This is a genomic window from Pseudomonas sp. J380 (genome assembly GCF_009827115.1).
In the GTDB taxonomy this organism is placed as follows: domain Bacteria; phylum Pseudomonadota; class Gammaproteobacteria; order Pseudomonadales; family Pseudomonadaceae; genus Aquipseudomonas; species Aquipseudomonas paracarnis.
Map to the genome: position 1 here is coordinate 4,797,977 of NZ_CP043060.1, position 57,671 is coordinate 4,855,647.

Consider the following 57,671-nt stretch of genomic DNA (forward strand, 5'->3'; position numbering starts at 1 on the left):
GTTTCGGCCTGGAACTGCTCTTGTTCAATCTGCTGTTCCAGCACGTAGAGCAGGTGCACCGGGTTGGCGGCAATCTCGTGGGGGTCGAAGTTGAAAACCTTGGACAGGATCTTGAACGCAAAGCGCGTCGACAGACCGTTCATGCCTTCGTCTACACCCGCCGTGTCACGGTATTCCTGGATCGACTTGGCCTTGGGATCGGTGTCCTTGAGGTTCTCGCCGTCATACACCCGCATTTTTGAGTAGATGTTCGAGTTCTCCGGCTCCTTGAGGCGCGACAGCACGGTGAACTGGGCAAGCATCTTCAGAGTGTCCGGCGCGCAATGGGCCTTGGCCAGGGAGCTGTTGAACAGCAGTTTGTCGTAGATCTTGATTTCGTCGCTGACCCGCAGGCAGTACGGCACCTTGACGATATAGATCCGGTCGATGAAGGCTTCGTTGTTCTTGTTGTTGCGGAAGGTATGCCATTCCGATTCGTTGGAGTGAGCCAGCAGGATCCCGGTAAACGGAATCGCCCCAAGGCCTTCGGTACTGTTGTAGTTACCTTCCTGGGTAGCGGTGAGCAGTGGGTGCAGCACCTTGATCGGGGCCTTGAACATCTCCACGAATTCCATCAGGCCCTGGTTGGCCCGGCACAGTGCGCCCGAATAGCTGTAGGCATCGGCGTCGTTCTGCGGGAATTCTTCCAGCTTGCGGATATCGACTTTGCCCACCAGCGCAGAAATGTCCTGGTTGTTTTCATCGCCCGGTTCGGTCTTGGCCACGCCGATCTGGTTGAGGATCGACGGGTAGAGTTTCACCACGCGGAACTGGCTGATATCACCGCCGAACTCGGCCAGGCGCTTGGTGGCCCAGGGCGACATGATGGTGTTGAGGTAGCGCCGCGGGATACCGAAGTCTTCCTCGAGGATCGCGCCATCTTCCGTGGCGTTGAACAGGCCCAAGGGGGACTCGAAGACGGGCGAGCCCTTGATCGCATAGAAGGGCACCTTTTCGATCAATTGCTTGAGTTTTTCCGCCAGGGACGACTTGCCGCCGCCGACCGGGCCCAGCAGATAGAGGATCTGCTTCTTCTCTTCCAGGCCTTGGGCGGCATGGCGGAAGTAGGAAACGATCTGGTCGATGCATTCTTCCATCCCATGGAAGTCTTCAAAGGCCGGATAGCGGCGAATCACCTTGTTGGAAAATATCCGCGACAGGCGCGAATTATTGGCGGTTTCCACCAGTTCTGGCTCGCCAATCGCCAGTAGCAGGCGTTCGGCGGCAGAGGCGTAGGTGCTGCGGTCCTGCTTGCACAGCTCGAGATACTCCTGAAGCGTGAGTTCTTCCTGCTGTGTGGACGCGAAGCGTTGTTGGAAGTGGCTAAAGATACTCATGACGTCGTCACCTCGCTCGATACGTGGAGCCGACGCCGGATCAATCAGTCGATGCTGGCAGTCATTGGCGCACGCCAATGGCTGTTTTCCCCCCAGAACACCCTGAAACGTTACCGATGACCCGTACGCCGGTGTACCGGCTCTCCCCTGATTCGGATGGCCTGCGCTTAAGGATAGTTCGGAATCCGGGAGGTCAAGGCGCGATGCGCAATTAGTTTGGCTGCGCCGTTCGTCAGAAACGGCGCAAGCCCAAGCGTCACGCGGGGTAGCGGGGTGTGAAAAAAATTATTGCGAATCGCCTGAAGAAATTTCCGCAGGATAGGTCGTACGCCACAGCTCAAACCCGCCGTCCAGGCTATAGACGTCAGAGAAACCCTGGCTGATCAAGTACGCGGCTGCGCTCTGGCTGGAATTGCCGTGGTAGCAGGCGACGATCAACGGCGCATCGAGGTCGGCGGCGCGTATGAAGTCGGCGATGTTGACGTTGTCCAGATGCTGCGCGCCGCTGATGTGGGCGGCGGCGTAAGTAGGCTGGTCGCGGATGTCGACGACTACAGCACCTTGCTCGCGCAGGGCCTGGGCTTGTTCGGGGGGGATACGTTTGAATTCGGTCATGGCGGGCTCCTATGGCTTGGTGGCGGCCGGCTGGGTAATGGAAAGGGGGGATTCGCACTGGCAGTCGTGGCGCTCGCCCGTGTCGATGTTCATCAGGGTCATGGCGCCGCCCCACACGCAACCGGTGTCGAGGGCGAACACGCCGGGCTCATCGCACTTGCCTTCCAGCGCGGCCCAATGACCAAAGATGATCTTCGTGTCACGGGTCTTGCGTTCCTTGTAGGCGAACCAGGGCTTATAGCCGGGGAGGGCGCTGTCGGCACCTTCCTTGCTCTTGAGGTCCAGTTTGCCTTCGGCCGTGCAGAAGCGCATGCGTGTGAAATAGTTGGTGATCACTCGCAGGCGGGCGACGCCGGTGAGCTCGTTGTCCCACTTCACCGGGTCGTTGCCATACATGCCGTCGAGGTAAGCGGTGTACAGGTTGTCATCGGCCAATGCACTTTCAACTTCGGCGGCGCACTTGAGGGCTTTTTTCAGCGTCCACTGCGGCGGGATACCGGCATGCACCAAGGCCATGTTGCGGTCCTCGTCGTAGTGCATGAGTTTTTGCCGGCGCAGCCAGTCGAGCAGTTGAGCGCGGTCCGGGGCTTCGAGGATTTCCCGCAGGGTGTCACCTTTTTTGAGGCGCTCGATGTTGTTGCCGGCGGCAAGCAAGTGCAGGTCATGGTTGCCCAGCACGCATACCAAAGAATCACGCAGGCTATAGAGGTAGCGCAGGGTTTCCAGGGACTGGGGGCCGCGGTTGACCAGGTCGCCCACCAACCACAAGCGATCATTTGCGGGGTCGAAGGCTACGCGATCCAGCAGGCGCTTGAGAGGGGCCAGGCAGCCTTGCAGGTCGCCGACAGCATACGTCGCCATCAGTGCAGGGCTCCTGGCACGGCCAGGCGGAAGGGCTTGATGATTGCATCGAACAGTTGGCCGTCAGTGGCCTTCATTTGATACGAGCCTTGCATGGTGCCGACCTTGGAGGTCATCACCGTGCCGCTGCTATAAGTGTGACTGGCGCCGCTGTCGATCAACGGTTGCTGGCCGACAACACCTGCCCCGCGCACTTCCTCGACCTGGCCGTCGCCATCGGTGATGACCCAGTGGCGCGACAGCAGCTTGGCCGGCACCAGCCCGTTGTTCTTCACCGTGATGGTGTAGGCAAAGGCGAAGCGGTTATGTTCGGGTTGCGATTGGTCCGCCAGGAAGCGGGTGACGACGCTGACGTCTATCTGATAGCGAGGGTCGGACATGCAAGAGGCCTTAAAAGCGAAGGACAGCAGATGCGGGTCAGTCTAGGCCAAGAGGAGGGCGCTAGGCCAGACATGTGTCGGGCAGCCGGCAAGCGTTATCGGTATAACGCGGAGCAAATGTGGGAGCGGGCTTGCCAGCGAAGGCGGTGCATCAGTTACACATTTGGTGACTGATACTGCGCCTTCGCGAGCAAGCCCGCTCCCACATTGGATTGCATCGAGTTCTTACGGCCTATTCCACTACGGATGCAGGCTGGATGGCAAGTTGGTCGGCCAGGCGTACGAACGCGGCCAGGTCCAGTTGCTCAGGGCGCAGGCTTCCATCAACGCCGGCAGCTTCGATCTCGGCATTGCTCAGCAGGGCCTTGAGGGTGTTACGCAAGGTCTTGCGGCGCTGGTTGAACGCTTCCCGCACCACTCGTTCCAGCAGTTTGTGGTCCTTGGCCGGATGCGGCAGCACGGCATGCGGCACCAGGCGTACGATGGCCGAATCGACCTTCGGCGGCGGGTTGAACGCGCCCGGACCGACGTTGAACAGGTGCTCCACGCGGCAGTGATACTGGACCATGATCGACAAACGACCCCAATCACCACCGCCAGGGCCTGCGGCCAGGCGCTCCACCACTTCCTTTTGCAGCATGAAGTGCATGTCGCGGATGATCCCGGCGTTGTTCAGCAGGTGGAAAATCAGCGGCGTGGAAATGTTGTACGGCAGGTTACCCACCACCCGCAGGCTGTTGGGGGCAGCGCCAAGGCTGTTGAAGTCGAACTTCAGCGCGTCGCCCTGGTGCAGGTTGAAGTTGGCTTTGCCGGCGAACTGCTGGTTGAGGATCGGGATCAGGTCCTTGTCCAGCTCCACGACGTCCAGTTGCCCGCCGCTGGCCAGCAGGCCTTGGGTCAGCGCGCCCTGGCCTGGGCCGATTTCCAGCAGGCGGTCTTCTGGCTTGGCGTGGATGGAGCGCAGGATGCGATCGATTACACCTGCGTCGTGCAGGAAGTTTTGCCCGAAGCGCTTGCGCGCCCGGTGTTGGTAATGCTCAGTCATATACGGGTCTCGGCCATCTGATAGGCGGTTTCCAGGGCCACGTGCAGGCTGCCGGTATCGATCTTGCCGCTGCCTGCGAGGTCCAGGGCGGTGCCATGGTCGACGGAGGTGCGGATGATCGGCAGGCCCAGTGTCACGTTGACTGCGGCGCCGAAGCCTTTGTATTTCAGCACGGGCAGCCCCTGGTCGTGGTACATCGCCAGCACTGCATCGCAGTGCTCCAGATATTTGGGGGTGAACAGAGTGTCTGCAGGCAATGGGCCGCGTAGGTCCATGCCTTCTTGGCGCAGGCGCTCTAGTGTTGGTTCAATGATGTCGATTTCTTCATGGCCCAAGTGGCCGCCTTCACCGGCGTGGGGGTTGAGCCCGCAGACCAGGATGCGCGGTTGGGCAATGCCGAATTTGTGTTGCAGGTCGCTGTGCAGGATGCGCGTGACACGCTCCACACGCTCGGCAGTGATGGCATCGGCGATTTCACGCAGCGGCAAGTGGGTAGTCACCAGCGCCACACGCAGGCCACGGGTGGCGAGCATCATCACCACTTGAGCGGTATGGGTCAGTTCCGCGAGGAATTCGGTATGGCCGGAAAAGGCGATGCCGGATTCGTTGATCACGCCTTTGTGCACCGGTGCGGTGATCATGCCGGCGAAGTCGCCGTCGATGCAGCCTTGGCCCGCACGGGTCAACGTCTCCAGCACAAATGCCGCGTTGGCCGTATTCAACTGCCCGGCAACCACTTTGGCTTGCAGCGGGGTGTCCCACACATACAGGCTGCCGGCGGGGGCCGGCAGGTCGGGCCAGTTGCCTGGCCCCACGTCCAGCAGGTTGACGGCCACACCCAGCTGCGCGGCCCGCTCGAGGAGCAGGTCGCGGCTGGTAATGGCAATCAGGGGGTGTGGCTGGGGTTGCGAGGCGAGCAGCAGGCACAGGTCTGGACCAATGCCGGCCGGCTCGCCGGGTGTCACCGCGAAACACTGGGGTTTCACTGGGTTGCCTGGTCGGTGCCTGTTTGCTCGGCGCCTGGCAGCTTGTTCTCTACATAAGCTTCGTCACGGATCTGACGCAGCCAGGTTTGCAGCTCTTCGTCGTATTTGCGGTTACGCAACACGGTCAGGGCTTGCTGCTCGCGCGCCTGGGTGGTGTTGTCAGTGGCGCGACGGCCAAGGACTTCCAGGACATGCCAACCGTATTGGGTCTTGAACGGCTTGGACAATACACCTTGTGGCGTGTCGGCCATGACCTGCTGGAACTCGGGCACCAGTGCCCTCGGGTCGATCCAGTTCAGGTCGCCGCCGTTAAGGGCAGAGCCTGGGTCTTCCGAGAAGCTTTTAGCCAGGGTGGCGAAGTCTTCACCGCTTTCAATGCGGTCATAGATCTTCTGGGCCAGTTCCTTGGTTTGTGCTTCGGTGCGGATTTCGCTCGGTTTGACCAGGATGTGACGAACATGAACTTCGTCTTTCAACGAGGTTTCGCCGCCGCGACGTTCCAGCAGCTTGAGGATGATAAAACCACCCGGGGTGCGGGCAGGCTGGGTAATGCCGCCGACTTCCATGGCGCTCAATTCGCGATCAAACGGAGGTGGCAATTGAGCGGCTTTACGCCAGCCCATATCACCGCCTTCGAGGGCGTTATCGCTGCCGGACTGAGCAATGGCCATTTGGGCAAAATCTGCACCCGCTTTCAGGCGCTCGTAGATCGCCTGGGTTTTAGCGGCAGCGGCATTGAGCTGCTCCGAGTTGGCTCCGTCCGGGGTTGGAATCAGGATATTGGCCAAGTGCAACTCTTCGGAGAGCTGCATCTTGCCCAGGTCCGAAGCCAGGAAGTTCTTCACTTCCTGCTCGGACACCTGAACCCGTTCGGCCACACGGCGCTGGCGCACACGGCTGATGATCATTTCGCGCTTGATCTGGTCACGGGCGTCCTCATAGGACAGGCCATCGTGGGCCAGGGCGGCGCGGAACTGATCAATGCTCATGTTGTTGCGTTGAGCAATGGTGCCAACAGCCTGGTTCAGTTCTTCGTCCGAAATACGGATGCCGGAACGTTCGCCAATCTGCAGTTGCAGGTTTTCGACGATCAGGCGTTCCAGTACCTGAGATTCCAGGACGCTGGTCGGTGGCACCCCACCGCCACGTTTGGCGATGGTCTGCTGAACTTCCTTGACCCGCTGGTCCAGCTGGCTCTGCATGATCACGTCGTTGTCGACGATGGCCGCTACTTTATCCAGCTGTTGAACTGCGGCGTGTGCCGAAACAGTACCCAGGAACAGCGCGCCCAGCACTAGCGGGCGCAAACACTCAGAAAGCTTTGTCTTCACGTTCACGATAACCTTCAATGCCTTTGTCGAGGAAGCTCTCTACCTTGGCGCCGGTCAGGCCGCCGAGTCCTTTGAGGACGATCTGGAAGAAGAGCCCGTGGTCACCCTTTTCGTTGAGCGGGGCGATCTGGCTGTACTCGTCGTTGGAGACCCAGTAGCGGTTGATGACGCGCAGTTTCCAGCAGCAGTTGTCGTACTCGAAACCACCGAAGGCTTCCAGGGTGCGGTTGCGTGCATAGTCATACTGCCAGCGAGTGATCAAATTCCACTGCGGAATGATCGGCCACATCATCGAGAAGTCGTGTTGCTGGATTTTGTAGTAATCCTTCACGTAGTTCTCTTGACCTGGCGTGCCGTAGTCCCCACCGAACTGCCATTTGCCGGTCAGTTGGTTGTAGACCACTTGGTCATTGCGGTAGCGATAGCCGAGGTTGACGACCTTGTTCGGGTTGTCTTCTGGCTGATAGTGGAACATCGCACTACCGGAGCGTGGGGCATGGCTTTCGGTGTCCCAGTTGTAGTCGGCCGTGGCGCGCCAATCGCGGTTGAAGCGGAAAGCGTATTCCAAAGCGATAGGCGAAACGTCGGAGCGTGCATCGTCGCGGTCAGCAGCCAATACACCCGGCAGTTGAACTTCGCGATCCTTGAAATACAGCGCCTGACCGACGGAAACTCGCTGGCGTTCAAAGCCGTTTTCTTCGATCCAACGGCTGGTTACGCCAAGGGATAGCTTGTTCTCATCACCGATTCTATCCGAACCGCTGAAACGATTATCGCGGAACAGGGAGGAGTAGCTGAACGAGTACTCACCCGTGTCGAAGACCGGAATATCGCTTTGATCTTTATTCGGCACATAAAGATAGTAGGCGCGAGGCTCAAGCGTCTGGTTGTAATCCTTGCCGAACCAATTGGTCGTGCGGTCAAAGTAGAGGCCGCTGTCGATGCTGGCAATCGGGACTGCACGGTCTTGTGAGCTTTTGAATACGCCGCCGGCGTAAGGAGCGGCCCCAGGCTGAGCTGCGGCCAGTTGCGCGGCGATAATGTCATTCTTGCCTTTGCTATCCAGGTCAAGGTCATATTTGGTGTAGACGTATTTGAGCTTCGGCGTAATAAAGCCATAGCTCCAGTTCATTGGGTACTCTACAGCGGGTGCTACGTTTAGGCGTGTACCGTTCGCACGGGTCAGGCCGCTTACGTAGTTATCCAGGCGCCGTTCACCGATAGTGCCATCGGAGTTGAACGGCCCGCCGTCTTCATTGACCACATTTCCGTTTCTGAGGTCCCGATCGAATCTTACGGCTTCTGTCTCGTAGGAGAAGTTGAGCCCCCCCGGATGATACGGCAGCTGACCATTAAAGGTGATCTGCGGCAAGCGGTCATACGGAGTAATCTGGGAAATCGTTGCCAGTTGATAGGACTGCAGGTTCACCCGAGCTTGATAGCTATCACCGCGGTAGGTAACCGAGCCTTGCTGGTTCAGGAAGTCCTGGCTCTCTACGCCTTCCTGGTACGACTTCAAATCCTGGAAGTAGAACGGATCACTGATCTTGGTGTAATCGACCTGGGTCGTCAGACGCGAATCCAGCCCACCTTTATGCTGCCAATTGAGCATATAGCGGGTCTTTTCGTAATCAGTCTGCTTCTTCCGCTCGTCGCTATCATCATTGAGATACGCCCCACCAAACTGCCCTTCACTCGACTTGGTCAGATAGCGGAATTCGCCCTCCATCAACAAGCCGCGCTTGGTCATGTACTGCGGGTACAACGTGGCATCGTAGTTCGGTGCCAGGTTGAAGTAGTACGGCGTTACCAATGTAAAGCCAGTCTCACTGCCGGTGCTGAAGCTCGGCGGCAGGAAGCCGGATTGACGACGGTCATCGATCGGGAAGTAGATGTACGGGGTGTACAGGATCGGGATGTTCTTGACCCGCAACGTCGCGTTGGTCGCCGTACCGAAACCGGTGGCCGGGTTCAACGTAATGTTGTTGCCCTTGAGCTGCCAGGCGTTGCTGTCCGGCTCGCAGGTGGTGTACGTACCGTCCTTGAGACGGATGATCGCGTTTTCTGCACGCTTGGCGTACAGCGCGTTACCGCGGATGCGTGACTTGTGCATCACGTATTCGGCGTTGTCGATCTGGGCGGCACCGGTGTCGAGCTGGACCTGGGCATGGTCACCCACGATCAGGGCGCCGTTATCGCGCAGGCGCACCTTGCCATTCAGTTCGCCACGGTTCTCCGCCTGGTACAGGCTGGCTTCGTCCGACTCCAGCTGCATGCTGCCCTGGCGCATGACCACGTCACCGGCCAGGGTAGCGACCTGCTGCTCCTGCTCGTAACGAGAAGCCTTGGCGCCGATGAAGGTCGGCGCATCGCTCTTGTTCGTCTTGTCGTTCATGCCAGGACGAGTCGGCTCGATGTAGGCGCCGCCGCAGTAAGGGCCGGTTTCGGCCAGCTGTGCTGCGGTCAGCTTCTCGCGAGGTACCCAGTCAAGGTGGCTGTAGTCGGCACTGCGCGAACGCAGGCCACGGCCCTTGGCTTCGGTGACCAGCATGGTCTTGGGTTCGGCGTCGACGCTGCCGCCAGCTTTGCCTTGCGGCGTGCTGTTGGCCGAGCTGACGGCAGCACCGTCATGCACCGGGCGCGGTGGCAATGGGGCGGCGGCGGTCTTCGGCGCGCAATCCCAGGCACCCGAAGCAGAGACTGAGCAGTCATACTGTTCCGCGGCGACCACGAATGAGGTGGCGAAAGGTTGCAAGGCCAGCAGACTGCCGGTTACCAGCAACGGAAATTTTCTACGAAACGCGGGGGATTTCAATGCCATCTTATTAGTCCGGGCTTCCTGCGTGCCATCTGCCCGCGGTTTGGGCCGCACGCCTCTCGATGGTCTGAAAAAGATGCGTGATAATAAAGCATGCCCCGCTTGACGGCTAGCGCCGTCGGAGACCCTTGTAATGCCCGAGCAAGATCTACGTTTACAACAGCTGGAAGTCTGGCTGGATGAGCAGTTGCCGATCCTCTTCAACGCTCAGGACTGGGGCCCCGTGCCCCCGGCCACATTGACCGCGGCCAGCAGCGACGCGAGTTTCAGGCGTTATTTTCGATGGGAGGGCGGTGCCCATACGTTCGTCGTCATGGACGCGCCACCCCCCCAGGAAAACTGCAAACCTTTCGTCGATATTGCGCATTTGCTCGCGAAATCGGGAATAAATGTGCCAAAAATTTATGCAGAAGATTTGCCCCGTGGCTTTCTTTTGCTCAATGACCTGGGCAGAAAAACCTATCTGGACGTGATTGACGGTGAAAATGCCGATCAATTATTTGCTGATGCCATCGACGCGCTGCTGGCTTTCCAGCAATTGCCGATGGATGCGCCGTTGCCCAGCTATGACGTGGCCTTATTGCGTCGCGAGCTGGAACTGTTCCCGGAATGGTACGTGCGTCGTCACCTGGGCATCGACCTCGACCCTGAGCAACAAGCCCTCTGGCAACGTGCCAGCCAGCGGTTGATCGACAGCGCCCTGGCCCAGCCCAAGGTGCTGGTACACCGCGACTACATGCCGCGCAACCTGATGATCAGTGAGCCAAGCCCCGGCGTGCTGGACTTTCAGGACGCGGTCTACGGCCCGGTGACCTACGACATCACCTGCCTGTTCAAGGACGCCTTCCTCAGTTGGCCCCAGGCCCGCGTGCGTGAATGGCAGCGTGGCTATTGGCAGCGTGCCGGACAGTTGGGGATTCCAGTACAGGACGACTTTGAGGAGTTCCTGCGTGCCAGCGACCTGATGGGCGTGCAGCGTCACCTCAAGGTTATCGGCATCTTTTCGCGTATCTGCCACCGCGACGGCAAGCCACGCTACCTGGCCGACGTACCGCGTTTCTTTGCTTATATAGAAGCGGTGCTGGCCGACCGACCTGAGTTGAGTGACCTGGGCGAATTGCTCGCCAGCCTGCGCGAACCTGCTGAGGCCAGCGTATGAAGGCGATGATCCTGGCGGCGGGCAAGGGCGAGCGCATGCGCCCGCTCACCCTGCATACGCCCAAGCCGCTCGTGCAAGCCGGCGGCAAGCGGCTGATCGAGTATCACCTTGAAGCCTTGGCGAAGGCCGGTTTTACCGAGATCGTGATCAACCACGCCTGGCTCGGCGAGCAGATCGAAAGCTACTTGGGCGACGGTGCACAGTTCGGTCTGCGCATCCGCTACTCCCCGGAGGGTGAACCGCTGGAAACGGGGGGCGGCATATTCCAGGCATTGCCGCTGTTGGGCGACGAACCGTTTCTGGTGGTCAATGGCGATATCTGGACGGACTACGATTTCACTCAGGTCAAGCAGCCGATCCGGGGCCTGGCGCACTTGGTGATGGTCGACAACCCTGCGCACCACCCGTCGGGCGGGGATTTCTACCTGGATCACGGTGTGCTTCATGATGCCGCGCCCGGTGCCGATAACCTGACCTTCAGTGGCATTTCAGTGCTCGACCCCAAGTTGTTCGCGGGTTGCAGCGCCGGTGCCTTCAAGCTGGCCCCGCTGTTGCGCGAGGCGATGGCCAAAGGTCTGGTAACGGGGGAGCACATGGCGGGACGCTGGGTGGATGTGGGGACGCTGGAGCGACTGGCGCAGGTCGAAACCTTGCTGACAGCGGGGCAGTAGGATGTTGTGGCCAGGGACGCTGATCGGCGCCGGAGCTGGCTTTGCCATTGCCAGTATTCCGGGGGCATTGTTGGGGGCATTGCTGGGGCAGGCCTTGGATCGTCGCTTGCAATTGCACAGTTGGGCGCAGTTACGTGAACGCCTGGGTGGGCGTCCGGCCTTGCGCAACGACGAACTGTTGTTCGTGCTGCTGGGACGCCTGGCCAAGAGTAATGGCCGGGTTGTCGATGGGCATATCCAGCAAGCGCGCCAGGAAATGCGCGCACTGGATATGAGTGAGCCGGCCCAGCGCCGCGCGATCAGCGCCTTCAACCGTGGCAAGTCCGGCAGTGACCGTGTACGCAGTTACCTGCGGGTGCTCAAGACGCAGCCCCATGCGGCGGAAGGCGTGCTGCGCGCCTGTTGGCGCATGGCGTGGGCGGACGGTCGGGCGGATGCTGCCGAGCGCGACCTGATCGACCAGTGGGGCAAGTGGCTGGGCTGGACGCCGCAACAGCTGCAGGCATTGGCGACCGATTACGCGCCGGAGCGCAAGCCAGTGGCCAATCGTGGGGGGGCCTATCAGGAGGCGTTGCGTATCCTGGGGGTGACGGCAACCACTGAGCCTTCGGTGATCAAGCGCGCCTACCGCCGCCTGCTCAGCCGTCACCATCCGGACAAGATCGCCGGCACGGGAGCCAGCCCCGCGCAAGTGCGTGAGGCGACCGAACGAACCCGTGAGTTGCATAACGCCTATGCGCTGATTCGCGAGCGGCGCGATTTTCGTTGAGACTATCGCCACTCAACTCCATCTGGGAGGGGCAAGCCCTAATTGTAGGAGCGAGCTTGCTCGCGAAAAACTCCCAGGCGCCGCGTTTATTCAGGAAGCACGCATTATCGTTGACGTTTTCGCAAGTTCGCTCCTACAGAAAGCGATGTTGCCCCCTATAGCGGAGTGTCAGTCTGCGCCGCCCTGCGGGCTCAACCACCCGCGAACCCTGCGGTACAACTGCTCTTGCTCCGCCGCGCTATTACCGGGCAACGCCGTGAGCGACACCTGTTTATAGCTGTCATTCTTCGAGCGCTTGGCCGCCTGGCGTCGCTCCTGAGCGTTTTTGCGGTCCTGGGCGTCTTCTTGATAGAACACATCCGCCGTGGGCACCTTCAAGACCGGCGCCAGTTGTTGCAGGTCTGGTTGGCGAGCCGCAGGCGTCTTGCCGGCCACCATCACCAACCTCTGCACCTGGGAGGGTTGTTTCTCGCTGAGGTAGCGTGCCGCCCACCAGGCCCCGGTGCCATGGCCGAGCAACACCACGCTGCGGGCGCTTTGGGTCTGGGCGAAGGCGACGGCGGCGTCGATACGGTCGAAGATGCGCTTGGCGTCGGTCTTGTCCTGTTCATCCGCCCCCGGCACCACCGCCGGGTCAGTGCCTTCGGCCTCGGCACTGGCGGCCTGTTCGACCGGCTTGGCAGCGGTGCTGCCTTCCTTGCTGCTGGTATCGACCGCCGCTTTCGGCGGTTCGATGAGCCGCGGCGGCAGGGTGTCCACACTGACGTCAGGCAATGACAGGCTGAGGGTGCCCCAGGCGGCGTCCGGCAACTTACGCCGCAGAGGCGCGATTGCTTGCGGCCAGTCCGCGTTCTCCCCAGCACCTGGTATGAGGATCACCACACCCTCGGCTTCGGCGCTGTTGGCGGGTTTCCACAGCGCCAGGAACGACTCGCTACCCGCCTGCAATTGCTGTTGCTCTTGCAGCGGCACCTGCCGTTCGAGCGCACTGGCTTCTTGTTGGCTACGCTCGGACAGTGGCTGGCGTTCAGCCGGTTTTTCGACGGCAGGCGAGGGCGCATCCTCGGCCTGAACAGGCAAGACACTGGTAAACAGGAGTGACAGGCACAGTGCTGGCAGTGCCGAACGGTGAAGAAAAAGCATCGTTGATTCCCGGCCAGAAGTGATTCCAGCAGCCTAATGGGTTGGTCGGTATTTGTCAGGGGTATGAGGCGCTGTTCTCATTACCAACAGGTTATCGGCGGTTTGTTGGCTGCCTTGATGAGCGCGGTGCGACCATTCAACCAGTGAATGGCAGACAACACGCCAGGTGCGGCTATTCTTGTGCCAGCCCATCATTCATAAGAGGCCGCGCACATGAGTACTTCCTCATTCAAGATCGCCCACAAACTGCTGACCGGCGCAGGTGCCATCGAACAACTGGCTGCCGAACTCACGCGCCTGGATGTGGATAATCCGTTGATCGTCACCGACGCCGCGCTGGTCCAGACCGGTACCGTAGCGCTGGCCCTGGAGCATCTGGGTGATCGAGCCTACGAAATCTTCGACCGTGTGCTGCCCGATCCGGAAATTGCCATCGTCGAAGACTGCATGCGTGCGTACCGCGAAGGCGGGCATGACGGCCTGATCGGTGTGGGCGGCGGCAGTGCCATTGACATCGCCAAGAGCGTGGCGGCCTATGCCGGTTATCACGGCGCACTGGCGGACTTGTTTGGCGTCGATCAGGTGCCGCGCAAAGGCCCGCCGTTGATCGCCATCCCCACCACGGCCGGCACCGGCTCGGAGGTGACCAATGTAGCGATACTGTCCGACAAGGCGGCGCAGCTGAAAAAAGGCATCGTCAGCGATTACTTGCTGCCGGACGTTGCGCTGATCAGCCCGCAAATGACCTTGACCTGCCCACGCGGTGTCACGGCCGCCAGTGGCGTGGACGCCTTGGTGCACGCCATCGAGTCCTACCTGTCGCTGAATGCCTCGCCGATTACCGACGCCCTGGCCATCGGTGCGATCAAGCTGATTGCCAGCGCGTTGCCCAAGGCTTACGCCAACCCGGCCAACCTGCAGGCCCGTGACGACATGGCCACCGCCAGCCTGATGGCCGGCATGGCCTTTGGCAACGCTGGCGTCGGTGCCGTGCATGCGCTGGCGTACCCGTTGGGTGGGCGCTTCAACATTGCCCATGGCGTAAGCAATGCGCTGTTGTTGCCGTATGTGATGCACTGGAACAAATTGGCCTGCGTCGAGCGCATGCAGGACATCGCCCAGGCCATGGGCGTCAATATCGCCGGGCTGAGTGTGAATGACGCTGCTGACCAGGCTGTAGCGGCGATGACGCGGCTGTGTGCGGCGGTGGAGATCCCGTCCGGCCTGCGCAGTTTCGGCGTGCCCGAGGACGCCATCCCGGCCATGGCCAGTGAAGCCGCAGGCATTGAGCGCTTGATGCGCAACAACCCGCGCAAGCTCAGCGCCGCCGATATCGAAAAAATCTACCGCGCAGCTTACTAACCGTTGAGATAGGTCACGGTGCGCGCAGCAAAGCATGAGGTATACAATGCGCGCCATCGTGATTTAGCTCAAAAAAGGTGCGTCATGCAGCCCTTCGTCATTGCTCCATCGATTCTCTCTGCCGACTTCGCCCGCCTGGGTGAGGAAGTGGACAAGGTGTTGGCCGCCGGTGCCGACTTCGTGCACTTCGATGTCATGGACAACCACTACGTACCCAACCTGACCATCGGCCCGATGGTGTGCGCCGCGTTGCGCAAGTACGGCATCACTGCGCCGATTGATGCGCACTTGATGGTCAGCCCGGTGGACCGTATCGTCGGTGACTTCATCGAGGCGGGTGCGACTTACATCACCTTCCACCCTGAAGCCACGCTGCACGTTGACCGCACACTGCAACTGATCCGCGAAGGCGGCTGCAAGGCGGGCCTGGTATTCAACCCGGCTACTCCGCTGAGCGTGCTTGAGTACGTGATGGACAAGGTCGACATGGTCTTGCTGATGAGCGTCAACCCAGGCTTCGGCGGGCAGAAGTTCATCCCTGGCACCTTGAACAAGCTGCGTGAGGCCCGTGCGCTGATTGATGCGTCGGGGCGTGACATTCGCCTGGAAATCGACGGCGGGGTCAACGTCAACAATATCCGTGAGATCGCCGCAGCGGGCGCCGATACCTTCGTGGCCGGCTCTGCTATCTTCAACGCCCCGGACTACCAGGCCGTCATCGACAAGATGCGTGCCGAACTGGCGCTGGCGCGTCCATGAGCGGTTTTGAGCAGTTGTTCCCCGGCAAATTGCCACGGCTGGTGATGTTCGATCTGGACGGTACCTTGATCGACTCGGTGCCTGACCTGGCGGCCGCGGTGGACCAGATGCTGCTCAAGCTAGGGCGCAAGCCGGCAGGGATCGAGTCGGTGCGCGAATGGGTTGGCAATGGCGCACCGATGTTGGTGCGCCGGGCCCTGGCCAACGACATCGATGCCACGGGTGTGGATGAGGTCGAGGCAGAACATGCCTTGGAACTGTTCAATGCCGCTTATGAAAGCAGCCACGAACTGACCGTGGTTTACCCCGGTGTGCGCGACACCCTCAAGTGGTTGAGCAAGCAGGGCGTGGAAATGGCCCTGATCACCAACAAGCCGGAGCGCTTCGTTGCGCCGTTGTTGGATCAGATGAAAATCGGTCGCTACTTCCGCTGGATCATTGGCGGCGATACCTTGCCGCAGAAAAAACCCGACCCTGCGGCGCTGTTTTTCGTAATGAAAATGGCCAATATTCCGGCATCTCAGTCGCTGTTTGTCGGCGATTCACGCAGTGATGTGCTGGCGGCCAAAGCGGCGGGCGTGCAGTGTGTGGCCTTGAGTTATGGTTACAACCATGGCCGGCCGATTGCGGAGGAGTCCCCAGCGCTGGTCATTGATGACCTGCGACTGCTAATCCCCGGTTGCCTGGGCGCTGGCGCTGAGATAACGTTGCCCGACATTGATTCGTCCCCTTCTGGAAATTCCATCGTGGTGGTCACTCGCAAACTCTGGATGAAAGTCATCAAGGCCCTGGCCCGCTGGCGTTGGCGCGCCTGACTGATCCTGGCCGCGTTTGCGGCACGTTTGCCTACCTGACTGTTTGACCCTCACACCACGAGGCACCTCATGACCCGCGAAGAATTCCTGCGTTTGGCCGCTGCCGGCTATAACCGTATCCCCATGGCTTGCGAAACCCTGGCCGACTTCGATACGCCGCTGTCGATCTACTTGAAGCTGGCCGACGAGCCCAACTCCTACCTGCTCGAGTCGGTACAGGGCGGTGAGAAGTGGGGTCGTTACTCGATCATTGGCCTGCCATGCCGCACGGTGCTGCGGGTACACGACCATCATGTGAGCATCACCCATGATGGCGTGGAGATCGAAAGCCATGACGTAGAAGATCCGCTGGCTTTTGTCGAAACCTTCAAGGCGCGCTACAACGTGCCGACCATCGCTGGCCTGCCGCGCTTCAATGGCGGCCTGGTGGGGTACTTCGGCTATGACTGCGTGCGCTATGTGGAGAAGCGCTTGGGCAAATGCCCGAACCCGGACCCGCTGGGCGTGCCGGACATTTTGCTGATGGTGTCCGACGCGGTGGTGGTGTTCGACAACCTCGCCGGCAAGATGCATGCGATTGTTCTTGCCGACCCTGCCCAGGCTGATGCCTTCGAGCAAGGCCAGGCCAACCTGGAAGCGCTGCTTGAGAAACTCCGCCAGCCGATCACCCCGCGTCGCGGCCTGGACCTCAGCCGCCCACCCGCGGCCGACCCGGTGTTCCGCTCAAGCTTTACCCAGGATGACTACGAGCGTGCCGTCGATACCATCAAGGAATACATCCTTGCCGGTGACTGCATGCAAGTGGTGCCGTCGCAACGCATGTCCATCGACTTCAAGGCGGCGCCGATTGATCTGTACCGCGCACTGCGTTGCTTCAACCCGACGCCATATATGTACTTCTTCAATTTTGGCGACTTCCACGTCGTCGGCAGTTCGCCGGAAGTGCTGGTGCGGGTTGAAGACAACCTGATCACCGTGCGCCCGATTGCCGGCACGCGCCCCCGTGGCGCGACCGAAGAAGCCGACGTGGCGCTGGAAGAAGACCTGCTCAGCGACGACAAGGAAATCGCCGAACACCTGATGCTGATCGACCTGGGGCGCAACGACACCGGGCGTGTCTCGGAAATCGGCTCGGTGAAACTGACCGAGAAGATGGTCATTGAGCGGTATTCCAATGTGATGCATATCGTGTCCAACGTCACCGGCGAGCTGAAGGCCGGGCTGACGGCGATGGACGCACTGCGGGCGATTTTGCCGGCGGGCACATTGTCGGGGGCGCCGAAGATCCGTGCGATGGAAATCATCGACGAACTGGAGCCGGTCAAGCGTGGTGTCTACGGCGGCGCCGTCGGGTATTTTGCCTGGAACGGCAATATGGACACCGCCATTGCGATCCGCACGGCCGTGATCAAGGATGGCGAACTGCATGTGCAGGCTGGTGGTGGGATTGTGGCGGACTCGGTGCCGGCCCTTGAGTGGGAAGAAACCCTGAACAAGCGCCGAGCGATGTTCCGTGCCGTGGCATTGGCAGAGCAAACGCCACAAGACTGAAGCTGGAATAAAAAATGTGGGAGCGGGCTTGCCCGCGATGGCGGTGTGTCACTTGAGATATTCAGTGACTGATCCACCGCCATCGCAGGCAAGCCCGCTCCCACATTTGTTTTGCGCAGTATTTAGAAATCCAGACTGACCCCGACATTGATGCTTTGCTGGGTCAAATTGTCATCCTTCCTCAGGTTATACGCCGCGCGCAGTGCCAGGTCCTGAGTCAGCTTGTGGCTGACACCCAGGCTCAAGCGGTCAGAGTTACTGCGAGGCGTATAGCCGTCCAGCTTGAAGTCGATTCCCTGGACGCTGTTGAGCGAAATGTTCACCTTCTGGGTGTCATTTTCAAACTCATGCTCGTGTGCAACTTCGCCAAAAACCTGGGTTTGCGGCGCGATGCGGTAGCTGCCTTGCAGGCCGACGCCCAGGCGCTTGGAGTCGCGTTGTTGATCATCAAAGGTCAGGGCGGTGGAGCGGCTGTTTTTCTCCGAGTAACCATTGACTTCAACCCGCGCGTAATCGGCGCTGATGAACGGCGACAGGTGCCAGTCGCCGCCCGGTGTGGCGATGTCATACCCCACGCGGCCGCTCAGTGCCCAGAGCCAGCCATCGGTATCACCTTTCTCCGAGCCTTCACTGACACCCAGGGCGAACTTGCGCTTGAGGCTGTCGAAGTCCAGCTTGCCGCCGGTCAATGCGGCATCGGCCCACCAGTGATTTTGCTGATACTGAGCGAAAGCCGTGCCCATATAGCTGTTGAGCTTGTAGTCCGAATCATTGGCACCGGCTTCGAGGGTCTGCCGATACAGGCCAGCGGCAACGCCCACGCGCCAGTTTTCATCGAGCCGGTAGCTGCCACCGATATTCAGGTTGTAGCCGCTGCCGTCGCCACTGGCCGAGCTGCTCTGATCATCGAAATCCAGGCGTTGGCCGCCGCCGGCCACTATGGCGCGCCATTGGCCGACGGCTTGCCAACTGCCGTTGTCTGCTTGCCATTGGTTACGCAGCTCGTCCTGGTGGGCGCGCAATGTGCCTTGGGCCATTTCCGGCAGCAAGGTCAGTTCCCACGGCGCGGCGAGTAGCGAATAGGCGTAGTCGGCAATCAAGCGTTGCCCGGCCACAGTAGGGTGGACCGAGTCGTTGTAGATCAGCTTGGTCGGGTCCGGATTGGTACCGCCGATGCCGTAGGTTGGGTTGGCGGTGCAACTGTTGCCGCTGAAGCAGGTGCCGGTCAGGTTCTGGCCGGTGGCGAGGCCGAAGCGGGCCGGATCGGCGAAAGCCTCGTTCAATAACAGCGGGATGTTCAGCGGAATAACCTGCGCATCCACTTGTGACAGGCGCTGTACCAGGGACTGGTTGAAAATATTGCTCAGGGCCGAGGTCGCTGCTTGCTGTGGGGTGCCGTTGATGGCCGGCGTCAGCCCCAGGTCGGGTAGCATCCAGACCATGATGTAGCGTGCGCCGGCCTGTTGCAGGGCCTGGGCGCTGTCCGCCAGTCGCCCACCTGCGGCGACCGCTTGAGCGGGGCTGAGTACCCGGCCTTGGAGGAAGTCGTTGCCGCCACCGGAAAGGAAGTAGAGCGCGTTCGGGTCAGCTCTCCCACCATTGGCCGGCAAATAGCCCTGCCGGCTGCGCAACACGGTGCCACCGCCGGCATTGCCGGGGGGAATCGCAGCATCGGAGACTGAGGTAATAGAGTCGAGGATATTGTCGGTACGGTAACCACCCACTGCCCAGTTGTTCCCGTCTGGCAAACCTTGGGCTGCGCGAACGGGTGAGGTGGAGGCATTCAGGTCGTTGGGGGCTACCCCCAATTTGGCACCCAATAGGGTTGAAGAGACCAGGCCGTATTCACCCTGAAAGTTCGCCCCGGTTCGGTTGGTAAAGCGCAACGTGGCACCGGCCGAACCGTCGGGAAACTGGCCTGCATCAGCCAGGCTATCGCCGAAAACCACCATGGTTGAATAAGGTGACGGGGCTGCGAACGCCTGGGCGCAGGCCAATGACAGGAGGCAGCCGGCAAGGGGAGCGAAAAACGTTGGTCTGAGCATGCAAGATTCCATTCGGTTGTTTTTATGTAGGAAGTGAAACACTAGCAAAATTTCTAGCATTTTCTGTAGGGATATGTGGAATCTGCCTACGTTGGCCCCCGTATTTGCGGCTCCATATTGCACCGCTGGCGAGCCTACGTTACTGTGCCTGAACGTATGAATGAGACCCTCCCCGTGTTGATCATCAGCAAACTCTTGATGCGAGTAGTCAAGGCACACGCCCGTTGGCGTTGGCGCGCCTGACATTTTTCTCTGCCGGCCTGGCCGGACCTGTACCGATTTGCCTTCTTCACCCGTTGCCTGACGCCCCTTGCCAACTCACCCTGGCAACCGGAACGTGCGTCTGGCAGCGGGTCACACGCTTGGAAGGCGGTCATTTGAAATCAGTGAATTCAAGAGGTTTGAACCCACATGTTGCTGATGATTGATAACTACGACTCCTTTACCTACAACGTTGTGCAGTACCTGGGCGAGCTGGGTGCCGAGGTCAAGGTGGTGCGCAACGATGAACTCACTGTTGCCGAAATCGCCGCGTTGAACCCCGAGCGCATCGTCGTCTCACCTGGCCCGTGCACGCCGACCGAAGCGGGCATCTCTCTGGAAGCTATCCAGTATTTCGCCGGCAAGCTGCCGATCCTGGGCGTCTGCCTGGGCCACCAGTCCATCGGCCAGGCGTTTGGCGGTGATGTGGTGCGCGCGCGGGAGGTCATGCACGGCAAGACCAGCCCGGTGTTCCATCGTGACCTGGGTGTGTTCCAGGGCCTGAACCTGCCGGTGACCGTGACCCGTTACCACTCACTGGTGGTCAAGCGTGAAACCTTGCCCGAATGCCTGGAACTGACCGCCTGGACCCAATTGGAAGACGGCTCGGTCGACGAGATCATGGGCTTGCGTCACAAGACGCTGAACATCGAAGGGGTGCAATTTCACCCTGAATCAATCCTGACCGAGCAGGGCTACGAGCTGTTCGCCAACTTTCTCAAGCAGAGCGGCGGCACGCGCTAAGGACTTTTCATGGATATCAAGACTGCCCTGAGCCGTATCGTCGGCCATCTGGACCTTAGCACCGCGGAAATGAGCGATGTGATGCGCGAGATCATGACCGGCCAATGCACCGATGCCCAGATCGGCGCCTTTATGATGGCGATGCGCATGAAGAGTGAAAGCATCGACGAAATAGTCGGTGCGGTGTCGGTGATGCGTGAGCTGGCGGACAAGGTCGAGCTCAAGACTCTCGACGGCGTCGTCGATGTGGTGGGCACCGGCGGTGACGGTGCGAATATTTTCAACGTGTCGACCGCCTCATCTTTTGTGGTGGCCGCCGCTGGTTGCACCGTCGCCAAGCACGGTAACCGTGCAGTGTCTGGCAAGAGCGGCAGTGCCGACTTGCTGGAAGCGGCCGGTATTTACCTGAACCTCACGCCGGTGCAAGTAGCGCGCTGCATTGACAGCGTTGGTATCGGCTTCATGTTTGCCCAGTCCCATCATGGCGCAATGAAACACGCTGCCGGCCCGCGTAAGGACCTTGGCTTGCGTACCCTGTTCAACATGCTCGGCCCGCTTACGAATCCGGCCGGTGTGAAGCACCAGGTGGTAGGCGTGTTCAGCCAGGCGCTGTGCCGGCCGCTGGCCGAAGTCTTGCAACGCCTGGGCAGCAAGCACGTGCTGGTGGTGCATTCCAAGGATGGCCTCGACGAATTCAGCCTGGCGGCGCCGACCTTCGTGGCGGAGCTGAAGAACGACGAGGTCACCGAATATTGGGTCGAGCCCGAAGACCTTGGTATGAAAAGCCAGAGCTTGCACGGCCTGGCGGTGGAAAGCCCGGCAGCTTCGTTGGAATTGATTCGTGATGCCCTGGGGCGTCGCAAGACCGAAAACGGTCAGAAAGCTGCGGAAATGATTGTGCTCAACGCTGGCGCAGCCCTTTACGCCGCCGACCATGCCTATAGTCTCAAGGAAGGTGTCGCCTTGGCCCACGATGCGCTGCACACCGGCCTGGCTCGTGAGAAGCTCGAAGAGCTGGGAGCATTCACCGCCGTATTCAAGATGGAGAATGAAGGATGAGTGTGCCAACCGTTCTGGAAAAGATCCTGGCCCGCAAGGCTGAAGAAGTGGCTGAGCGCCGCGCCCGTGTGAGCCTGGCCGAGTTGGAAGCGCGGGCGAAAACCGCCGATGCGCCACGCGGCTTTGCCAATGCCTTGATCGCCCAGGCCAAGCTCAAGCAGCCGGCCGTGATCGCCGAGGTCAAGAAAGCCTCGCCGAGCAAAGGCGTGATTCGCGAACACTTCGTACCCGCTGAGATCGCCGTCAGTTACGAGAAGGGTGGGGCAACCTGCTTGTCTGTGCTGACGGATATTGACTACTTCCAGGGTTCCGACCCGTTCCTGCAACAGGCGCGCGCTGCGTGCAAGCTGCCGGTGATCCGCAAGGACTTCATGGTCGACCCGTACCAAATCGTCGAAGCTCGTGCCTTGGGTGCCGACTGCGTTTTGCTGATTGTCTCGGCATTGGATGACGTGAAGATGGCGGAGCTGGCGGCCGTGGCCAAAAGCGTCGGCCTGGACGTGCTGGTCGAAGTGCATGACGGTGACGAGCTGGAGCGCGCATTGAAGACCCTCGATACTCCGCTGGTGGGCGTCAACAACCGTAACCTGCATACCTTCGACGTCAGCCTGGAAACTACCCTCGACCTGCTGCCGCGTATTCCGCGCGATCGCTTGGTGATTACCGAGAGTGGCATCGTCAATCGCGCCGATGTGGAATTGATGGAAATCAGTGGTGTGTACTCGTTCCTGGTGGGCGAGACCTTTATGCGCGCCGAGAACCCGGGGGCGGAATTGCAGCGTTTGTTCTTCCCGGAGCGCGGTACGACGATCAGCGGTTCGACACTAGACTGATTTGAAATACGTTCGGAACTGTAGGCGCTGGCTTGCCTGCGATAGCAGCGAGTCAGCCAACCTCTGTGTAGCTGACACACCGCTATCGCAGGCAAGCCAGCGCCCACATTGGTTTTGTGTTTATTCAGGTAGGTAGGTGTTCGATGCTCCAGCCCGTGATCATGACTGTCGAAGCTGGCCTTGCCGCCGAGCAAGACCTATTGGCAGCCGTATGCGCGGGTGAGCAGGCATTCGGATTGCTGTTCTGGCAGCCCAGTGACCAAGCGCTGGTCATGCCGCGCCGTTTGAGCCGGCTGCCGGCATTCGCGGTGGCGAGCCAGGTCTCGGCCGATGCGGGTTGGCCGGTATTGCTGCGTGAAACCGGCGGTGAGCCGGTGCCGCAGTCCGGCGCCACGGTCAACATCGCCCTGGTCTATGCCCCACCGCGTAGCGAAGGCGACCAGGGGCGCATCGAAACCGGCTATCAGCGCTTGTGCCAACCGATCTGTGATCTGTTGATCGAGTTGGGTGGCGATGCGTCCGTCGGCGAAATTGACGGTGCGTTTTGCGACGGTCGTTACAACGTCAACCTCAATGGCCGCAAAATGGTGGGCACTGCCCAGCGTTGGCGACAAAGCGGTGGCCGCCCGGTCGGGTTGGTGCATGGTGCGATGTTGCTGGAGAATGATCGTGAGGAATTGATTGCGGCGGTCAACCGTTTCAATCAAGCCTGCGGCTTGGAGCAGCGGGTTCGCGCCGATAGCCATATCGCACTGCACGAAGCGTTTCCCGCGCCGGACGCGATCAGTCGGCTCGACACGTTGTACCGGCAGATGCTGGCTGGCTTCCTGCCGCTCTAGCGAGTACCGAACACCACCATCGTCTTGCCTTTGACGTGCACCAGGTTGCGTTCTTCCAAATCCTTGAGCACGCGGCCGACCATTTCCCGCGAACACCCGACAATACGTCCGATCTCCTGGCGCGTGACTTTGATCTGCATGCCGTCGGGATGGGTCATGGCGTCGGGTTGTTTGCATAATTCCAGCAGGCAGCGAGCGACGCGGCCGGTGACATCAAAGAACGCCAGGTCGCCGACCTTACGCGTGGTGTCGCGCAGGCGCTGGGCGATCTGACCGCTCAGGGCGTACAAGATGTCCGGATCATGCTGGGCCAATTCGCGAAATTTCGCATAGCTGATTTCGGCCACTTCGCACTCAACTTTGGCCCGTACCCAAGCACTACGTTCCTGCTCTTTGCCTGCTTGTTCAAACAAACCCAGCTCCCCGAAGAAGTCTCCGGCGTTGAGATAGGCAATGATCATCTCACGGCCATCCTCATCCTCGATCAGGATGGTGACCGAGCCTTTGATGATGAAGAACAGGGTTTCTGAACGCTCGCCGGCGCAGATGATGTTGTGTTTGGCCGGATGACGTCGGCGCTGGCAGTGAAGCAGCAGCTTGTCGAGGTTCTTGATCTTGGATGTGGGAGTAAGAGCAACCATGGTTGTATCCCGAAAAAGACTGCGCGGTGTCGTTGGCGTTGTTTTTATCCAGCGGCATCTCATTGATACACGCCGTACAAGACATGGCAATGCGCCATTCATTTGGCGCCAGCTTACCAGACACCTTCTGTCGCGATTAGCCAATTTAGCGGGCAAACGCTGTCATTTATCGATTTTATGCAGGGCGCTGCTGTTTCAAGGCCCTGTGCTAAGCTGGCGACCCTTTTTTAGCAGTGGAGTCTGGGCGATGAAGGCACGCATCCAATGGGCGGGCGAAGCCATGTTCCTCGGTGAGTCGGGCAGCGGCCACGTGGTGGTTATGGATGGCCCGCCGGAAGCCGGCGGTCGGAACCTGGGTGTACGCCCCATGGAAATGTTGCTGCTGGGTGTGGGCGGTTGCAGCAATTTCGACGTGGTCAGCATCTTGAAGAAGTCCCGGCAAGCCGTGGAAAGCTGCGAAGCCTTCCTGGAAGCCGAGCGCGCCACTGAAGACCCCAAGGTTTTTACCAAGATCCATATGCATTTCGTGGTCAAGGGCCGGGCGCTGAAAGAAGCCCAGGTCAAGCGTGCCATCGAGCTGTCGGCCGAGAAGTACTGCTCAGCATCGATCATGCTGGGGGCCGCGGGCGTGGTCATTACCCACGACTACGAAATCATCGAGTTGGGTTGATTGCAGCCGGCAAAAGAAAGGGCGCTTCGGGCGCCCTTTTTTTCGGTTCAGATTCGATAGGTGCTTTTGGTCATGACCTTGGCCAGCAGGCTCATGCCGAACCGTACCGGGGCTGGAAAGCGGAAGCCGCCCGCGTCCAGCGCGCTCTCTGCGTGGTGTTCTTCATCGATGCGCATCTGCTCAAGAATGGCCCGTGACTTTTCGTCTTCGGCCGGCAGTTGCTCCAGGTGTTCGTCCAGGTGCTTGCACACCTGATGTTCTGTCGCGGCCACAAACCCCAGGCTGACTTTGTCGCTGATCAGCCCGGCAGCCGCGCCGATACCAAACGACAAGCCATAAAAAAGTGGGTTGAGCACGCTGGGATGGCTGCCCAACTGGCGGATGCGTTGTTCGCACCAGGCCAGATGGTCGATCTCTTCCTCGGCCGCATGCTCCATCGCCGTGCGTACCTGTGGCAACTTGGCGGTCAGCGCCTGGCCCTGGTACAACGCCTGGGCACAGACTTCACCGGTATGGTTAATGCGCATCAGGCCAGCGACGTGACGGGTATCGGTGTCGCTCAGTTGTACATCCGGCTGCACGATGGCGGGCGAGGGACGGTAGGGCTGGCCGCTGAACGGCAGCAGGGTGCGCATGGCCGTGTCGGCTTGCAGCAACAGACGGTCAATCGGCGAGTAGTGACGTTGGGTAGTCATGCTGACCTCCGGGAAGAATCTCGGCGGCCAGTTTACCGCAAGAGAGCGTCCAGCGTTTGTGCTGAGTCAATTTGCCCTTGTGCACTCAGCCCGGTGGCCAGTTCATCTGGCGCTGACCCAGCACGTGCATATGGATGTGGTAAACGGTTTGCCCGCCGTCTTCATTGCAATTCATCACCACACGAAAGCCTTTTTCGCAGCCTTGTTCCACGGCCAGGCGTTGGGCGGTGAACAGGATATGGCCGGCCAGCGCCTTGTCGTCCTCGGTCAGGTCGTTGAGGGTACGAATGGGCTTTTTCGGGATAACCAGGAAATGCACTGGCGCCTGCGGGGCGATATCGTGAAAAGCCAGGACTTGGTCATCTTCATAGATGATCTTCGCCGGTATTTCCCTGTTGATGATCTTGGTGAACAGAGTATCCACAGCTGTATCTCCATCGTGAAAGGTGAGGTGAGTGTACGTAGGCCATCAGCGTGGGCAATAGGCCTTGTTGATGGCGCCGGCAATTTTGCGGGTGAGCCAGCGGGGGCTCAGGCGTGGGCTGAACGTCAGCCAACGATTGCGGCGCCCGGGAATGATGATGGCCTTGTTCTTTTCCAGCGCCCGCACGGTGTACAGCGCGACTTCTTCCGGGCTCATCAGTTGCTGGCTGCGGTCGAGTTTCGCCGTATCCATCTGCGCGGTGCCGAAGAATGCGGTGCGCGTGGGGCCGGGGCACAGCACTGAAACCTTGATGCCGCAGGTCTTCAATTCCTCGCGCAGCCCTTCGGAGAAGTGCAATACGTAGGCTTTGCTGGCGTAGTAGCTACTCATCCACGGCCCAGGCTGGAAGGCGGCGACCGAAGCCACATTGAGGATTTGCCCGCCGCCATGCAGGGCCATCGCATTGCCCAGTGCGTGGCACATGCGGGTCAAGGCCAGGATGTTGACCTCGATGAGGTCCTGCTCGGTCATCCAGTCCTGGGCCAGGAACGGCCCGCTGGTGCCGATGCCGGCGCAGTTGACCAGCAGGTCGATCTGCCGCTCACCCTCTTCGAGTTCCAGCAAAAAGCCGGACAAACGCAGCGGCTCGCCCAAATCACAGGCACGAAACAGCACCTCGACGCCGAAGCGTTGGGTCAACTCCAATGCAATGCTTTCCAACTGATCACGCTGACGGGCCACCAGAATCAAGCTACGGCCGCGCCGTGCCAAGGCCTCGGCCAATGCCAGGCCGATGCCACTGGAGGCGCCGGTGATCAGAGCGTAACGGGTCATGCCTTTCTCCATCGCAACGCCACCGGCCTATGACAGTGCGTCACAGGCGGCGGGCGTTTCTTCACTGTTCTGGAGAGTCTACAGGTTCGGCTGCATCGTCAGCACTTTGCGCTTCGGCTTCGTCAACGATAGCGCTTTGATCGGCGTCTGCATCGGAGGTAATGGAGCTGCTTTCGTAGCTGCTGTCCATGTTGGCTTCAAGCTGGTCCAGGTAGCCATTCATGCCCAGGGTGACGACGATGATGAGCATCAAGGGAATGAACGCCAGCCACAGCGAGGCCAGGATTTTCACCGCAGTGGAGTTGCGTGGTGGTGGCGCGCCGTACTGGTTGGCGCCCGTATTGCCTGGCAATACCAGCAACAACAGTGGGAATACGCTGTTTACCAGCGGAACCAGGTTGAGCAGGTACAGCCAGCCAGACCAGCCCAGGTCATGCAGGCGCTGCACGCCGATTTGCACGCTCACCACTACCAATGCCACAAACAGCGCGAAACCCAGCAGCGAGCCAATAATGATGGCGATGGTTGGCGAGGCTGTCGCCACCGCGAAGCCCACCGTACTGATGATGCCCGCTGCCACCAACATCGCGACGGTCAGTGCCAGCGTCCAAGCCAGGTAGCGCAGGCGCCCGATGCGCCCGTGGATGGTGAACACCTTTAGGGTGGCGAACTCCGGCAGGTCGTCGCCAACTGCGGCGCGTGGCGGTGCATAAGGCGACGCAGCGGCGCGGTCAGAGGTTGACGAGTCCGTCTCGTGGGTTTCTGCAAGGTTGAACGCCACGGGTTGTTCGGCCTCGATGCGAGCGTCGATCCCGGCATTGTGCAGTGCCGTCAGGTAAGTTTGCGCGTCGGGCTGGGACAGGTCGCGCTTGAGCGCGACGGGGCGGCCGGTGAAGAGTTTTTCGATTGCTTCAACATCGCTTTTGAATAGTTCGGCGAGGTTCAGCTTGGCGGTGGTGCTTTCGACACCTGGGCGCAAGGCTCCGTCAAACACAATCTTGAAACGGCTGTCGCTCATGCGGGCATCCTTGTCACTTAATCAGGAAGAGTATGCAGGCCTGTCCAGTTGGCAGGCCCTGCAGTGGGTCAGCGTGGCCAGCGCAGTTGCGCGGCGTGCTCGCGTGCTTTGCGGTATTCGGCATCCAGGCGCGTTATGAGCTCATCCACAGTGGGTACATCATTGATCTCACCGACGCCTTGGCCAGCAGACCATACAGTTTTCCACGCTTTGGCCTCATCGCTCAATGGCTTGAGCTTGGAACCGAAATTGACTTCACCCTTGCCTTGAAGCGCAGCAAGGTCAAAACCGGCATTTTCCAGGCTCTGGCGCATGAAGCTTGCAGGTACGCCGGAGACTGCAGGAGTGTGCACGATGTCGGCAGCGCGGGATGTGAGCAGCATCTCCTTATAGGCATCCGGTGCCTGACTTTCGGTGGTGCCGATAAAGCGCGTACCGAAATATGCCAGGTCTGCCCCCAGCATCTGGGCGGCAAGAATTTCGTGCCCATGGTTAAGGCAGCCCGCCAGCAGCAGGGTTTTGTCGAAGAACTGGCGAATTTCGGCAATCAGCGAAAAGGGGCTCCAGGTGCCTGCGTGGCCACCCGCGCCAGCGGCTACGGCAATCAGGCCGTCTACGCCGGCTTCAGCGGCTTTTTCCGCATGGCGTCGGGTAGTAACGTCATGAAATACCAGGCCGCCGTAGCTATGAACCGCGTCCACCAGTTCCTTTACCGCACCGAGGCTGGTGATGACGATGGGCACCTTGTGCTCGACGCAGATCGCCAGGTCAGCCTCCAGCCGCGGGTTGCTGTTGTGCACGATCAGGTTCACGGCATAGGGCGCAGGATTGTCCAGCAGCGCCAAGCCCGCTTCGATTTCTTCCAGCCAGGCCTTGAAGCCGCTGCTTTCGCGTTGGTTGAGCGCCGGGAAACTGCCAACTACCCCGTTGCAACAGCAGGCCAGGACCAGTTGTGGATTGGAGATCAGAAACATCGGCGCGGCCACCACGGGCAGGCGCAGACGTTGTTCCAGCAGAGCGGGCAGCGACATTGGAGGTTCCCCGAGTAATTGACGTTAGAACGGTTTGACCACGACCAAAATTACGATAGCCAGCAATATCAGAACCGGGACTTCATTGAACCAGCGATAAAAGACATGGCTGCGGGTGTTTTCGCCACGGGCGAAGCGCTTTACCTGTGCGCCGCACATGTGATGGTAGCCAATCAGCAGGACGACCAGGGTCAGCTTGGCGTGGATCCAGGCGCCCGACTGGAAAATGCCGGGGTTGAGGGCCAGCATCCAGATGCCGAAGACCAGTGTGGCAACCATCGCCGGGCCCATGATGCCCCGGTACAACTTGCGCTCCATGATGCTGAAGCGTTCCTTGCTGACGGTGTCTTCGCTTTGGGCGTGGTAGACGAACAGGCGCGGCAGGTAGAACAGCCCGGCAAACCAGCAAACGATGCTGACGATATGGAAGGCTTTGACCCATAGATAGAGCATTTTAGTTATTCCCAGGTTCACGGTAGCGAAGATAGTAGTGGCTCATGCGCCCGTACGTCACGTTGACGGTTGTCGCAGGACGATACGGCCCCTATTATCGACGGCTTTCCAGTGGGTTCGTTGAGGGCAGGTTTATGGTCAAGGTCGGTATCGTCGGCGGCACGGGTTACACCGGTGTCGAATTGCTGCGTCTGTTGGCTCAGCATCCGCAAGCTGAGGTGGTGGTCATCACTTCCCGATCCGAAGCCGGGCTGGCCGTGGCCGATATGTACCCGAACCTGCGAGGCCACTATGACGGTCTGGCGTTCAGTGTGCCGGACACCAAGACCCTGGGTGCCTGCGACGTGGTGTTCTTCGCCACGCCTCACGGTGTCGCCCATGCTCTGGCCGGTGAGCTGCTGGCGGCCGGTACCAAGGTTATCGACTTGTCGGCAGACTTCCGCCTGCAAGACGCCGATGAGTGGGCCAAGTGGTACGGCCAGCCCCATGGTGCGCCGCAGCTGTTGGAAGAGGCGGTTTACGGCCTGCCGGAAGTCAATCGCGAGCAGATCAAGCAAGCGCGCCTGATTGCCGTGCCGGGTTGCTATCCGACGGCGACGCAATTGGGCTTTCTGCCATTGCTGGAAGCTGGCTTGGCGGATGCGTCGCGCCTGATCGCGGACTGCAAGTCGGGCGTCAGTGGTGCGGGCCGTGGTGCGGCGGTAGGTTCGCTTTACTCCGAAACGTCGGAAAGCATGAAAGCCTACGCGGTAAAAGGTCATAGGCACTTGCCGGAAATCCGCCAGGGTTTGCGTCGCGCTGCCGGCCAGGATGTGGGGCTGACCTTCGTGCCGCACCTGACACCGATGATCCGCGGGATTCACTCCACGCTGTATGCGACCGTCACTGATCGCTCGGTAGACCTGCAGGCGCTGTTTGAAAAGCGTTATGCCAATGAGCCGTTCGTCGATGTGATGCCGGCCGGCAGCCATCCGGAAACGCGCAGCGTGCGTGGTGCCAATGTGTGCCGTATTGCGGTGCATCGTCCGCAGGATGGCGACCTGGTGGTGGTGTTGTCGGTGATCGACAACCTGGTCAAGGGCGCTTCGGGCCAGGCGGTGCAGAACATGAACATCCTGTTCGGCCTGGACGAGAAGTTGGGCCTGTCCCACGCGGGGATGTTGCCTTAACGCGGGCTCACCGTTGCGCAAAAGGCCCTTTGATCGGGCCTTTTGCATTTTTAATGGTCGCTGGGCGGATTGATATACCGTAACAATAGTTGACCGCTTTTCTAGGAGAAGCGGATAATACCGGCCATTACGCATATGGCGGCGCTACGCCGGGAGATTATCAGCATGAGCGTTGAATCCTTCACCCCCACGGCTTTGCAATTCACCCACGGTGCTGCGCACAAGGTGAAGAGCCTGGTCGATGAAGAGGGTAATGATCGCTTGAAGCTGCGCGTATTCGTTACGGGCGGCGGTTGTTCAGGGTTTCAGTACGGTTTTACCTTCGATGAAGATGTGGCCGATGACGACACTATCGTTGAGCGCGAGGGTGTGAGCCTGGTCGTGGATCCGATGAGCTTCCAATACCTGGCAGGTGCCGAGGTGGATTATCAGGAAGGTCTGGAAGGCTCGCGTTTCGTGATCAAGAACCCTAATGCCACCACGACATGTGGTTGCGGGTCTTCGTTCTCGATCTGATCGGTAGCAGATACAAAAACGCCGCTTGGCTTTTACGGGCCAAGCGGCGTTTTGCTGTCTGGGGTCAGGCGGGGTAGATCGCGCCAAGCACTCGAAGCCCACGTGCGCCAGTGACGCTGGGGCGATTGGCGGCGATGCCTTCCAGGCAGCAATGTGCCAGCCAGGCGAAGGCCATTGCTTCTACCCAGTCAGGATCTACGCCGTAGGCCGCTGTAGTGCTGACATGAGTGGAAGGCAGCAACGTTGTCAGCCGGCTCATCAGTGCCCCGTTATGGGCGCCGCCCCCGCAGATCAGCAAGGTTGTTGTGTCAGTCTGGGCGCTTTGCAGGGACTCGACGATGGTCAGGGCGGTCAGCTCCAGCAGGGTGGCCTGTACGTCTTGGGGTTCAAAGGCGGGCAAACGGCCAAGGTGCTGCTGCAGCCAGGCCAGGTTGAACACTTCGCGGCCCGTACTTTTTGGGCCTTTGGTCATGAAGAACGGATCGCTGAGCAACGTATTGAGCAGTTGGGGTTGGACCTTGCCGCTGGCCGCCCATTGCCCGTCCCGATCAAAGTGTTCGCCGCGCTGCAGGTTAATCCAGGCATCGAGGAGGACGTTCCCCGGGCCGCAGTCGAAACCGGCGACAGGCTCGCCCGTCTCGATCAGGCTGAGGTTGCTGAACCCGCCGACATTCAATACCGCGCGATTGCCCGTCTGCTCGCCGAACAAGGCTTCATGAAAGGCTGGAACCAATGGAGCGCCTTGGCCGCCGGCAGCGACATCGCGGCTGCGGAAGTCGCTGACGACCGTGATGTCTGTCAGCTCGGTGAGAAGGGCAGGGTTGCCGATCTGAACGGTAAAGCCTCGGGAGGGTTCATGGCGAATCGTCTGGCCATGGCTACCAATCGCCCGAATGTCCTGAGGCTTGAGGTTCTGTTGATCCAGCAAGGCGTGGATGCCTTGCGCAGCGAGCGTTACCCATTGTTGCTGTGCAATTGCCGAGCGGGCGATTTCATCCGGGCCACTGGCGCATAGGCTCAGCAGTTCTGTGCGCAAGGCGTCAGGCATCGGGATGTAATGGGTGGCGATCAGATTGACCGCCGCGCCTTGTTCGATAAGGGCGATATCCAGGCCGTCGAGGCTGGTCCCGGACATCACACCGATATAGAGCGGCATACCTTAACGCTTCGCCGAGGCCAGCATGGTGGAGCGCTCTTGATCCATGCGTGCCATCAGCGGCTGGCTCTGCTGCATGAAGCGCGCGCGTTCGGCCTTGGCAATCGGGTCAGCCATCGGCAGCTTCTGGCCCAATGGGTCGACGTGTACGCCGTTGACCTGGAACTCGTAATGCAAGTGCGGGCCGGTGGAGAGGCCGGTAGTGCCGATGTAGCCGATCACTTGCCCCTGTTTCACGTTGCCGCCAGTCTTGACGCCCTTGGCAAAGCCTTGCATGTGGCCGTACAGCGTGCGGTAAGTGTTGCCGTGCTGGATGATCACCGTATTGCCGTAACCACCACGGCGCCCTGCCAACAAGACCTTGCCGTCGCCCGCCGCTTTGATTGGCGTGCCACGCGGCGCGGCATAGTCGACGCCCTTGTGTGCGCGAATTTTGTTCAGAATTGGATGCTTGCGGCCCATGGAGAAACGCGAGCTAATACGAGCAAAGTCAACGGGGGTACGGATGAACGCCTTGCGCATGCTGTTGCCATCAGCTGTGTAGTAGCTGCTGTTGCCTTGTTTGTTGGTGTAGCGCACGGCGGTGTAGGTTTTGCCGCGGTTGGTGAAGCGTGCAGACAGGATGTTACCAGTGCCCACGACTTTTCCGTTGGCTACTTTCTGCTCGTAGATCACGTCGAACTCATCGCCTTGACGGATGTCCTGGGCGAAGTCGATGTCGTAGCCAAAAACGCTGGCCATGTCCATGGTCATGCTGTGCGACAGGCCCGCACGCGCGGCCGATTGCGACAGGGAGCTGTTGATCACGCCATGTACGTAGGCGGAACGCATGACGGGTTTGGTGGTGATTCGGTTGAATGCGAAGCCTTTGGCGCCTTTGCTCAGGCTGATGCTTTCCAGGTCGCTGATACTGGTGTGCAGGTTGTTCAGCTGACCGTCTGGCGTCAGCTCAAACTCGAGCTTTTGGCCACGTTTGAGCTGCGTGAATTGCTTGGCTTGCTTATCGCTGGCGAGCACTTCATTTACAGCGGCGGCAGGCAATCCAACCTTTTCGAACAGGGTAGATAGTGTGTCGCCTTTGCCCACGATGACTTCGCGGTGCTGGGGATTCTTGGCTGCGGTTGCCGCAGGTGCTTCCTGGGTGGCTTGTTGAGTGTCTTCTGGAGCGCTTTCGATCTGTGCGAAAGGTGATTCGGCCGGAGCATTTGTGGCTTGTTGAGCGTCGGAAGCGTCTTGATCTTGTGTCAGTTGTTCAACTGGGCTTTCCAGATCGAGGCTCAGGGATGTTCGTTTGGCTTCAACGTCACTGGAAGGGAATACCAGCAGTGCCAGGCTGAGAAGGGCGGCGATACCACTTGCGGCGAGCAGGTGGGTCTTCGGGTAAAGCGGCGGCGCTTTAGACGGTTCAGTGGTCATAAGTAATTTTGACTTTGAAGATGAAATGGAAAAGATGAATGACATGATGAAGATGAAATAACTGTATAAAATATAACCAAATCATCTGTGGCGCAAGCTCGCGAACGCTGGGCTTGCTGAACGGTGTCCGTGCGCAGGGCAAAACTTGTAATTAGTCCCTGATCTTGTATGGTTGGTTCCCTTTTGAATCTGAGCCTTGCGGGTCTGTTATGAAGTCGGTTGAAGAGCAGCTAGCGCTGATAAAACGTGGTGCGGAAGAACTGTTGGTCGAGGCCGAGCTGATCGAAAAGCTCAAGCGTGGCCAACCCCTGCGTATCAAGGCTGGCTTTGATCCGACTGCGCCGGATCTGCACCTGGGTCATACCGTGCTTATTAATAAGCTGCGTCAGTTTCAGGAGTTGGGCCATCAGGTCATCTTCCTTATAGGTGACTTCACTGGGATGATCGGTGATCCAAGCGGCAAGAGCGCTACGCGCCCGCCGCTGACTCGTGAGCAGGTGCTCGATAATGCCGAGACCTACAAGACCCAGGTATTCAAGATCCTTGATCCAGCCAAGACTGAGGTGGCGTTCAACTCCACTTGGATGGACAAAATGGGGCCGGCAGATTTCATTCGTCTGACGTCCCAGTACACCGTGGCACGCATGCTCGAGCGCGATGACTTCGACAAGCGCTACTCGACCAATCAGCCAATCGCCATCCATGAGTTCCTCTACCCGCTGGTTCAAGGGTACGACTCGGTGGCGCTGCGCGCGGACGTTGAGTTGGGTGGCACCGATCAGAAGTTCAACCTGCTGATGGGGCGTGAATTGCAACGCGCCTATGGTCAGGAGGCTCAGTGCATTCTGACCATGCCGCTGTTGGAAGGCTTGGATGGCGTCAAGAAGATGTCCAAGTCGCTGGGTAACTATGTCGGTATCCAGGAAGCACCAGGTGTGATGTACGGCAAGTTGGTGTCTATTCCGGATGCGCTGATGTGGCGCTACTTCGAGCTGTTGAGCTTCCGCTCGATGGACGAGATCAATGCGCTGCGTGCGGATGTCGAGGCGGGCGCTAATCCTCGCGATGTGAAGATTAAGCTGGCTGAAGAAATCGTTGCGCGTTTCCATGGTGAGGAGGCTGCGGCCAGCGCTCACCGCGCGGCAGGTAATCGCATGAAAGACGGCGAGCTGCCTGACGATCTGCCGGAGATTGAATTGACTGCTGCCGAGGCGATGCCGATTGCGGCTGTGCTTAATAAGGCTGGCCTGGTGAAGAATTCGGCGGTCGCGCGTGATCTCTTGGGTTCGGGCGGTGTACGTATAGATGGTGAGGTGGTTGATCGCACCTTTATATACGAGCTGGGCGCGACTCACGTTTGCCAGGCGGGGAAGAAGGCATTTGCGCGTATTACGCTCAAATCCGAACAAGTCTGAAAATAGGTGTTGACGGCGAATTATATCTGTCTATAATTCGCCCCACTTCCGGCGCAGTCGAAACGGAAAACTCCTTGGCAAACAATGAGTTACGCAGTTTTCGGCAGCAAGTTGCTTCAGTTCATCGAAGCCAAAAGGGAGTTGAAAAAGAGGTGTTGACAGCAGCGTGTAACGCTGTAGAATTCGCCTCCCGCTTACGAGAGATCGCAAGCGCAAGTGGTTGAAGTTGTTGAGGAAATCTTCGAAAACTTCTGAAAATAACCACTTGACAGCAAATGAGGCTGCTGTAGAATGCGCGCCTCGGTTGAGACGAAAGATCTTAACCAACCGCTCTTTAACAACTGAATCAAGCAATTCGTGTGGGTGCTTGTGGAGTCAGACTGATAGTCAACAAGATTATCAGCATCACAAGTTACTCCGCGAGAAATCAAAGATGTAACCAACGATTGCTGAGCCAAGTTTAGGGTTTCTTAAAAACCCAAAGATGTTTGAACTGAAGAGTTTGATCATGGCTCAGATTGAACGCTGGCGGCAGGCCTAACACATGCAAGTCGAGCGGTAGAGAGAAGCTTGCTTCTCTTGAGAGCGGCGGACGGGTGAGTAATGCCTAGGAATCTGCCTGGTAGTGGGGGATAACGTTCGGAAACGGACGCTAATACCGCATACGTCCTACGGGAGAAAGCAGGGGACCTTCGGGCCTTGCGCTATCAGATGAGCCTAGGTCGGATTAGCTAGTTGGTGGGGTAATGGCTCACCAAGGCGACGATCCGTAACTGGTCTGAGAGGATGATCAGTCACACTGGAACTGAGACACGGTCCAGACTCCTACGGGAGGCAGCAGTGGGGAATATTGGACAATGGGCGAAAGCCTGATCCAGCCATGCCGCGTGTGTGAAGAAGGTCTTCGGATTGTAAAGCACTTTAAGTTGGGAGGAAGGGTTGTAGATTAATACTCTGCAATTTTGACGTTACCGACAGAATAAGCACCGGCTAACTCTGTGCCAGCAGCCGCGGTAATACAGAGGGTGCAAGCGTTAATCGGAATTACTGGGCGTAAAGCGCGCGTAGGTGGTTTGTTAAGTTGGATGTGAAATCCCCGGGCTCAACCTGGGAACTGCATTCAAAACTGACTGACTAGAGTATGGTAGAGGGTGGTGGAATTTCCTGTGTAGCGGTGAAATGCGTAGATATAGGAAGGAACACCAGTGGCGAAGGCGACCACCTGGACTAATACTGACACTGAGGTGCGAAAGCGTGGGGAGCAAACAGGATTAGATACCCTGGTAGTCCACGCCGTAAACGATGTCAACTAGCCGTTGGAAGCCTTGAGCTTTTAGTGGCGCAGCTAACGCATTAAGTTGACCGCCTGGGGAGTACGGCCGCAAGGTTAAAACTCAAATGAATTGACGGGGGCCCGCACAAGCGGTGGAGCATGTGGTTTAATTCGAAGCAACGCGAAGAACCTTACCAGGCCTTGACATCCAATGAACTTTCCAGAGATGGATTGGTGCCTTCGGGAACATTGAGACAGGTGCTGCATGGCTGTCGTCAGCTCGTGTCGTGAGATGTTGGGTTAAGTCCCGTAACGAGCGCAACCCTTGTCCTTAGTTACCAGCACGTAATGGTGGGCACTCTAAGGAGACTGCCGGTGACAAACCGGAGGAAGGTGGGGATGACGTCAAGTCATCATGGCCCTTACGGCCTGGGCTACACACGTGCTACAATGGTCGGTACAGAGGGTTGCCAAGCCGCGAGGTGGAGCTAATCCCATAAAACCGATCGTAGTCCGGATCGCAGTCTGCAACTCGACTGCGTGAAGTCGGAATCGCTAGTAATCGCGAATCAGAATGTCGCGGTGAATACGTTCCCGGGCCTTGTACACACCGCCCGTCACACCATGGGAGTGGGTTGCACCAGAAGTAGCTAGTCTAACCTTCGGGAGGACGGTTACCACGGTGTGATTCATGACTGGGGTGAAGTCGTAACAAGGTAGCCGTAGGGGAACCTGCGGCTGGATCACCTCCTTAATCGACGACATCAGCTGCTCCATAAGTTCCCACACGAATTGCTTGATTCATTGAAGAAGACGAAAGAAGCAGCCCGAAATTGGGTCTGTAGCTCAGTTGGTTAGAGCGCACCCCTGATAAGGGTGAGGTCGGCAGTTCGAATCTGCCCAGACCCACCAATTTTGTGTGGGAAACGCCTGTAGAAATACGGGGCCATAGCTCAGCTGGGAGAGCGCCTGCCTTGCACGCAGGAGGTCAACGGTTCGATCCCGTTTGGCTCCACCACTACTGCTTCTGTTTGTATAAAGCTTAGAAATGAGCATTCCATCGTTGTGATGGTGAATGTTGATTTCTAGTCTTTGACTAGTTCGTTCTTTAAAAATTTGGGTATGTGATAGAAAGATAGACTGAACGTTACTTTCACTGGTAACGGATCAGGCTAAGGTAAAATTTGTGAGTTCTCTTAACTGAGAAATTCGAATTTTCGGCGAATGTCGTCTTCACAGTATAACCAGATTGCTTGGGGTTATATGGTCAAGTGAAGAAGCGCATACGGTGGATGCCTTGGCAGTCAGAGGCGATGAAAGACGTGGTAGCCTGCGAAAAGCTTCGGGGAGTCGGCAAACAGACTTTGATCCGGAGATGTCTGAATGGGGGAACCCAGCCATCATAAGATGGTTATCTTGTACTGAATACATAGGTGCAAGAGGCGAACCAGGGGAACTGAAACATCTAAGTACCCTGAGGAAAAGAAATCAACCGAGATTCCCTTAGTAGTGGCGAGCGAACGGGGACTAGCCCTTAAGTGGCTTTGAGATTAGCGGAACGCTCTGGAAAGTGCGGCCATAGTGGGTGATAGCCCTGTACGCGAAAATCTCTTGGTCATGAAATCGAGTAGGACGGAGCACGAGAAACTTTGTCTGAATATGGGGGGACCATCCTCCAAGGCTAAATACTACTGACTGACCGATAGTGAACTAGTACCGTGAGGGAAAGGCGAAAAGAACCCCGGAGAGGGGAGTGAAATAGATCCTGAAACCGTATGCGTACAAGCAGTGGGAGCCCACTTTGTTGGGTGACTGCGTACCTTTTGTATAATGGGTCAGCGACTTATTTTCAGTGGCGAGCTTAACCGAATAGGGGAGGCGTAGCGAAAGCGAGTCTTAATAGGGCGTCTAGTCGCTGGGAATAGACCCGAAACCGGGCGATCTATCCATGGGCAGGTTGAAGGTTGGGTAACACTAACTGGAGGACCGAACCGACTACCGTTGAAAAGTTAGCGGATGACCTGTGGATCGGAGTGAAAGGCTAATCAAGCTCGGAGATAGCTGGTTCTCCTCGAAAGCTATTTAGGTAGCGCCTCATGTATCACTGTAGGGGGTAGAGCACTGTTTCGGCTAGGGGGTCATCCCGACTTACCAAACCGATGCAAACTCCGAATACCTACAAGTGCCGAGCATGGGAGACACACGGCGGGTGCTAACGTCCGTCGTGAAAAGGGAAACAACCCAGACCGTCAGCTAAGGTCCCAAAGTTATGGTTAAGTGGGAAACGATGTGGGAAGGCTTAGACAGCTAGGAGGTTGGCTTAGAAGCAGCCACCCTTTAAAGAAAGCGTAATAGCTCACTAGTCGAGTCGGCCTGCGCGGAAGATGTAACGGGGCTCAAACCATACACCGAAGCTACGGGTATCACGTAAGTGATGCGGTAGAGGAGCGTTCTGTAAGCCTGTGAAGGTGAGTTGAGAAGCTTGCTGGAGGTATCAGAAGTGCGAATGCTGACATGAGTAACGATAATGGGTGTGAAAAACACCCACGCCGAAAGACCAAGGTTTCCTGCGCAACGTTAATCGACGCAGGGTTAGTCGGTCCCTAAGGCGAGGCTGAAAAGCGTAGTCGATGGAAAACAGGTTAATATTCCTGTACTTCTGGTTATTGCGATGGAGGGACGGAGAAGGCTAGGCCAGCTTGGCGTTGGTTGTCCAAGTTTAAGGTGGTAGGCTGGAATCTTAGGTAAATCCGGGATTCTAAGGCCGAGAGCTGATGACGAGTTAACTTTTAGTTAACGAAGTGGTTGATGCCATGCTTCCAAGAAAAGCTTCTAAGCTTCAGGTAACCAGGAACCGTACCCCAAACCGACACAGGTGGTTGGGTAGAGAATACCAAGGCGCTTGAGAGAACTCGGGTGAAGGAACTAGGCAAAATGGCACCGTAACTTCGGGAGAAGGTGCGCCGGTGAGGGTGAAGGACTTGCTCCGTAAGCTCATGCCGGTCGAAGATACCAGGCCGCTGCGACTGTTTATTAAAAACACAGCACTCTGCAAACACGAAAGTGGACGTATAGGGTGTGACGCCTGCCCGGTGCCGGAAGGTTAATTGATGGGGTTAGCTAACGCGAAGCTCTTGATCGAAGCCCCGGTAAACGGCGGCCGTAACTATAACGGTCCTAAGGTAGCGAAATTCCTTGTCGGGTAAGTTCCGACCTGCACGAATGGCGTAACGATGGCGGCGCTGTCTCCACCCGAGACTCAGTGAAATTGAAATCGCTGTGAAGATGCAGTGTATCCGCGGCTAGACGGAAAGACCCCGTGAACCTTTACTATAGCTTTGCACTGGACTTTGAATTTGCTTGTGTAGGATAGGTGGGAGGCTTTGAAGCGTGGACGCCAGTCTGCGTGGAGCCATCCTTGAAATACCACCCTGGCAACTTTGAGGTTCTAACTCAGGTCCGTTATCCGGATCGAGGACAGTGTATGGTGGGTAGTTTGACTGGGGCGGTCTCCTCCTAAAGAGTAACGGAGGAGTACGAAGGTGCGCTCAGACCGGTCGGAAATCGGTCGTAGAGTATAAAGGCAAAAGCGCGCTTGACTGCGAGACAGACACGTCGAGCAGGTACGAAAGTAGGTCTTAGTGATCCGGTGGTTCTGTATGGAAGGGCCATCGCTCAACGGATAAAAGGTACTCCGGGGATAACAGGCTGATACCGCCCAAGAGTTCATATCGACGGCGGTGTTTGGCACCTCGATGTCGGCTCATCACATCCTGGGGCTGAAGCCGGTCCCAAGGGTATGGCTGTTCGCCATTTAAAGTGGTACGCGAGCTGGGTTTAGAACGTCGTGAGACAGTTCGGTCCCTATCTGCCGTGGACGTTTGAGATTTGAGAGGGGCTGCTCCTAGTACGAGAGGACCGGAGTGGACGAACCTCTGGTGTTCCGGTTGTCACGCCAGTGGCATTGCCGGGTAGCTATGTTCGGAATAGATAACCGCTGAAAGCATCTAAGCGGGAAACTAGCCTCAAGATGAGATCTCACTGGAACCTTGAGTTCCCTGAAGGGCCGTCGAAGACTACGACGTTGATAGGTTGGGTGTGTAAGCGCTGTGAGGCGTTGAGCTAACCAATACTAATTGCCCGTGAGGCTTGACCATATAACACCCAAGCAATTTGAGTCGAAAGGCCAGATTGCGGTGTGTGAAGACGCAATGAACCGAAAGTTCGACGCTCACAAAACACCACGATCTATCACATACCCAATTTGCTGAAGCGAGGCCAGTTGGCCACGACTCAGTACCCGAATTTCTTGACGACCATAGAGCATTGGAACCACCTGATCCCATCCCGAACTCAGCAGTGAAACGATGCATCGCCGATGGTAGTGTGGGGTTTCCCCATGTGAGAGTAGGTCATCGTCAAGATTAAATTCCGAAACCCCAATTGCGAAAGCAGTTGGGGTTTTGTTTTGGGCGCTCGAAAATCTGGTGGGGCGTCGATCATGACTGATATCCAGCCTTTCTATGCAATGACCCTGCGCATGGCTATCATGCGTGCCTCATTCTGAGGCGATATGTGCATGCTGACGTTGTTGAAACTTCTGAAAGATGGTCGCTTTCATTCTGGAGAAGCGCTTGGTGCCGCCCTAGGCGTCAGTCGCAGTGCCGTGTGGAAGCAGCTTCAGCATCTTGAGGCAGAATTGAATCTCCCCATTCATAAGATTCGGGGGCGAGGATATAGATTGGCTGCGCCATTGATGTTTTTGAATGCGCAGGAAATTTCCCAGAGGGCGGCTTCCCTGGCTTGGCCTGTTCACATTTTCGACTCCATTGACTCCACTAATGCTGAGGCTTTACGTCTTGTCGATGCGGGCAGTGCGGCTCCTTTTATTGTGCTAGCGGAGCAGCAGACGGCTGGTAGGGGGCGACGAGGCCGCAAATGGGTCAGTCCATTTGCGCAAAACATTTACTACAGCCTTGTATTGCGTGTTGAGGGCGGCCTGCGGCAACTGGAAGGGCTGAGTCTGGTGGTGGGGCTGGCAGTCCTGCAGGCTCTGCGTGAGTCGGGCGTGGAGGGCGCAGCTTTGAAGTGGCCAAACGACGTCCTGGTTGGGCACAAGAAAATCTCAGGCATCTTGCTTGAGTTGGTGGGAGATCCCGCAGATATCTGTCACGTTGTGCTAGGGATAGGTATCAATGTGAATATGCAGAAAGCTGTAGAGGTTGATCAGCAGTGGACCTCGATGCAGCTCGAGACGGGCTCTTCTGTTGATCGCAATCACCTGGTGGCGCGACTGGGCTTGCAACTGCAAGCCTACCTAGACCGACACAAGGCTGCGGGTTTTGCTGGGCTGCAAGCAGAATGGGAGCAGCATCACGCGTGGCAAGGGAAGTGTGTGTCGCTTATCGCGGGCGTCAATCAGATTGATGGGGTTGTGCTCGGTGTGGATTGTCAGGGTGCGTTGCGTTTGGATGTCGGTGGCGTTGAGAAAATATACAGCGGTGGTGAGCTAAGCCTGAGGTTGCGTGATGATTCTTGAGCTCGACTGTGGAAATAGCTTTATCAAGTGGCGTGTTCTTGAGTCGAGTGATGCAAGTGTCCGCGCCGAAGGCATCGCAGGTTCGGATATTGCGCTGATCGACAGTTTGGTGGCTTTGCCTGGTCTATTGCTCACGCGTTGTCGGTTGGTGAGTGTTCGCGCGCTTGAGGAGACCGATAAGTTGATAGCAGCGTTGGTAGGGGCATTTGGCGTTGCTGTTTCCTGTGCCACCTCTGCTCGAGAAATGAGCGGAGTACGCAACGGCTACGAAGACTTCCAGCGCCTAGGAATGGATCGATGGCTGGCCATGCTAGGCGCGTTCAAGTTGGCGTCAGGTGCATGTCTGGTACTCGATTTTGGTACGGCGGCGACCGCAGATTTTATCGGTCCGGACGGTGAGCACCTGGGGGGGTTTATTTGCCCGGGTATGCCGCTTATGCGTAATCAACTGCGAACCCATACTCGCAAGATACGTTATGACGACGCGGCCGCTGAGCGGGCGCTGGAGCGTCTCTCTCCAGGTCGCACGACCGTAGAGGCCGTCGAGCGTGGTTGTACGCTCATGCTTAGAGGTTTCGTGCTGACTCAGCTCGAGTTGGCGCGAGGCTATTGGGGGGAGGATTTCACGGTCTTCCTCACTGGAGGCGATGCCGACCTGGTCAGGGATGCTGCGCCTCAGGCTCGGCTGGTCCCGGACCTGGTGTTTGTTGGTTTGGCGATGGCGTGTCCTTTGTCTTGAGGTGATTATGCGCTGGCTGTTTTTACTTTTACTGGTTCTCAATGTTTTTTATTACGTCTGGCATCAGCAAGAGGCGCCATTGCGGGCCAAGGATGTCACGCCCTTGAATTTCCATCGAGGAGCGCAGCAAGATATTCGCCTCTTGAGTGAGTCGGCAGATGCGGTGGCTCGGCGTGATCGAGCGAGGTCGGCGGAGGCGCAGAATACCTGCTTGTACATCGGTGGGTTCTCCGATCGACGCCAAGCCTCCTCTCTTGAGCAGAGGCTCACGAGCCTGGATATAAAGGTCACGGTCCAGTTGCTGAATGCGCAGAGCGCCTCGGGTTATTGGTTGCGTGTGGCTCCTGAGAGCCGTCGCCTGGCTGACGATCTGCCCTTTGAAAGCCTTGCTAATGAATTCAATGAGTTAAAACATAAAATAATGCTGTGCGAAGGCATTGCAACTCTCGAATAGTTTGCATAGAATGGCGCCCGCTTCGCAGTGAAGACCTTTAAGGGCTACAGTGCAAAGCTACCGTCAATGCAGCTAACCTCATAATTTAAATGAGAAAATGCTTGACAGAAGGTCGGCGTGATGTAAAATGCCGGCTCGCTTAGGAGGGGTTCCCGAGCGGCCAAAGGGATCAGACTGTAAATCTGACGTCTACGACTTCGAAGGTTCGAATCCTTCCCCCTCCACCATTTTTAGCGTGAGCTGCAAGCTCCGCGGGTATAGTTTAGTGGTAGAACCTCAGCCTTCCAAGCTGATGATGCGGGTTCGATTCCCGCTACCCGCTCCAAGTTTGCAGGTTGTGCAAGGTGTTTCGCTCTTGTAGCTCAGTTGGTAGAGCACACCCTTGGTAAGGGTGAGGTCAGCGGTTCAAATCCGCTCAAGAGCTCCATATGACAAGGCAGATATGAAAATATCTGCCTTTGTTTTAACAGCTGCCTCGGCTTGAATGTTGTTCGATGTTTCAGGTCTTGTGGGGTTGGTTGTTGTAAAGTCTTTTTCAGGCCTGCATAATGGTCGGCCTGATTTTGTTTTAGGTCAGTAGCTCAATTGGCAGAGCGACGGTCTCCAAAACCGTAGGTTGGGGGTTCGATTCCCTCCTGACCTGCCAGATTCACGTGGTGTGTCTGGCTTTCTTTTCACAGGATCTTCATAGATGACTCCTAAGGCTGAAGCTCAAAGCTCTCGTTTCGATCTGGTAAAGTGGCTCGCTGTAGTCGCCTTGGTGGTCGTAGGCGTTGTTGGCAATCAGTACTATTCTGCTTCGCCGATCCTGTACCGTGTACTCGCTTTGCTTGCCCTCGCTGCTGTAGCTGCCTTTGTAGGCCTGCAGACTGCCAAAGGCAAGTCCTTCGCGGTACTGGTTAAGGAAGCTCGCACCGAAATCCGTAAAGTCGTTTGGCCGACTCGCCAAGAAACCACTCAGACCACATTGATTGTCGTGGCTGTTGTTCTGGTTATGGCGTTGCTGTTGTGGGGGCTTGATTCCCTGCTCGGCTGGCTTGTTTCCTTGATTGTTGGCTAAGGGTGTCCCGTGGCTAAGCGTTGGTACGTTGTGCATGCTTACTCGGGTTACGAGAAGCATGTTATGCGCTCTTTGCTGGAGCGCGTAAAGCTGGCAGGCATGGAAGATGGCTTCGGCGAAATTCTGGTTCCCACTGAAGAAGTGGTTGAAATGCGGAATGGGCAGAAGCGCAAAAGCGAACGCAAGTTCTTCCCTGGCTACGTGCTGGTACAAATGGACATGAACGAAGGTACTTGGCACTTGGTCAAGGATACCCCTCGCGTCATGGGCTTCATTGGCGGTACTGCCGACAAGCCTGCTCCGATCACCGACAAAGAGGCGGAAGCAATTCTGCGTCGTGTTGCTGACGGTAGCGACAAGCCCAAGCCGAAGACATTGTTCGAGCCGGGTGAGGTTGTTCGCGTTACAGACGGTCCGTTCGCTGATTTTAACGGTACGGTCGAAGAAGTTAACTACGAAAAGAGCCGGATCCAAGTGGCAGTGCTCATTTTCGGTCGCTCTACCCCGGTAGAGTTGGAGTTCAGCCAGGTCGAAAAGGTCTAGCTGGGCAAGCATCCCAACCCCGCAGCCTAGGCTGTGGGGTTTTGTCGTCACTGGGATAAACGCGCAAGTAACCGGGGAGCCTTTCGAGGCGTTTGAACCCGTAATTGGAGTGCCTCATGGCCAAGAAGATTACCGCTTACATCAAGCTGCAAGTGAAGGCCGCTCAGGCCAACCCTAGCCCACCCGTCGGTCCAGCTCTGGGTCAGCACGGCGTGAACATCATGGAATTCTGCAAGGCCTTCAACGCCCGTACTCAGGGTCTTGAGCCAGGTCTGCCGACTCCAGTGATCATCACTGTATACAGCGACCGTAGCTTCACCTTCGAAACCAAGTCGACCCCGGCTTCGGTTTTGCTGAAGAAAGCTGCCGGTCTGACCAGCGGTTCCGCTCGTCCTAACACCGTTAAGGTTGGCACTGTAACCCGTGCTCAGCTGGAAGAAATCGCGAAAACCAAAAACGCGGATCTGACTGCAGCTGATATGGATGCAGCCGTGCGTACCATCGCCGGTTCTGCTCGTAGCATGGGCCTTAACGTGGAGGGTGTGTAATGGCTAAGCTGACCAAGCGCCAAAAGGCTATCGCCGGCAAAATCGAAGCGGGCAAGTCCTACAACTTCGTAGACGCTGCTGCCCTGCTGACCGAGCTGTCGACTGTCAAGTTCAGCGAGTCTGTTGACGTTGCTGTGAACCTGGGCGTTGACCCACGTAAATCCGACCAGGTCGTTCGTAGCGCTACTGTGCTGCCACACGGTACTGGCAAGACTGTACGTGTTGCCGTCTTCACCCAAGGCCCAGCTGCTGAAGCTGCTCTGGCCGCTGGTGCTGATCGCGTTGGCATGGATGACCTGGCTGCCGAAATGAAAGGCGGCGACCTGAACTATGACGTCGTAATTGCTTCCCCGGATGCAATGCGCGTTGTAGGTCAGTTGGGTCAGATCCTCGGTCCACGTGGCCTGATGCCTAACCCTAAAGTCGGCACCGTAACTCCAGACGTAGCTACCGCGGTTAAAAACGCCAAGGCTGGTCAGGTTCGTTATCGCACCGACAAAAACGGCATCATTCACACCTCCGTTGGCAAAGTCGGCTTCGATGCCGTCAAGCTGAAGGAAAACGTTGAAGCCCTGATCGCTGATCTGAAGCGTATCAAGCCTGCTTCCTCGAAAGGTATCTACGTCAAGCGCGTTACCCTGAGCACCACTATGGGCCCAGGTCTGGTCATCGACCAAGGCTCGCTGGACGTATAAGACATAAATTGGCGCGAGCAATTGCGCCAATTGAAAGATTGGGGTCCCTGCCTGGCGGGGGCTATCCAAGACCGTAGGCGACGCAAGTCTTAAACCAACAAGCCTACGCAGATGGTGCTCCCGGTTCCTTACCGAATCAGACACCAAAACGACATCAGGCCTAGGCCAGATGAAACGGTAACAAGCAGGAGTTAAACCCGTGGCAATTAATCTCGAAGACAAGAAGGCCATCGTCGCTGAAGTCAACGAGGCTGCCAAAGCTGCTCTGTCCGCTGTCGTGGCTGATGCCCGTGGTGTGACAGTAGGCGCTATGACCGGACTCCGTAAAGAGGCTCGTGAAGCTGGCGTATACGTACGTGTTGTACGTAACACCCTGCTCAAGCGCGCCGTTGCTGACACTGAATACAGTGTTCTCAACGACGTGTTCACTGGCCCGACTCTGATCGCGTTCTCTAAAGATCATCCAGGCGCTGCTGCCCGTTTGTTCAAGGAATTCGCCAAGAGTCAGGATAAGTTCGAGATCAAGGCAGCTGCGTTCGAGGGCAAGTTCCTCGCAGCTAACCAAATCGACGTACTGGCAACACTGCCGACCCGCGACGAAGCCATTTCGCAGCTGATGAGCGTGATTCAAGGCGCTACCAGCAAGCTGGCTCGTACTCTGGCTGCAGTTCGCGAGCAAAAAGAAGCTGCCGCAGCCTAAGGCTGAGCAACCTCTCTCGCGTATTTTTGTTTATTTCGATGGCCGCGTAGGCCGTCCCCCAATTCAGGAAATACAGCAATGTCTATCTCCCAAGACGATATCCTCAACGCCGTAGCTGAAATGTCGGTTCTGCAGGTTGTTGAGCTGATCAAAGCTTTCGAAGAAAAATTCGGCGTTTCCGCTGCCGCTGCTTCCGCCGGTCCAGCTGCTGCTGCTGCCGTTGTTGAAGAGCAAACCGAATTCAACGTCATGCTGACCGAAGCTGGCGAGAAGAAAGTAAACGTGATCAAGGCAGTACGTGAACTGACCGGTCTGGGCCTGAAAGAAGCCAAGGCTGTAGTTGACGGCGCTCCTGCCATGGTTCTGGAAGCTGTTACTAAAGACGCAGCTGACAAAGCCAAAGCTACTCTGGAAGAAGCAGGCGCTAAAGTCGAGCTGAAGTAAGCATCGACCTTGCGTCTCCAGCCCAAGCGTTAAGCTGAAGGCTGATGGCTGGTGGCTCTTGCCACCGGCCTTTTTCCGTTCTTGGCTGTCGACTCGGTCGCCGCCATTAACGCGCTGTAGCCACCCGAAGCGGTGGTGCAAACCATGGGGTTTGCAAGATTTTCTGGCTGCTCCCGTCGGAGGGGCCAAACAAGCAGGTGACCAAGCTGGGGAACGCTGATGGCTTACTCATATACTGAGAAAAAACGTATCCGCAAGGACTTTAGCAAGTTGCCGGACGTCATGGATGTCCCGTACCTTCTGGCTATCCAGCTGGATTCGTATCGTGAATTCTTGCAGGCGGGAGCGACCAAAGATCAGTTCCGCGACGTGGGCCTGCATGCGGCCTTCAAATCCGTTTTCCCGATCATCAGCTACTCCGGCAATGCTGCGCTGGAGTACGTCGGTTATCGCCTGGGCGAACCGGCATTTGATGTCAAAGAATGCGTGTTACGTGGCGTTACGTACGCCGTACCTTTGCGGGTAAAAGTCCGTTTGATCATTTTCGACAAAGAATCGTCGAACAAAGCGATCAAGGACATCAAAGAGCAAGAAGTCTACATGGGCGAAATCCCATTGATGACCGAGAACGGTACCTTCGTAATCAACGGTACCGAGCGTGTAATCGTTTCCCAGCTGCACCGTTCCCCGGGCGTGTTCTTCGACCACGACCGCGGCAAGACGCACAGCTCCGGCAAACTCCTGTACTCCGCGCGGATCATTCCGTACCGCGGTTCGTGGTTGGACTTCGAGTTCGACCCGAAAGACTGCGTGTTCGTACGTATCGACCGTCGTCGCAAGCTGCCGGCCTCGGTACTGCTGCGCGCACTCGGCTATACCACTGAGCAAGTGCTGGACGCTTTTTATACCACCAACGTATTCAGCCTGAAGGATGAAACCCTCAAGCTGGAGCTGATCGCTTCGCGTCTGCGTGGTGAAATTGCCGTCCTGGACATCCAGGATGAAAAAGGCAAGGTCATCGTTGAGGCTGGCCGTCGTATCACTGCGCGCCACATCAACCAGATCGAAAAAGCCGGTATCAAAGAGCTGGAAGTGCCTCTGGACTACGTTCTGGGTCGCACTACCGCCAAGGTCATCGTTCACCCGGCTACAGGCGAAATCCTGGCTGAGTGCAACACCGAGCTGAACACCGAGATCCTGGCCAAAATCGCCAAGGCCCAGGTTGTTCGCATCGAGACCCTGTACACCAACGATATCGACTGCGGTCCGTTCATCTCCGACACACTGAAGATCGACTCCACCAGCAACCAATTGGAAGCGCTGGTCGAAATCTATCGCATGATGCGTCCTGGTGAGCCGCCAACCAAAGACGCTGCCGAAACCCTGTTCAACAACCTGTTCTTCAGCCCTGAGCGTTATGACCTGTCTGCGGTCGGCCGGATGAAGTTCAACCGTCGTATCGGTCGTACCGAGATCGAAGGTTCGGGCGTGCTGTGCAAGGAAGACATCGTCGCGGTATTGAAGACTTTGGTCGACATCCGTAACGGCAAAGGCATCGTCGATGACATCGACCACCTGGGTAACCGTCGTGTTCGCTGCGTAGGCGAAATGGCCGAGAACCAGTTCCGCGTTGGCCTGGTGCGTGTTGAGCGTGCGGTCAAAGAGCGTCTGTCGATGGCTGAAAGCGAAGGCCTGATGCCGCAAGACCTGATCAACGCCAAGCCAGTGGCTGCGGCGGTGAAAGAGTTCTTCGGTTCCAGCCAGCTTTCGCAGTTCATGGACCAGAACAACCCGCTCTCCGAGATCACCCACAAGCGCCGTGTTTCTGCACTGGGCCCGGGCGGTCTGACCCGTGAGCGTGCTGGCTTTGAAGTCCGTGACGTACACCCGACGCATTACGGTCGTGTATGCCCGATCGAAACGCCGGAAGGTCCGAACATCGGTCTGATCAACTCCCTGGCTGCCTATGCGCGCACCAACCAGTACGGCTTCCTCGAAAGCCCATACCGTGTGGTGAAAGACGCCCTGGTCACCGACGAGATCGTATTCCTGTCCGCCATCGAAGAAGCTGATCACGTGATCGCTCAGGCTTCGGCCACGATGAACGACAAGAAAGTCCTGGTCGACGAGCTGGTAGCTGTTCGTCACTTGAACGAGTTCACCGTCAAGGCGCCGGAAGACGTCACCTTGATGGACGTTTCTCCGAAGCAGGTAGTTTCGGTTGCAGCGTCGCTGATCCCGTTCCTGGAACACGATGACGCCAACCGTGCGTTGATGGGTTCCAACATGCAGCGTCAAGCTGTACCGACCCTGCGTGCTGACAAGCCGCTGGTAGGTACCGGCATGGAGCGCAACGTAGCACGTGACTCCGGCGTTTGCGTCGTGGCTCGTCGTGGCGGCGTGATCGACTCCGTTGATGCCAGCCGTATCGTGGTTCGTGTTGCCGATGACGAAGTAGAAACTGGCGAAGCCGGTGTCGACATCTACAACCTGACCAAATACACCCGCTCGAACCAGAACACCTGCATCAACCAGCGTCCGCTGGTGAGCAAGGGTGATCGCGTTCAGCGTAGCGACATCATGGCCGACGGCCCGTCCACCGACATGGGTGAACTGGCTCTCGGCCAGAACATGCGCATCGCGTTCATGGCATGGAACGGCTTCAACTTCGAAGACTCCATCTGCCTGTCCGAGCGTGTGGTTCAAGAAGACCGCTTCACCACGATCCACATCCAGGAACTGACCTGTGTGGCGCGTGATACCAAGCTTGGGCCTGAGGAAATCACTGCAGACATCCCGAACGTGGGTGAAGCTGCACTGAACAAGCTGGACGAAGCCGGTATCGTTTATGTTGGTGCTGAAGTTGGCGCTGGCGACATCCTGGTCGGTAAGGTCACTCCGAAAGGCGAGACCCAACTGACGCCGGAAGAGAAGCTGCTGCGCGCCATCTTCGGTGAAAAAGCCAGCGACGTTAAAGACACCTCCCTGCGTGTACCTACCGGTACCAAGGGTACGGTCATCGACGTACAGGTCTTCACCCGTGACGGCGTTGAGCGTGATGCTCGTGCACTGTCCATCGAGAAGACTCAGCTCGACGAGATCCGCAAGGACCTGAACGAAGAGTTCCGTATCGTTGAAGGCGCGACCTTCGAACGTCTGCGTTCCGCTCTGGTAGGCCACAAGGCTGAAGGCGGCGCAGGCCTGAAGAAAGGTCAGGACATCACCGACGAAATCCTCGACGGTCTTGAGCACGGGCAGTGGTTCAAACTGCGCATGGCTGAAGATGCTCTGAACGAGCAGCTCGAGAAGGCCCAGGCCTATATCGTTGATCGCCGCCGTCTGCTGGACGACAAGTTCGAAGACAAGAAGCGCAAACTGCAGCAGGGCGATGACCTGGCTCCAGGCGTGCTGAAAATCGTCAAGGTTTACCTGGCAATCCGTCGCCGCATCCAACCGGGCGACAAGATGGCCGGTCGTCACGGTAACAAGGGTGTGGTCTCTGTGATCATGCCGGTTGAAGACATGCCGCACGATGCCAATGGCACCCCGGTCGACGTCGTCCTCAACCCGTTGGGCGTACCTTCGCGTATGAACGTTGGTCAGATCCTTGAAACCCACCTGGGCCTCGCGGCCAAAGGTCTGGGCGAGAAGATCAACCGCATGATCGAAGAGCAGCGCAAAGTCGCAGACCTGCGTAAGTTCCTGCACGAGATCTACAACGAGATCGGCGGTCGCAACGAAGAGCTGGACACCTTCTCCGACCAGGAAATCCTGGATCTGGCGAAGAACCTGCGCGGCGGCGTTCCAATGGCTACCCCGGTGTTCGACGGTGCCAAGGAAAGCGAAATCAAGGCCATGCTGAAACTGGCAGACCTGCCAGAAAGCGGCCAGATGCAGCTGTTCGACGGCCGTACCGGCAACAAGTTCGAGCGCCCGGTTACTGTTGGCTACATGTACATGCTGAAGCTGAACCACTTGGTAGACGACAAGATGCACGCTCGTTCTACCGGTTCGTACAGCCTGGTTACCCAGCAGCCGCTGGGTGGTAAGGCTCAGTTCGGTGGTCAGCGTTTCGGGGAGATGGAGGTCTGGGCACTGGAAGCATACGGTGCTGCATACACTCTGCAAGAAATGCTCACAGTGAAGTCGGACGATGTGAACGGTCGTACCAAGATGTACAAAAACATCGTGGACGGCGATCACCGTATGGAGCCGGGCATGCCCGAGTCCTTCAACGTGTTGATCAAAGAAATTCGTTCCCTCGGCATCGATATCGATCTGGAAACCGAATAACACGTGACGCGAATCGAGAGCGGGGCTGTTTAGCCCGCTCTCTGCTCCGCCAGGAGGAAAGGCCTTGAAAGACCTACTGAATTTGCTGAAAAACCAGGGTCAAGTCGAAGAGTTCGACGCCATCCGTATTGGATTGGCATCGCCTGAGATGATCCGTTCGTGGTCGTTCGGTGAAGTTAAAAAGCCGGAAACCATCAACTACCGTACGTTCAAACCTGAGCGTGACGGCCTGTTCTGCGCCAAGATCTTTGGCCCGGTAAAGGATTACGAGTGCCTGTGCGGTAAGTACAAGCGCTTGAAGCACCGGGGTGTGATCTGTGAGAAGTGTGGCGTTGAAGTCGCACTGGCCAAGGTTCGTCGTGAGCGCATGGCGCACATCGAACTGGCTTCGCCGGTTGCCCACATCTGGTTCCTGAAATCGCTGCCGTCCCGTATCGGCTTGCTGATGGACATGACCCTGCGTGATATCGAACGTGTTCTCTACTTCGAGAGCTATGTCGTTATCGACCCAGGCATGACCACCCTTGAAAAAGGTCAGCTGCTGAACGACGAGCAGTACTTCGAAGCGCTGGAAGAGTTCGGCGACGATTTCGATGCCCGCATGGGCGCCGAAGCTGTCCGCGAACTGCTGCACGCTATCGACCTGGAGCACGAGATTGGTCGTCTGCGCGAAGAGATTCCGCAAACCAACTCCGAAACCAAGATCAAGAAACTGTCCAAGCGTCTGAAGTTGATGGAAGCCTTCCAGGGTTCCGGCAACTTGCCAGAGTGGATGGTGCTGACCGTTCTGCCGGTTCTGCCGCCAGACCTGCGTCCGCTGGTACCGTTGGACGGTGGTCGTTTCGCGACGTCCGACCTCAACGACCTGTACCGCCGCGTGATCAACCGTAACAACCGCTTGAAGCGCCTGCTTGATCTGTCCGCTCCGGACATCATCGTGCGCAACGAAAAGCGTATGTTGCAAGAAGCGGTCGATGCCCTGCTCGACAACGGTCGTCGTGGCCGCGCTATCACCGGTTCCAACAAGCGTCCTCTGAAATCCTTGGCTGACATGATCAAGGGTAAGCAAGGCCGTTTCCGTCAGAACTTGCTCGGTAAGCGTGTTGACTACTCCGGTCGTTCGGTAATTACCGTAGGCCCGACCCTGCGCCTGCACCAGTGCGGTCTGCCTAAGAAGATGGCACTCGAGCTGTTCAAGCCGTTCATCTTCGGCAAGCTGGAAATGCGCGGTCTTGCGACCACCATCAAAGCGGCCAAGAAAATGGTCGAGCGCGAACTGCCAGAGGTTTGGGACGTTCTCGCTGAAGTGATCCGCGAACACCCGGTTCTCCTCAACCGTGCACCGACCCTTCACCGTCTGGGTATCCAGGCGTTTGAACCTGTACTGATCGAAGGTAAGGCTATCCAGCTGCACCCTCTGGTCTGTGCTGCGTACAACGCCGACTTCGACGGCGACCAAATGGCCGTGCACGTACCGCTGACACTGGAAGCCCAGTTGGAAGCGCGTGCGTTGATGATGTCGACCAACAACATCCTGTCGCCAGCCAACGGTGAGCCAATCATCGTTCCGTCGCAGGACGTTGTATTGGGTCTGTACTACATGACTCGTGAGGCGATCAACGCCAAAGGCGAAGGTCGTGTGTTCGCTGACCTGCAAGAAGTTGACCGTGTGTTCCGTGCTGGCGAAGCCGCACTGCACGCCAAGGTCAAGGTGCGGATCCACGAAACCGTCAACGACCGTGACGGCGGCAGCGTGAGCAACACCCGTATCGTCGACACTACTGTCGGCCGTGCGCTGTTGTATCAGGTTGTGCCAAAAGGTCTGTCGTACGACGTCGTCAACCTGCCGATGAAGAAAAAGGCGATCTCCAAGCTGATCAACCAGTGCTACCGCGTGGTTGGTTTGAAAGAGACCGTTATCTTCGCTGACCAGTTGATGTACACAGGTTTCGCTTACTCGACTATCTCCGGCGTTTCCATCGGCGTTAACGACTTCGTTATCCCGGATGAAAAAGCCCGCATCATCAGTGCTGCCACTGACGAAGTGAAAGAGATCGAGAGCCAGTACGCCTCCGGCCTGGTAACCCAGGGCGAGAAGTACAACAAGGTGATCGACCTTTGGTCCAAGGCCAACGACGAAGTGTCCAAGGCGATGATGGCCAACCTCTCGAAAGAGAAAGTCATCGACCGTCACGGCGACGAAGTTGACCAAGAGTCCTTCAACTCGATGTACATGATGGCCGACTCGGGCGCACGGGGTTCTGCTGCGCAGATCCGTCAGCTCGCCGGTATGCGTGGCCTGATGGCCAAGCCGGACGGTTCCATCATCGAAACGCCGATCACTGCGAACTTCCGTGAAGGTTTGAGCGTACTTCAGTACTTCATCTCCACTCACGGTGCTCGTAAGGGTCTTGCGGATACCGCGTTGAAAACCGCTAACTCCGGTTACCTGACTCGTCGTCTGGTAGACGTTGCACAAGATCTGGTTGTAACCGAGATCGATTGCGGCACCGAGCACGGCCTGCTGATGACGCCGCACATTGAAGGCGGTGACGTTGTAGAGCCGCTGGGTGAGCGCGTATTGGGTCGTGTTATTGCCCGTGACGTGTTCAAGCCAGGTACCGAGGAAGTTATCGTTCCTGCCGGCACCCTGGTTGACGAGAAGTGGGTCGAGTTCATCGAACTCAACAGCATCGACGAAGTGATCGTTCGCTCGCCGATCAGCTGCGAAACCCGCTACGGCATCTGCGCCAAGTGCTATGGCCGTGACTTGGCTCGTGGTCACCAGGTGAACATCGGTGAAGCGGTCGGCGTTATCGCTGCCCAGTCCATCGGTGAGCCGGGTACCCAGCTGACCATGCGTACGTTCCACATCGGTGGTGCGGCAAGCCGGACCTCCGCAGCTGACAGCGTTCAGGTGAAGAATGGCGGTACCGTCCGTCTGCATAACCTCAAGCACGTTGAGCGAGTGGATGGTCACCTGGTTGCTGTGTCCCGTTCCGGTGAGCTGGCCATCGCTGATGACTACGGTCGTGAGCGTGAGCGTTACAAGCTGCCGTACGGTGCTGTGATTTCGGTTAAAGAAGGTGACAAGGTCGACGCTGGCGCAATCGTGGCCAAGTGGGATCCGCACACTCACCCAATCGTTACCGAAATGAAAGGTACCGTGACCTACGTGGGCATGGAAGAAGGCATCACGATCAAGCGTCAGACTGACGAATTGACCGGTATGACCAACATTGAAGTACTCGACGCCAAAGATCGTCCAGCTGCTGGTAAGGACATCCGTCCTGCCGTGAAGATGGTCGATGACAACGGCAAGGATCTGTTGCTGCCAGGCACTGACGTAATCGCTCAGTACTTCCTGCCAGCCAACGCCCTGGTCGGTGTAGCGGATGGTGCGAAGATCGCGATCGGTGATGTTATCGCGCGTATCCCGCAAGAAACTTCGAAGACCCGTGACATCACCGGTGGTCTGCCGCGTGTTGCCGACTTGTTCGAAGCTCGTCGTCCGAAAGAAGCGTCGATTCTGGCTGAAGTCAGCGGCACCATCGCGTTCGGTAAAGAAACCAAAGGCAAGCGCCGTCTGGTTATTACCCCGAACGACGGTAGCGATCCGTATGAAGAGCTGATTCCGAAGTGGCGTCACCTGAACGTGTTCGAAGGCGAACAGGTAAACCGCGGCGAAGTTATCTCCGACGGTCCGAGCGATCCACACGACATCCTGCGTCTGCTGGGTGTGAGTGCGCTGGCCAAGTACATCGTTAACGAGATCCAGGACGTTTACCGTCTGCAAGGCGTGAAGATCAACGACAAGCACATCGAGACCATCCTGCGTCAGATGCTGCGTAAAGTTGAAATCGCTGAATCCGGCGATTCCAGTTTCATCAAGGGCGACCAGATGGAACTGACTCACGTACTGGTAGAAAACGAGCGCCTGGCGAACGAAGAGAAGTTTGTCTCCAAGTTCACTCGCGTGCTGCTGGGTATCACCAAGGCGTCGTTGTCCACTGAGTCGTTCATCTCGGCGGCCTCCTTCCAGGAGACCACTCGCGTACTGACCGAAGCAGCGGTAACCGGCAAGCGCGATTACCTGCGCGGCCTGAAAGAAAACGTAGTCGTGGGTCGTCTGATCCCGGCAGGTACCGGTTTGGCTTACCACAGCGAGCGTAAGCGTCGCCGTGATGCTGACAAGCCGCTGCGCGTAAGCGCCAGTGAAGTGGAAGCTGCACTGACCGAAGCGCTGAACTCAAGCGGTAACTGAGTTCTGCGATAGATGAGTCTGGGCCCTGGCACTCCCGTTCGTCGGATCGAGGCATTTTTGCCCCGGTTCGACGCGAGGGGAGGTCGGGGCCTTGCCTTGACTGGGGACAAGATCCTCTTTAGACTCTTGTACCCCTAAATTTGGCGGGAATTCGTTCCTGCCATTTTGCTTTTCTTGCAAGACAATAGCGTCGCAAGACAACAGTGGAGCTAGTAGATGGCAACTATCAACCAGCTGGTACGTCAGCCGCGTAAGCGTATCGTCGAGAAATCCGACGTACCTGCGCTGCAGAACTGCCCGCAACGTCGTGGCGTATGCACCCGTGTGTATACCACCACGCCGAAAAAACCTAACTCGGCACTGCGTAAAGTATGCCGTGTGCGTCTGACCAACGGTTTCGAGGTTTCCTCGTACATCGGCGGTGAAGGCCACAACCTGCAAGAGCACAGCGTGGTACTGATCCGCGGCGGTCGTGTAAAAGACTTGCCAGGTGTTCGTTATCACACCGTACGCGGTTCCTTGGATACTTCCGGCGTTAAAGGTCGTAACCAGGGTCGTTCGAAGTACGGTACCAAGAAGCCTAAGTAGTAGCGGCTTTTTGTAAACCTGAATCATCTTATTTTCTGAGTCGATAAGAGTAAGGTCGGAGGCGTCCCGAAAGGGCACCGATTCCGAGCGAACCTGAAGACCGTTTGAGGGCTTATCCATGCCAAGAAGACGCGTAGCAGCCAAGCGCGAAGTGCTTGACGATCCAAAATACGGAAGCCAAATCCTGGCCAAGTTCATGAACCACGTGATGGAAAGCGGCAAGAAAGCCGTTGCCGAGCGTATCGTTTATGGCGCGCTGGAAAAGGTTAAAGAACGCAAGAACAGCGACCCCCTGGAAATCTTCGAGAAAGCTCTCGACGCCATCGCTCCGCTGGTCGAAGTGAAGTCGCGCCGTGTAGGCGGTGCTACTTACCAGGTTCCGGTTGAAGTTCGCCCGTCCCGTCGTAACGCTCTGGCAATGCGCTGGTTGGTAGACTTCGCCCGTAAGCGCGGCGAGAAGTCTATGGCTCTGCGTTTGGCCGGCGAACTGTTGGACGCTGCTGAAGGTAAAGGTGCTGCTGTTAAGAAGCGTGAAGACGTGCACCGTATGGCTGAAGCCAACAAAGCTTTCTCGCACTACCGCTTCTAATTTTAGCTTCACTAATTTTGCGAGGGCTTTATGGCTCGTACTACTCCGATTAGCCGCTACCGTAACATCGGTATCGTCGCTCACGTGGATGCTGGTAAAACCACCACCACCGAGCGCGTACTGTTTTACACCGGCAAAAGTCACAAAATGGGCGAGGTGCATGACGGCGCCGCGACCACAGACTGGATGGTTCAGGAGCAGGAGCGTGGTATTACCATTACTTCTGCTGCTATTACCGCCTTCTGGAAAGGTTCCGAGAAGCAGTACAAAGACGAGCATCGCTTCAACGTAATCGATACCCCGGGCCACGTAGACTTCACCATTGAAGTTGAACGTTCCCTGCGCGTACTCGACGGCGCTGTCGTTGTGTTCTGCGGCACCTCGGGTGTTGAGCCTCAGTCGGAAACCGTATGGCGTCAAGCCAACAAGTACGGTGTTCCACGTCTTGTTTATGTAAACAAGATGGACCGTGCTGGTGCCAACTTCCTGCGCGTGATCGGTCAGATCAAGCAGCGTCTGGGTCACACTCCGGTGCCTATCCAGTTGGCTATCGGTTCCGAAGACAACTTCCAGGGTCAGATCGATCTGATCAACATGGAAGCTGTTTACTGGAATGATTCCGACAAGGGTATGGTTCCTGTTCGTAAGCCTATCCCTGAAGAACTTCAGGAACTGGCTGACGAGTGGCGCAACAACATGGTTGAGGCTGCTGCCGAAGCCAGCGAAGAGCTGATGAACAAATACCTCGAAGGTGAAGAGCTCACCAACGTGGAAATCAAGGCCGCTCTGCGTCAGCGTACTATCGCTGGTGAGATCGTCTTGGCTGTTTGCGGTTCCTCGTTCAAGAACAAGGGTGTTCCCCTGGTTCTCGACGCCGTTATCGACTACCTGCCTGCTCCAACCGACATTCCTGCTATCAAGGGTTCCAACCCTGATAACGAGGAAGAAGAAATGGAGCGTCACGCCGATGACAACGAGCCGTTCTCGGCTCTGGCGTTCAAGATCGCTACCGACCCATTCGTGGGTACTTTGACCTTCGTTCGCGTTTACTCGGGCGTGTTGGCCTCCGGCGACGGCGTGAT

Annotated in this window: 48 protein-coding genes, 6 tRNA genes and 3 rRNA genes (2 of these 57 running past the window's edge); 38 read left to right on the forward strand and 19 right to left on the reverse strand. The window is 57.6% G+C overall.

The window, feature by feature from the left end:
- From FXO12_RS21800 to FXO12_RS21835, 8 genes are all read right to left on the reverse strand, one after another.
- Window positions 1–1,376 carry the 5' portion of a PrkA family serine protein kinase gene (locus FXO12_RS21800; RefSeq protein ID WP_003194732.1) on the reverse strand. Its footprint begins 547 nt before the window's first position, so the window shows 1,376 of its 1,923 coding nt (coding positions 1–1,376); the start codon lies at window positions 1,374–1,376; its stop codon lies beyond the left edge, outside the window.
- A 285-nt stretch (window positions 1,377–1,661) separates the two neighbouring features.
- A complete protein-coding gene (gene glpE, locus FXO12_RS21805) occupies window positions 1,662–1,991 on the reverse strand; it encodes a thiosulfate sulfurtransferase GlpE (protein WP_034128825.1) in 330 nt (109 codons plus the stop codon).
- Between the two features lie 9 nt (window positions 1,992–2,000).
- The gene (locus FXO12_RS21810) at window positions 2,001–2,852 is read right to left on the reverse strand and encodes a symmetrical bis(5'-nucleosyl)-tetraphosphatase (RefSeq protein WP_054896796.1); all 852 of its coding nucleotides are present in this window, start codon (window positions 2,850–2,852) and stop codon (window positions 2,001–2,003) included.
- Entirely contained in the window at window positions 2,852–3,232 is a 381-nt protein-coding gene (gene apaG / locus FXO12_RS21815) for a Co2+/Mg2+ efflux protein ApaG (protein ID WP_003194726.1), read from the reverse strand. Before apaG ends, FXO12_RS21810 begins: the two co-directional genes overlap by 1 nt.
- 232 nt (window positions 3,233–3,464) lie before the next feature.
- Window positions 3,465–4,277, reverse strand: a complete 813-nt coding sequence (rsmA, locus tag FXO12_RS21820) for a 16S rRNA (adenine(1518)-N(6)/adenine(1519)-N(6))-dimethyltransferase RsmA (RefSeq protein WP_034128823.1) — start codon at window positions 4,275–4,277, stop codon at window positions 3,465–3,467.
- The gene (gene pdxA, locus FXO12_RS21825; protein WP_054920698.1) at window positions 4,274–5,263 is read right to left on the reverse strand and encodes a 4-hydroxythreonine-4-phosphate dehydrogenase PdxA; all 990 of its coding nucleotides are present in this window, start codon (window positions 5,261–5,263) and stop codon (window positions 4,274–4,276) included. The genes rsmA and pdxA overlap by 4 nt, the downstream gene beginning before the upstream one ends.
- Complete coding sequence (locus FXO12_RS21830) at window positions 5,260–6,594, reverse strand: peptidylprolyl isomerase (protein WP_136624693.1); 1,335 nt, start codon at window positions 6,592–6,594, stop codon at window positions 5,260–5,262. Before FXO12_RS21830 ends, pdxA begins: the two co-directional genes overlap by 4 nt.
- Window positions 6,575–9,415, reverse strand: a complete 2,841-nt coding sequence (locus FXO12_RS21835) for an LPS-assembly protein LptD (protein WP_060772767.1) — start codon at window positions 9,413–9,415, stop codon at window positions 6,575–6,577. The genes FXO12_RS21830 and FXO12_RS21835 overlap by 20 nt, the downstream gene beginning before the upstream one ends.
- A gap of 130 nt (window positions 9,416–9,545) precedes the next feature.
- On the opposite strand from FXO12_RS21835, the gene FXO12_RS21840 reads away from it, so the two are divergent.
- The 3 genes from FXO12_RS21840 to FXO12_RS21850 are packed head-to-tail and all read left to right on the forward strand — an operon-like array spanning window position 9,546 to window position 12,011.
- Window positions 9,546–10,571 (forward strand): aminoglycoside phosphotransferase family protein, encoded by a 1,026-nt coding sequence (locus tag FXO12_RS21840; RefSeq protein WP_057978467.1) that lies wholly within the window; start codon window positions 9,546–9,548, stop codon window positions 10,569–10,571.
- A complete protein-coding gene (gene murU, locus FXO12_RS21845; RefSeq protein WP_057978469.1) occupies window positions 10,568–11,242 on the forward strand; it encodes an N-acetylmuramate alpha-1-phosphate uridylyltransferase MurU in 675 nt (224 codons plus the stop codon). Before FXO12_RS21840 ends, murU begins: the two co-directional genes overlap by 4 nt.
- Before the next feature lies 1 nt (window position 11,243).
- Complete coding sequence (locus FXO12_RS21850) at window positions 11,244–12,011, forward strand: TerB family tellurite resistance protein (protein WP_054920689.1); 768 nt, start codon at window positions 11,244–11,246, stop codon at window positions 12,009–12,011.
- Window positions 12,012–12,179: 168 nt separating this feature from the next.
- On the opposite strand, the gene FXO12_RS21855 is transcribed toward FXO12_RS21850, so the two are convergent.
- Window positions 12,180–13,154, reverse strand: coding sequence for an alpha/beta hydrolase family protein (locus FXO12_RS21855; RefSeq protein ID WP_054920687.1), 975 nt, complete (start codon window positions 13,152–13,154; stop codon window positions 12,180–12,182).
- Window positions 13,155–13,367: 213 nt separating this feature from the next.
- Between FXO12_RS21855 and FXO12_RS21860 the strand changes: the two genes are divergently transcribed.
- The 4 genes from FXO12_RS21860 to trpE all read left to right on the forward strand — a co-directional run bounded on the left by FXO12_RS21860 (window position 13,368) and on the right by trpE (window position 17,641).
- Complete coding sequence (locus FXO12_RS21860) at window positions 13,368–14,516, forward strand: iron-containing alcohol dehydrogenase (protein WP_057978471.1); 1,149 nt, start codon at window positions 13,368–13,370, stop codon at window positions 14,514–14,516.
- An 84-nt stretch (window positions 14,517–14,600) separates the two neighbouring features.
- Entirely contained in the window at window positions 14,601–15,275 is a 675-nt protein-coding gene (gene rpe / locus FXO12_RS21865; protein WP_003194703.1) for a ribulose-phosphate 3-epimerase, read from the forward strand.
- Window positions 15,272–16,090, forward strand: coding sequence for a phosphoglycolate phosphatase (locus tag FXO12_RS21870; RefSeq protein WP_044269436.1), 819 nt, complete (start codon window positions 15,272–15,274; stop codon window positions 16,088–16,090). Before rpe ends, FXO12_RS21870 begins: the two co-directional genes overlap by 4 nt.
- A 69-nt stretch (window positions 16,091–16,159) precedes the next feature.
- Window positions 16,160–17,641 carry an anthranilate synthase component I gene (gene trpE, locus FXO12_RS21875; RefSeq protein ID WP_034128814.1) on the forward strand — a complete coding sequence of 494 codons (1,482 nt, stop codon included), beginning with the start codon at window positions 16,160–16,162 and terminating at the stop codon, window positions 17,639–17,641.
- A gap of 122 nt (window positions 17,642–17,763) precedes the next feature.
- Here the strand turns inward: trpE and estP are convergent, their stop codons facing one another.
- Window positions 17,764–19,686, reverse strand: a complete 1,923-nt coding sequence (estP, locus tag FXO12_RS21880; RefSeq protein WP_057978473.1) for an esterase EstP — start codon at window positions 19,684–19,686, stop codon at window positions 17,764–17,766.
- A gap of 411 nt (window positions 19,687–20,097) precedes the next feature.
- Here estP and FXO12_RS21885 point away from each other — a divergent pair, with 411 nt between their 5' ends.
- From FXO12_RS21885 to FXO12_RS21900, 4 genes are all read left to right on the forward strand, one after another.
- Window positions 20,098–20,691 carry an aminodeoxychorismate/anthranilate synthase component II gene (locus FXO12_RS21885; protein ID WP_044269431.1) on the forward strand — a complete coding sequence of 198 codons (594 nt, stop codon included), beginning with the start codon at window positions 20,098–20,100 and terminating at the stop codon, window positions 20,689–20,691.
- Window positions 20,692–20,700: 9 nt separating this feature from the next.
- A complete protein-coding gene (gene trpD / locus FXO12_RS21890) occupies window positions 20,701–21,750 on the forward strand; it encodes an anthranilate phosphoribosyltransferase (RefSeq protein ID WP_003194694.1) in 1,050 nt (349 codons plus the stop codon).
- Window positions 21,747–22,583 carry an indole-3-glycerol phosphate synthase TrpC gene (gene trpC / locus FXO12_RS21895; RefSeq protein WP_057978475.1) on the forward strand — a complete coding sequence of 279 codons (837 nt, stop codon included), beginning with the start codon at window positions 21,747–21,749 and terminating at the stop codon, window positions 22,581–22,583. The genes trpD and trpC overlap by 4 nt, the downstream gene beginning before the upstream one ends.
- Before the next feature lie 143 nt (window positions 22,584–22,726).
- Window positions 22,727–23,422: a lipoate--protein ligase family protein gene (locus FXO12_RS21900; RefSeq protein WP_057978477.1), complete on the forward strand. Its 696-nt coding sequence runs from the start codon at window positions 22,727–22,729 to the stop codon at window positions 23,420–23,422.
- Here the strand turns inward: FXO12_RS21900 and crp are convergent.
- Complete coding sequence (gene crp / locus FXO12_RS21905) at window positions 23,419–24,063, reverse strand: cAMP-activated global transcriptional regulator CRP (RefSeq protein WP_054920677.1); 645 nt, start codon at window positions 24,061–24,063, stop codon at window positions 23,419–23,421. The two genes, FXO12_RS21900 and crp, sit on opposite strands and share 4 nt — an antisense overlap.
- Before the next feature lie 247 nt (window positions 24,064–24,310).
- On the opposite strand from crp, the gene FXO12_RS21910 reads away from it, so the two are divergent.
- Complete coding sequence (locus tag FXO12_RS21910; protein WP_003194686.1) at window positions 24,311–24,733, forward strand: OsmC family protein; 423 nt, start codon at window positions 24,311–24,313, stop codon at window positions 24,731–24,733.
- Window positions 24,734–24,780: 47 nt separating this feature from the next.
- Here FXO12_RS21910 and coq7 read toward each other — a convergent pair whose 3' ends face one another.
- The 6 genes from coq7 to hemJ form a co-directional block, all read right to left on the reverse strand.
- On the reverse strand, window positions 24,781–25,428 hold the full coding sequence (gene coq7, locus FXO12_RS21915; protein ID WP_054920673.1) for a 2-polyprenyl-3-methyl-6-methoxy-1,4-benzoquinone monooxygenase: 648 nt from the start codon (window positions 25,426–25,428) through the stop codon (window positions 24,781–24,783).
- 85 nt (window positions 25,429–25,513) lie between these two features.
- Window positions 25,514–25,852 carry a histidine triad nucleotide-binding protein gene (locus tag FXO12_RS21920; protein ID WP_003194682.1) on the reverse strand — a complete coding sequence of 113 codons (339 nt, stop codon included), beginning with the start codon at window positions 25,850–25,852 and terminating at the stop codon, window positions 25,514–25,516.
- Window positions 25,853–25,897: 45 nt separating this feature from the next.
- Window positions 25,898–26,686 (reverse strand): SDR family oxidoreductase, encoded by a 789-nt coding sequence (locus FXO12_RS21925; protein WP_003194680.1) that lies wholly within the window; start codon window positions 26,684–26,686, stop codon window positions 25,898–25,900.
- Window positions 26,687–26,747: 61 nt separating this feature from the next.
- Window positions 26,748–27,704: a DUF805 domain-containing protein gene (locus tag FXO12_RS21930; protein WP_054896807.1), complete on the reverse strand. Its 957-nt coding sequence runs from the start codon at window positions 27,702–27,704 to the stop codon at window positions 26,748–26,750.
- A 68-nt stretch (window positions 27,705–27,772) separates the two neighbouring features.
- Window positions 27,773–28,735 (reverse strand): nitronate monooxygenase family protein, encoded by a 963-nt coding sequence (locus FXO12_RS21935; RefSeq protein WP_057978479.1) that lies wholly within the window; start codon window positions 28,733–28,735, stop codon window positions 27,773–27,775.
- A 24-nt stretch (window positions 28,736–28,759) separates the two neighbouring features.
- Window positions 28,760–29,188 carry a protoporphyrinogen oxidase HemJ gene (hemJ, locus tag FXO12_RS21940; RefSeq protein WP_003194674.1) on the reverse strand — a complete coding sequence of 143 codons (429 nt, stop codon included), beginning with the start codon at window positions 29,186–29,188 and terminating at the stop codon, window positions 28,760–28,762.
- A 134-nt stretch (window positions 29,189–29,322) separates the two neighbouring features.
- On the opposite strand from hemJ, the gene argC reads away from it, so the two are divergent.
- On the forward strand, window positions 29,323–30,357 hold the full coding sequence (argC, locus tag FXO12_RS21945; RefSeq protein WP_014720162.1) for an N-acetyl-gamma-glutamyl-phosphate reductase: 1,035 nt from the start codon (window positions 29,323–29,325) through the stop codon (window positions 30,355–30,357).
- Window positions 30,358–30,522: 165 nt separating this feature from the next.
- Window positions 30,523–30,873, forward strand: coding sequence for an iron-sulfur cluster insertion protein ErpA (gene erpA / locus FXO12_RS21950; RefSeq protein WP_003176443.1), 351 nt, complete (start codon window positions 30,523–30,525; stop codon window positions 30,871–30,873).
- A gap of 64 nt (window positions 30,874–30,937) precedes the next feature.
- Here the strand turns inward: erpA and FXO12_RS21955 are convergent, their stop codons facing one another.
- Together FXO12_RS21955 and FXO12_RS21960 are read right to left on the reverse strand one after the other, a co-directional pair.
- Window positions 30,938–32,029, reverse strand: coding sequence for an anhydro-N-acetylmuramic acid kinase (locus tag FXO12_RS21955; RefSeq protein WP_057978482.1), 1,092 nt, complete (start codon window positions 32,027–32,029; stop codon window positions 30,938–30,940).
- 3 nt (window positions 32,030–32,032) lie between these two features.
- Entirely contained in the window at window positions 32,033–33,445 is a 1,413-nt protein-coding gene (locus tag FXO12_RS21960; protein ID WP_057978484.1) for a peptidoglycan DD-metalloendopeptidase family protein, read from the reverse strand.
- Between the two features lie 209 nt (window positions 33,446–33,654).
- Here FXO12_RS21960 and tyrS point away from each other — a divergent pair, with 209 nt between their 5' ends.
- From tyrS to fusA, 24 genes are all read left to right on the forward strand, one after another.
- Window positions 33,655–34,860 carry a tyrosine--tRNA ligase gene (gene tyrS, locus FXO12_RS21965; protein ID WP_054896812.1) on the forward strand — a complete coding sequence of 402 codons (1,206 nt, stop codon included), beginning with the start codon at window positions 33,655–33,657 and terminating at the stop codon, window positions 34,858–34,860.
- 490 nt (window positions 34,861–35,350) lie between these two features.
- Window positions 35,351–36,887: ribosomal RNA gene (locus FXO12_RS21975) — 16S ribosomal RNA — on the forward strand.
- A gap of 81 nt (window positions 36,888–36,968) precedes the next feature.
- Window positions 36,969–37,045, forward strand: a tRNA-Ile gene (locus FXO12_RS21980).
- A 30-nt stretch (window positions 37,046–37,075) separates the two neighbouring features.
- A tRNA-Ala gene (locus FXO12_RS21985) sits at window positions 37,076–37,151 on the forward strand.
- Window positions 37,152–37,398: 247 nt separating this feature from the next.
- Window positions 37,399–40,290: ribosomal RNA gene (locus FXO12_RS21990) — 23S ribosomal RNA — on the forward strand.
- A 151-nt stretch (window positions 40,291–40,441) separates the two neighbouring features.
- Window positions 40,442–40,557 (forward strand): 5S ribosomal RNA (rrf, locus tag FXO12_RS21995).
- Together the 16S, 23S and 5S rRNA genes with 2 tRNA genes alongside form the textbook arrangement of a ribosomal RNA operon.
- 155 nt (window positions 40,558–40,712) lie before the next feature.
- Entirely contained in the window at window positions 40,713–41,672 is a 960-nt protein-coding gene (gene birA, locus FXO12_RS22000; RefSeq protein ID WP_057975596.1) for a bifunctional biotin--[acetyl-CoA-carboxylase] ligase/biotin operon repressor BirA, read from the forward strand.
- Window positions 41,662–42,411 carry a pantothenate kinase gene (locus FXO12_RS22005; protein ID WP_054896954.1) on the forward strand — a complete coding sequence of 250 codons (750 nt, stop codon included), beginning with the start codon at window positions 41,662–41,664 and terminating at the stop codon, window positions 42,409–42,411. The genes birA and FXO12_RS22005 overlap by 11 nt, the downstream gene beginning before the upstream one ends.
- A 7-nt stretch (window positions 42,412–42,418) precedes the next feature.
- On the forward strand, window positions 42,419–42,865 hold the full coding sequence (locus tag FXO12_RS22010; RefSeq protein ID WP_057975595.1) for a hypothetical protein: 447 nt from the start codon (window positions 42,419–42,421) through the stop codon (window positions 42,863–42,865).
- A 142-nt stretch (window positions 42,866–43,007) separates the two neighbouring features.
- Window positions 43,008–43,092, forward strand: a tRNA-Tyr gene (locus FXO12_RS22015).
- A gap of 24 nt (window positions 43,093–43,116) precedes the next feature.
- Window positions 43,117–43,190, forward strand: a tRNA-Gly gene (locus FXO12_RS22020).
- Window positions 43,191–43,216: 26 nt separating this feature from the next.
- Window positions 43,217–43,292: transfer RNA gene (locus tag FXO12_RS22025), tRNA-Thr, on the forward strand.
- A 143-nt stretch (window positions 43,293–43,435) separates the two neighbouring features.
- Window positions 43,436–43,511, forward strand: a tRNA-Trp gene (locus FXO12_RS22030).
- Window positions 43,512–43,556: 45 nt separating this feature from the next.
- Window positions 43,557–43,925, forward strand: a complete 369-nt coding sequence (gene secE, locus FXO12_RS22035; RefSeq protein WP_003194658.1) for a preprotein translocase subunit SecE — start codon at window positions 43,557–43,559, stop codon at window positions 43,923–43,925.
- 9 nt (window positions 43,926–43,934) lie between these two features.
- Window positions 43,935–44,468: a transcription termination/antitermination protein NusG gene (gene nusG / locus FXO12_RS22040; protein ID WP_003176436.1), complete on the forward strand. Its 534-nt coding sequence runs from the start codon at window positions 43,935–43,937 to the stop codon at window positions 44,466–44,468.
- Between the two features lie 116 nt (window positions 44,469–44,584).
- Window positions 44,585–45,016: a 50S ribosomal protein L11 gene (gene rplK / locus FXO12_RS22045; RefSeq protein WP_003176435.1), complete on the forward strand. Its 432-nt coding sequence runs from the start codon at window positions 44,585–44,587 to the stop codon at window positions 45,014–45,016.
- Window positions 45,016–45,711: a 50S ribosomal protein L1 gene (rplA, locus tag FXO12_RS22050; protein ID WP_003176434.1), complete on the forward strand. Its 696-nt coding sequence runs from the start codon at window positions 45,016–45,018 to the stop codon at window positions 45,709–45,711. Before rplK ends, rplA begins: the two co-directional genes overlap by 1 nt.
- A gap of 199 nt (window positions 45,712–45,910) precedes the next feature.
- The gene (gene rplJ / locus FXO12_RS22055; protein ID WP_003232405.1) at window positions 45,911–46,411 is read left to right on the forward strand and encodes a 50S ribosomal protein L10; all 501 of its coding nucleotides are present in this window, start codon (window positions 45,911–45,913) and stop codon (window positions 46,409–46,411) included.
- A 78-nt stretch (window positions 46,412–46,489) separates the two neighbouring features.
- Window positions 46,490–46,855: a 50S ribosomal protein L7/L12 gene (rplL, locus tag FXO12_RS22060; protein ID WP_020302454.1), complete on the forward strand. Its 366-nt coding sequence runs from the start codon at window positions 46,490–46,492 to the stop codon at window positions 46,853–46,855.
- A gap of 219 nt (window positions 46,856–47,074) precedes the next feature.
- A complete protein-coding gene (gene rpoB / locus FXO12_RS22065; protein ID WP_010206926.1) occupies window positions 47,075–51,148 on the forward strand; it encodes a DNA-directed RNA polymerase subunit beta in 4,074 nt (1,357 codons plus the stop codon).
- Window positions 51,149–51,212: 64 nt separating this feature from the next.
- A complete protein-coding gene (rpoC, locus tag FXO12_RS22070) occupies window positions 51,213–55,412 on the forward strand; it encodes a DNA-directed RNA polymerase subunit beta' (protein ID WP_003194653.1) in 4,200 nt (1,399 codons plus the stop codon).
- 216 nt (window positions 55,413–55,628) lie between these two features.
- The gene (gene rpsL / locus FXO12_RS22075; protein ID WP_002555494.1) at window positions 55,629–56,000 is read left to right on the forward strand and encodes a 30S ribosomal protein S12; all 372 of its coding nucleotides are present in this window, start codon (window positions 55,629–55,631) and stop codon (window positions 55,998–56,000) included.
- Between the two features lie 118 nt (window positions 56,001–56,118).
- Window positions 56,119–56,589, forward strand: a complete 471-nt coding sequence (rpsG, locus tag FXO12_RS22080) for a 30S ribosomal protein S7 (RefSeq protein ID WP_002555493.1) — start codon at window positions 56,119–56,121, stop codon at window positions 56,587–56,589.
- A gap of 30 nt (window positions 56,590–56,619) precedes the next feature.
- On the forward strand, window positions 56,620–57,671 hold the beginning of the coding sequence (gene fusA / locus FXO12_RS22085) for an elongation factor G (RefSeq protein ID WP_003194651.1). Its footprint extends 1,054 nt past the window's final position; 1,052 of the gene's 2,106 nt are visible here — the first part of the coding sequence; it begins with the start codon at window positions 56,620–56,622; its stop codon lies beyond the right edge, outside the window.

Coding starts and splice junctions, on each gene's coding strand:
- murU (WP_057978469.1), top strand. CDS start 10,568: ATGAAGGCGATGATCCTGGCGGCGGGCAAGGGCGAGCGCATGCGCCCG.
- FXO12_RS21855 (WP_054920687.1), bottom strand. CDS start 13,154: ATGCTTTTTCTTCACCGTTCGGCACTGCCAGCACTGTGCCTGTCACTC.
- birA (WP_057975596.1), top strand. CDS start 40,713: ATGCTGACGTTGTTGAAACTTCTGAAAGATGGTCGCTTTCATTCTGGA.
- FXO12_RS22005 (WP_054896954.1), top strand. CDS start 41,662: ATGATTCTTGAGCTCGACTGTGGAAATAGCTTTATCAAGTGGCGTGTT.
- FXO12_RS21885 (WP_044269431.1), top strand. CDS start 20,098: ATGTTGCTGATGATTGATAACTACGACTCCTTTACCTACAACGTTGTG.
- crp (WP_054920677.1), bottom strand. CDS start 24,063: ATGGTTGCTCTTACTCCCACATCCAAGATCAAGAACCTCGACAAGCTG.
- FXO12_RS21840 (WP_057978467.1), top strand. CDS start 9,546: ATGCCCGAGCAAGATCTACGTTTACAACAGCTGGAAGTCTGGCTGGAT.
- FXO12_RS21900 (WP_057978477.1), top strand. CDS start 22,727: ATGCTCCAGCCCGTGATCATGACTGTCGAAGCTGGCCTTGCCGCCGAG.
- hemJ (WP_003194674.1), bottom strand. CDS start 29,188: ATGCTCTATCTATGGGTCAAAGCCTTCCATATCGTCAGCATCGTTTGC.
- secE (WP_003194658.1), top strand. CDS start 43,557: ATGACTCCTAAGGCTGAAGCTCAAAGCTCTCGTTTCGATCTGGTAAAG.
- rpsL (WP_002555494.1), top strand. CDS start 55,629: ATGGCAACTATCAACCAGCTGGTACGTCAGCCGCGTAAGCGTATCGTC.
- trpD (WP_003194694.1), top strand. CDS start 20,701: ATGGATATCAAGACTGCCCTGAGCCGTATCGTCGGCCATCTGGACCTT.
- FXO12_RS21925 (WP_003194680.1), bottom strand. CDS start 26,686: ATGACCCGTTACGCTCTGATCACCGGCGCCTCCAGTGGCATCGGCCTG.
- FXO12_RS22010 (WP_057975595.1), top strand. CDS start 42,419: ATGCGCTGGCTGTTTTTACTTTTACTGGTTCTCAATGTTTTTTATTAC.
- rplL (WP_020302454.1), top strand. CDS start 46,490: ATGTCTATCTCCCAAGACGATATCCTCAACGCCGTAGCTGAAATGTCG.
- FXO12_RS21810 (WP_054896796.1), bottom strand. CDS start 2,852: ATGGCGACGTATGCTGTCGGCGACCTGCAAGGCTGCCTGGCCCCTCTC.
- rpe (WP_003194703.1), top strand. CDS start 14,601: ATGCAGCCCTTCGTCATTGCTCCATCGATTCTCTCTGCCGACTTCGCC.
- apaG (WP_003194726.1), bottom strand. CDS start 3,232: ATGTCCGACCCTCGCTATCAGATAGACGTCAGCGTCGTCACCCGCTTC.
- FXO12_RS21935 (WP_057978479.1), bottom strand. CDS start 28,735: ATGTCGCTGCCCGCTCTGCTGGAACAACGTCTGCGCCTGCCCGTGGTG.
- FXO12_RS21835 (WP_060772767.1), bottom strand. CDS start 9,415: ATGGCATTGAAATCCCCCGCGTTTCGTAGAAAATTTCCGTTGCTGGTA.
- tyrS (WP_054896812.1), top strand. CDS start 33,655: ATGAAGTCGGTTGAAGAGCAGCTAGCGCTGATAAAACGTGGTGCGGAA.
- trpE (WP_034128814.1), top strand. CDS start 16,160: ATGACCCGCGAAGAATTCCTGCGTTTGGCCGCTGCCGGCTATAACCGT.
- FXO12_RS21860 (WP_057978471.1), top strand. CDS start 13,368: ATGAGTACTTCCTCATTCAAGATCGCCCACAAACTGCTGACCGGCGCA.
- rsmA (WP_034128823.1), bottom strand. CDS start 4,277: ATGACTGAGCATTACCAACACCGGGCGCGCAAGCGCTTCGGGCAAAAC.
- coq7 (WP_054920673.1), bottom strand. CDS start 25,428: ATGACTACCCAACGTCACTACTCGCCGATTGACCGTCTGTTGCTGCAA.
- FXO12_RS21955 (WP_057978482.1), bottom strand. CDS start 32,029: ATGCCGCTCTATATCGGTGTGATGTCCGGGACCAGCCTCGACGGCCTG.
- FXO12_RS21960 (WP_057978484.1), bottom strand. CDS start 33,445: ATGACCACTGAACCGTCTAAAGCGCCGCCGCTTTACCCGAAGACCCAC.
- rplA (WP_003176434.1), top strand. CDS start 45,016: ATGGCTAAGCTGACCAAGCGCCAAAAGGCTATCGCCGGCAAAATCGAA.
- rplK (WP_003176435.1), top strand. CDS start 44,585: ATGGCCAAGAAGATTACCGCTTACATCAAGCTGCAAGTGAAGGCCGCT.
- argC (WP_014720162.1), top strand. CDS start 29,323: ATGGTCAAGGTCGGTATCGTCGGCGGCACGGGTTACACCGGTGTCGAA.
- rpoB (WP_010206926.1), top strand. CDS start 47,075: ATGGCTTACTCATATACTGAGAAAAAACGTATCCGCAAGGACTTTAGC.
- trpC (WP_057978475.1), top strand. CDS start 21,747: ATGAGTGTGCCAACCGTTCTGGAAAAGATCCTGGCCCGCAAGGCTGAA.
- FXO12_RS21870 (WP_044269436.1), top strand. CDS start 15,272: ATGAGCGGTTTTGAGCAGTTGTTCCCCGGCAAATTGCCACGGCTGGTG.
- FXO12_RS21850 (WP_054920689.1), top strand. CDS start 11,244: ATGTTGTGGCCAGGGACGCTGATCGGCGCCGGAGCTGGCTTTGCCATT.
- erpA (WP_003176443.1), top strand. CDS start 30,523: ATGAGCGTTGAATCCTTCACCCCCACGGCTTTGCAATTCACCCACGGT.
- rpsG (WP_002555493.1), top strand. CDS start 56,119: ATGCCAAGAAGACGCGTAGCAGCCAAGCGCGAAGTGCTTGACGATCCA.
- estP (WP_057978473.1), bottom strand. CDS start 19,686: ATGCTCAGACCAACGTTTTTCGCTCCCCTTGCCGGCTGCCTCCTGTCA.
- FXO12_RS21930 (WP_054896807.1), bottom strand. CDS start 27,704: ATGAGCGACAGCCGTTTCAAGATTGTGTTTGACGGAGCCTTGCGCCCA.
- glpE (WP_034128825.1), bottom strand. CDS start 1,991: ATGACCGAATTCAAACGTATCCCCCCCGAACAAGCCCAGGCCCTGCGC.
- FXO12_RS21910 (WP_003194686.1), top strand. CDS start 24,311: ATGAAGGCACGCATCCAATGGGCGGGCGAAGCCATGTTCCTCGGTGAG.